Source organism: Bacillus cereus group sp. MYBK30-2, from assembly GCF_051915945.1.
In the GTDB taxonomy this organism is placed as follows: Bacteria; Bacillota; Bacilli; order Bacillales; family Bacillaceae_G; genus Bacillus_A; species Bacillus_A paramycoides.
Map to the genome: position 1 here is coordinate 1 of NZ_JBQAFR010000013.1, position 48,447 is coordinate 48,447.

Here is a 48,447-nt window from a genome sequence, read left to right on the forward strand (position 1 = left end):
CGTTCATCCTGAGCCAGGATCAAACTCTCCAATAAAGTTAGTTTGTCTAGCATCTAAAATAAAAATTGACGTTTCACGTTGTTTGTTTCGTTCAGTTTTCAAAGAACTTGTCTGCCGCTCAGAAGCGACTTTATCAATATAACATTTTGTTATATTTTCGTCAACAACTTTTTTTAATAAGTTGTTTTTCATTTGTTTCTTGTGTTGTCTTCCGTGACAACGAATATAAATATACCAGTTTGATTATTAAAATGCAATAGTTTTTCTAATAAAATTTTTAACTTAGTAAAAAACTATAAAAACAGTACATTTCTTCTATATAAATATAGTTTTGTTAATCCATTATCCATTTAATGAACAATGACCTCATCTTCCTTTCAATAGAAGATTCCCTCACCCCTCGCTAATTATCCCGCCTCCAATAAAGGAATAAAAAAGCTTTGGAGAAATCTCCAAAGCTTAGTCTTGTTTATGACGCATAGCTGGGAATAACAGTACGTCACGAATAGATGGCGCATTTGTTAATAACATAACCAGACGATCAATACCAATTCCTAACCCACCTGTAGGAGGCATACCGTACTCAAGAGCTTCAATATAATCATCATCCATCATATGCGCTTCATCATTACCTTGTTCACGCTCTTTTAATTGAGCTTCAAAACGTTCTTTTTGATCAATTGGATCGTTTAACTCAGTGAATGCATTTGCATGCTCACGAGCAACAATGAATAATTCGAAGCGATCTGTAAATCGTGGATCTTCATCGTTCTTTTTCGCAAGTGGTGAAATCTCTACCGGATGGCCATAGATAAATGTAGGCTGAATTAATTTATCCTCTACCTTTTGCTCGAAGAATTCATTAATAATATGACCAACTTCCATTGTATCTTTAATTTCTACACCATGTTCTTTTGCAAGTTCACGCGCTTCTTCTACACTCATTGTATTCCAGAAATCCGCTCCAGAATATTGTTTAATTGCATCTACCATATGAAGGCGTGTCCATTCTGGCTCTAGATTGATTTCTTGATCACCATATTGGATTGTTGTTGTACCTAGTACTTGTTTCGCAATATGAGCAACCATATTTTCTGTTAGTTTCATAATATCTTTATAATCGGCATACGCCTCATATAGTTCAATCATCGTAAACTCAGGGTTATGACGTGTTGATACACCCTCATTACGGAATACACGGCCGATTTCATAAACTTTTTCTAATCCGCCCACAATAAGACGTTTTAAATGAAGTTCAATTGCGATACGCATATATAATTCCATATCTAATGCATTATGATGTGTAGTGAAAGGACGAGCAGACGCTCCACCTGCAATTGCATGCATCATAGGTGTTTCTACTTCAAGATAACCATTATCGTCTAAGTATCTTCTCATCTCACGAATGATTTTACTACGAGTAACGAATGTTTCACGACTTTCCATACTTGTAATTAAATCTAAATAACGTTGACGGTAACGTTGTTCAATATCTTTTAATCCGTGATATTTATCCGGTAATGGACGAAGAGATTTCGTTAATAACGTAAAGCCCGTTGCCTTTACTGAAAGTTCTCCAACATTCGTTTTGAAAACTTTACCTTCAATCCCTACTAAGTCACCTAAATCTGCTGTCTTAAACAATTCATACTCTTCATCCCCAACAGCATCTTTACGAACATAGATTTGAACTTGTCCATGTAAATCTTGAACGTGTGCAAATCCCGCTTTTCCTTTACCGCGTTTTGTCATAATACGACCAGCGATAGAAACAGAGATTTCTTTCTCTTCTAATTCTTCTTTAGAGAACTCTCCATATAAGCTTAATAAGTCGTTTGTTGAATTCGTACGTTCAAAGCGTTTACCGAACGGATCGATCCCTTGTTCACGTAAGTTATGTAACTTTTCACGACGAACAAGCAATTGGTCGTTTAATTCTTCGTGGTTCATGTTATCCATGATATTGATATCACTCCAGCTCTATTTAATTTTACAATATATACAGTATAGCATTTTCTACTCAACTAGAAAAACTGCCAGCAACTAACTGGCAGCTCTTCTTTCTTTCACGTAATTATAGGAAGTGTACAAAAGAATGTCAATCTTCCATGTTCCCTTATTAGCCAACGTAAATTGTTTGTTGTTTCGCTTCTACCTCTTCTACAAATGCACCTAATAAATTCGCAAGGTCTTCACGTGTGTTACACGTATTGATACCATTACGCACGCTCGCATTACCACGAACACCTTTTAAATACCAAGCTGCATGCTTTCTCATCTCTCTTACAGCGATATTTTCGTTCTTTAAATCGATAAGACGATCTAGGTGCAACATACATACATCAATTTTCTCACGCACTGTTGGTTCCGGCATTAATTCGCCTGTCTCTAAATACTTTACCGTACGATAAATCATCCATGGGTCTCCAAGAGCAGCGCGGCCAATCATAACACCGTCTACACCAATTTCATCAAGCATACGCTTTGCATCTTGTGGTGTTTCGACATCACCATTTCCGATAACCGGGATATTTACAGCTTGCTTTACTTGTTTAATAATATCCCAATCTGCTTTCCCTTCATACATTTGCACTCGTGTACGCCCATGAACCGCTACCGCTTGCCCACCAGCACGCTCAACAGCTTTAGCATTCTCTACTGCAAAAATATGATCTTCATCCCAACCAATACGCATTTTAACTGTAACTGGCTTTTCAACAGCATCTACAACCGCCGCTACCATTTCATATATTTTATTTGGATCTAAAAGCCACTTTGCTCCCGCATCACACTTAATGATTTTCGGTACTGGGCAACCCATATTAATATCAATAATGTCTGCTGTTGTATATTTATCTACGTATTTCGCAGCATCTACAAGAGTTTCTTTCTCTCCACCAAAAATTTGTAAACTTAATGGCTTTTCTCTCTCATCGATATATAACATATCTAATGTTCTTTTGTTATTAAGTAATATTGCCTTATCACTTACCATTTCAGCACAAACTAAACCTGCACCAAATTCTTTTACTGTCAAACGGAATGCAGAGTTACACACTCCCGCCATCGGTGCTAATACAACCGGATTTTTCATCTCAATATTTGCAATCTTTAACACTCGATTTACTCCTTCCATCATAGTCACTTTGGCATTAGTTCATCTATCGAGACCTTTAATGCTTTGGCAACTTCTACTACAAAATCTTGGGAAGGCGATCGATTCCCTCTCTCAACTTCACCTAAAACAGATACAGATACCCCTAATTCTTTAGCAAAACCTTCTTGCGTATAGCCTTTTAGCTTTCGAAAAGCACGAATGCGTCTTCCCCATTTTTCTGCTTCCATACCGTTACTCCCTCTCGCCTTTTCATTTCTTCTACTTGTGAACGTGAAATGTCTTGTTTTATATCTTGATTAATCTCTAACAACGGAACGATAACAAAAGCTCTTTCAAACATCCGCGGATGCGGAACAATAAGATTCTCTGCTTCAATATTTTCTTGATTATATAGTAAAATGTCAAGGTCGATGGTCCTCGGACCCCATCTAATTTCCCTTTTTCTTCCTAGATCATTCTCTACTTTTTGTGTTACTTTCAATAATTCTTGTGGTGATAAATTGGTAGAAATTTTTATAACTAAATTCAAAAAGCAACTTTGGTCAGTATAGCCAACTGGTTCAGTTTCATATACAGATGAAATATCGTCAACTTGGATATAAGGGCTTTTGTTTAAAAACTGAATCGCTTCAGCTAAATAAGTATAACGCTCTCCAATATTTGAACCCAACGCAATGTACGCTATATTATTCATGAACGTTCTCTCGTAATTTCTACCGCTACAGCACGATAATGCCCCGGTATCGGCGGATCCGGTTTAATAACCTTTATCGTACATCGTGAAATACTCTCATATTGTGCCAATATATCTGTAGCGATATTTTCAGCGATACTCTCCACAAGCTTATACGTTCTATCTTCAACAACTTTCCTACATAATTCGAAAAGCTCTCCATAATTGACAGAATGCTCTAAGTCATCACTTTCTCCCGCACGCTTTAAATCCAATTCCACCGTTAAGTCCACTTTAAATCTCTGACCTAGCTTATTTTCTTCCGGGAATACACCATGATAACCGTAAAACTCCATATCATGGACATAAATTTTATCCAATTACTTTCCCCCCTTACCAATCATCGCATCCATCATCTTAGCCATACGCGCCATTTCTTTCACATCGTGAACACGAACAAACTCACAACCTTTTTCAATACCAAGGCAAACGGTAGCACCCGTTCCTTCAAGTCGTTCCTCCACCGGTAAATCTAATACATGTCCAATAAAGGATTTTCTTGAAGTACCTAATAGAACCGGATAACCTAGTACGTTTAACTGCTCTAAATTGCGCATCGCTTCTAAATTCTGTTCAGGTGTTTTTGCAAAACCAATACCTGGGTCTAAAATAATGTTCTCATCTCGCACACCAGCATCTTTAGCAATTTTAATACTCTCATGCAAATCAGCAATCATATCAGCCATTAAGTTACGATAATTCATATTATCGCGATTATGCATTAAGATAATAGGCACATCATAATAGGCTGCAACTTCAGCAATCTTCGGTTCTGCCTTCGCTCCCCAAATATCATTAATAATATGAGCACCAGCTTCAATCGCTTGTTTCGCAACCTCAGCTTTATACGTATCAATAGAAATAGGCAACTTCACTTCTTTTGAAACTGCCTGAATCATCGGAACAACTCGCTTTATTTCTTCTTCTACTGAAACTTTAGCGAAACCCGGGCGAGTAGATTCGCCACCGATATCAATAATATGAGCACCTTCGTTTTTCATTTCTTTCGCATGGCGTACCGCGGCATCTACTTCGTTGTAACTCCCACCATCAGAAAATGAATCTGGCGTTACATTTAAAATTCCCATAATTAATGTCTTTTCATTTAAATTCAATGTATATTCGCCGCAGCGCAAATCATAATCCCACTTCAAACTACACATCTCCTCTTCGCAATTCATTTCTGCTCCACAATTGCTCTCTCTGCATTTCATAAAGATCCATAAATCTTTTTGTAACCATCCCCACTTTACCCGGGAAATCTTCCCCCTCTATATGACAAAGAGGGACAATCTCTTGAATGGAGTTTGTTACGAACACTTCATCCGCTGAAAGCAATTCATCTTTTGTAAAGAAACCTTCCTTTACTTCTATACCCAGCTCTTCAGCAGCCTTTATAATAAACGCACGAGTGATTCCGTTTAAAATCCCTGTTTCTAATGAAGGAGTATACAAAGTATCTCCTTTAACAAAAAAGAGATTCGAAACAATCCCCTCTGCAACATAACCTGTTTCTGTAAGGAAAATGCCTTCCTTATTCACAACATTTCCAATTTCGCGTTTCCCTAAAATATTATTTAAATAATGATGGGACTTCAAGCGAAATGCACCCTCTGGTGTATTTCGCACCTGCTTTAAAATAACCCCTTCTTTTTCCACTACATCCCCCGGGGCCGCTAAAGGCTTTATAAAAACAATAACAGACGCTTCTTCATACACTCCTGTTTGCAATCCTATTTCATCTATACCCGCCGATACATTAAAGCGCACATACGCATGCTTTAATCCATTCTTAACGAGTAGATTCTTCAAAATAAGCATTACGCCATCTTTTGTCATTGTCCATTTAATTTGCAATGTATCCAGCGCATCCATTAAACGTTCATAATGATCATCCAGCAAAAAGGGGTGACCATTATAAATACGAAACGTCTCAAAAACTCCAAGTCCATATAAATAACCATGGTCATAAGGAGAAATTTTCGCTTCACTCGCTTCTACATACGCACCATTTACGTAAATTAACATGATGTCACACTTGGACTATATTTACGGATGAAATTCTGTAACAGCTCTTTCCCATGAGAAGTCATAATAGATTCCGGATGGAACTGCACACCTTCAATCGGCAATGTTTTATGACGCAGCGCCATAATTTCTCCTTCTTCCGTCCAAGATGTTATCTCTAAACAATTAGGCAACGTCTCTTTTTTAACGATAAGAGAGTGATAACGTGTCGCGGCAAATGGATTTGGGATATCAGAAAAAATTGTCTGTCCATCATGATACATTAAAGAAGTTTTGCCGTGCATTAAACGTTCTGCCCTGACAACATCTCCTCCAAATACTTGCGCAATTGATTGATGCCCAAGACAAACTCCAAAAATCGGAATTTTACCTGCGAAGTATTTAATAACATCCATGCTAATCCCTGCCTCATTAGGGCTACATGGACCTGGCGAAATCATTAAAAAATCCGGTTTCATATTCTCAATATCTGAAATAGTCACTTCATCATTACGCTTAATAACAAGCTCTTGTCCAAGTTCCCCAAGAAACTGCACTAAATTAAATGTAAAAGAATCATAATTATCAATCATTAATATCATTTCTCTCACCTAACCGTTTCTTCGCTACTTTCTTTTGCACGCCATAAAGCGATTGCTTTTTTTAACGACTCTTTATATTCGTTTTTAGGATTTGAATCAATTACAATTCCCGCTCCCGCTTGTACATGTGCTTGTCCATCTTTGGCAAGCAATGTTCGTATTACAATATTCAATTCCGTATCTCCAGAATATCCAATCCAACCAATTGAACCTGTATAAATCCCTCGGCGAACAGGTTCTAATTCTTCAATAATTTCCATCGTACGTATTTTCGGGGCACCAGTAATTGTCCCACCAGGAAATACAGCCTTCACCAAATCGAAAGCATCTTTATCTTCTTCCACCTCACCACGCACATTAGAAACAATATGCATAACGTGTGAGTATTTTTCAATTACCATAAATTCATCTACTTCAACAGTGCCATATTTACAAACCCGACCCAAATCATTTCGTTCCAAATCCACAAGCATCACGTGCTCTGCTCTTTCCTTTTCGTTTTCAATTAATTCTTTCGCCAATTCTTCATCCTCTTGCTCGCTTGCCCCTCGAGAACGCGTACCAGCAATTGGCCTCGTACTTACTTCTTTTCCTTGCTTTTTAATTAGTAATTCAGGCGAACCACTAACAATTTGAAAATCTCCAAGCTCCAAGTAACCCATATATGGAGATGGATTAATTTCACGAAGACTTGTATAGATTTCTAGCGGATGTGTGTGTAACGTCCGTTCTTGTCTTGTCGACAAGTTTACTTGGAACACGTCACCTGCCCCAATATATTCTTGAATACGTTCAACAGCCTTCATAAAGCCTTCTTCTGTAAAAGCAACTGCTTCATTTTTCTCTTCAGGACATTTAAATGACATAGTCACTTCAGATGCTTCTTTCATCCAAAGATCCTTCCATTCATTTAATCGCTCTTCTGCCTCTTTATGCTCATCTACATAATGCGTAATAATCCATAATACTTTTTCTTTTTGATCATATACAACCACGTCATCAAACAATAAAAAGAATATATCAGGTATATTAATGTCATCCTCTGCAAGAATAGGTAACTTTTCAATATAACGGATACAATCATAACTAAAGTATCCAATTGCACCACCTTGAAAAGGTGGATACTTCGGATTATAATCCGTTTTCCATTTCTCCATATATTCTTGCATTAAATCTAATGGATTCCCATGTTCTATTGTTTCCTTACCACTTTCACTTATATGTAACGTCTCATTCTTCCCTTGAATTACTGCTACTGGGTCCAGCCCAACAATGTTATAACGACCACCACGTCCACTTTCTAACAAAATATGTTGCGGCTTATCTTGGGAAAGAAATTTATATTGCTTAAAGAAATCTAACTGATATGGAATAGAAAGCGCTAAAGATTTTCTTCGTTGCATATCAACACCCCGTCTTCTTTTATCCCACCCTCTTAAGCTAACCAGCTCAAACTACATAAAGTTATTTATATAGAGAATGATTACACTCGAGGGCTAGTGAAAATAAATTAATTATACTACTTCTTATTTTACATGAAGTTTTCTAGTCATTCACTCTTTTCCTTTTTCCAATCAAAAAAGAAAAAGCATCCTTTTTCAAGGATGCTTTTCAAATCACATTCAATTATGATTCAAATTGATAAAGTGGTGTACTTAAATAACGTTCACCGTTACTTGGGATAATAACAAGTACCTTTTTCCCTTTACCTAATTTCTTCGCAACTTCTGTCGCTGCATAAATGACCGCTCCTGAAGAGATACCAACTAAAATACCTTCTTCTTTAGCTACTCTTCTCGCATATTCAAACGCTTGCTCTGCTTTCACTTGAATAATTTCATCATATACTTCTACATCCAATGTCTCCGGAACAAATCCTGCTCCAATTCCTTGGATCTTATGTGGCCCCGGCTTTCCACCAGATAATACTGGTGAATCCGCAGGTTCTACCGCATAAATTTTAATATCGTTATACGCTTCTTTCAGCACTTCACCGGCACCTGTAATTGTCCCACCTGTACCAATACCTGCGATAAACGCATCTAATTGATCACCCATTTGTTCAACAATTTCTGGACCCGTCGTTAAACGATGGATTTCCGGATTCGCTTGGTTTTGAAATTGTTGCGGTATAAAGTAACCATGTTCTTTCGCTAATTCAGTCGCTTTACGAATCGCTCCGCCCATCCCTTCAGGGCCTGGAGTCAATACTAATTCCGCACCATAAGCACGTAATAAATTACGACGCTCGATACTCATTGTTTCTGGCATTACTAAAATCGCCTTATATCCTTTAGCAGCCGCTACCATCGCTAAACCAATACCCGTGTTACCACTTGTCGGTTCAATGATTGTATCGCCTTCTTTTAATAATCCTTTCTTTTCAGCATCTTCGATCATAGCTAACGCAATACGATCTTTAACACTGCTCCCCGGATTCATAAATTCTAATTTCAAGTATACATCTGCGCTATCTGATTCTACGATGCGGTTCAACTTAACGATCGGCGTTCTCCCGATTAATTCTGAAACTGATTGTGCCACTCGCATTCCTGTCACTCCTAACACCGAGTATTTTTATTGGTTTTATTTATATTTAGATTTTGTCAGAAAATTTCCTTTTTGTCAATCCATTTGGATGAACGATTCTATGCTTTAACTCCCTTATTACAGGCTCTCAATTAAGTTTGTAATATCTTCTTTAGCGAATTTATATCGTTCATTACAGAAGTGACAATGAACTTCCGTCTCTTCTTCTTCTGCACGAATTTGCTCTAACTCTGCTTTACCTAAACTAATTAGTACACTTTCAATACGCTCGCGTGAACATGTACAATTAAATTGAACATCCATTGTTTCTAGCACTTTCACTTTATCTTCTCCAAGCACTTTATATAGTAGCTCTTCTGGAGAAAGCCCTTGTTCAATCAATGTTGATACAGGAGGAATTTTTTGCAAACGCTCTTCAATAAATGAAATTGTTTCTTCCTGTGCACCTGGCATAATTTGAAGAATGAATCCACCCGCCGCCAATATGCTATCGTCTCCATTTACGAGAACACCGACACCTACAGAAGAAGGTGTCTGCTCAGAAACTGCGAAATAATATGTGAAATCTTCCCCTAGTTCTCCTGAAACAATTGGAGATTGACCGATAAACGGTTCACGCATACCGATATCTTTAATTACCGTTACAAATCCTTCTGTACCTACCGCTTGATATACACGTAATTTCCCTTGTTCAGTCCCTTCAAAATCAACATGCGGATTCGTTACATAACCACGTACATCCCCATTTGCATGAGCATCGACTAAGATCGGACCAATTGGACCGTTACCCTCTACTTTAATCGTTAACTTCTGTTCGCCTTTTAACATGGCACCCATCATTGTGCCCGCAGTTAACGAACGGCCAAGTGCCGCTGAAGCTGTTCTCCATGTATCATGACGTTTTTGCGCCTCACTTACTGTGTTTGTTGTACGTACACTATACGCACGTACTTCTCCATCAAACGCTAACGCTTTTACTAAATAATCTTTCATACTTATTTATTCACCCTTCTCATGTTGTAAATTTGCATTACGTTCATATAACATATACAAACCTTTTAACGTTAAAAATGGATCTACAATATCAATTACATTTGATTCTTCTGAAATTAATTTCGCTAACCCACCTGTTGCAATAACTTTCGGTTCTTGTTTAGCTTCTTCTTTCATACGCTTAACAATACCTTCCACTTGTCCAACGTACCCATAAAGAATACCTGATTGCATTGCACTTACTGTATTCTTCCCAATAACACTACTCGGTTTTGTAATTTCAATACGAGGAAGCTTTGCTGCTCTGCTATATAACGCCTCTGCCGAGATCATAATTCCCGGTGTAATAACGCCACCCATATAATGTTTCTCTTCGTTAATATAACAATATGTAGTAGCCGTACCAAAATCAACAATGATAAGAGGACTTCCATACAAATGGATACCTGCTACTGCATTTACAATTCGGTCCGCGCCTACTTCACGTGGATTTTCATATTTAATATTCAAGCCAGTTTTTATCCCAGGCCCCACTACAAGCGGTTTAATTTTAAAATACTTTTCGCACATACGCTCTAAAGCGAACATAATTGGCGGTACGACTGAAGATACGATAATACCTTTCACATCTTCAAAAGAAAGACCTTCATGCTCAAGTAACTGCTTTACAAGCATCCCATACTCATCTTCTGTTTTATGACGATCTGTTTCCATGCGCCAATGCTGGCGAAGTTTCCCCTCTTCAAATACACCTAGCACCGCATTTGTGTTCCCTACATCCAATACAAAAATCATATTCTCACCACTTATCTTATTTAATCTATATTTGTGCAGTATGTATAAAACTTATAAAAACATCATATCACACATACTTATATATTCAGCTTTTCTATCCTCATCATTTTACAAAAAGATCACTCTCTATTTCAATTTTTAATACGAGTTTTATTTAAATTCTTTTGCCACTTAAATTTATTCCACAAACAAAAAAGGAGTGACTATCGTCACTCCTTCATCTCTTACTTATCTTCTGTGTCTTCATCGTCTTTCTTCATATTGATGTTTACTTTCACATCATCTGAAGATGTTGGACGCTCAGGTAATCTGCCATAATCATATAAATGATTAATTTGCTCTGCATCTAATGTTTCTACTTCAAGTAACGTTTTCGCAATAATATCTAGCTTATCACGCTTTTCAGTAAGAATTTGTTTCGCACGAGCATAACAGTCTTTCATAATAGTTTGCATTTCCACATCGATTTCATGTGCAATTGCATCACTGTAGTTTTGCTCTGAATGGAAGTCTCTTCCTAAGAACACCTGACCACCTTGCGAGCTACCGAATTGCATCGGCCCAAGCTTATCACTCATACCGAATTCTGTAACCATACGTCTTGCAATACCAGTCGCACGTTGGAAGTCATTGTGAGCACCTGTACTCACTTCACCAAATACAATCTCCTCAGCTACTCGACCACCAAGCAAACCAGTGATTTTATCAAGTAACTCTGGTTTTGTCATAAAGTAACGATCTTCTTTCGGAAGCATTACCGCATATCCACCAGCTTGACCACGAGGGACAATTGTTACTTTATGAACGATATCTGCTTCATCCAGGACAACACCAATTACAGTATGGCCAGCCTCATGGAATGCAACGATATTACGTTCTTTTTCAGAGATAACACGACTTTTCTTAGCTGGACCTGCAATAACACGATCCGTTGCTTCATCGATGTCACTCATATCAATTTTCTTCTTATCTTGACGCGCAGCTACTAAAGCAGCTTCGTTTAATAAGTTTTCAAGATCGGCACCAGAGAATCCTGGTGTACGAGTTGCAATCGCTCTTAAGTTGACATTCTCATCAAGCGGTTTATTACGAGCGTGTACTTTAAGTACAGCTTCACGACCATTTACATCTGGACGATCTACTGTAATTTGACGGTCAAAACGACCTGGACGTAATAACGCTGGATCAAGAATATCAGGACGGTTTGTCGCAGCGATGATAATAATACCTTCGTTTGCACCGAATCCATCCATTTCAACAAGCAATTGGTTCAACGTTTGTTCACGCTCATCATGACCACCGCCAAGACCCGCGCCACGTTGACGTCCTACTGCATCAATTTCATCAATGAAAATGATACAAGGAGCATTTTTCTTTGCATTTTCAAATAAATCACGTACACGGGATGCACCGACACCGACGAACATCTCTACGAAGTCAGAACCACTAATAGAGAAGAACGGAACGCCTGCTTCACCTGCAACGGCACGTGCTAATAAAGTTTTACCTGTACCTGGAGGTCCCACTAATAGAACACCCTTCGGAATACGGGCACCAACTTCAGCGAACTTACGAGGGTCTTTCAAGAATTCAACTACCTCAACAAGTTCTTGTTTCTCTTCATCCGCTCCAGCAACATCTCTAAAACGAATTTTTTTCTTTTCATCATTGTATAGCTTCGCCTTACTTTTCCCGAAGTTCATAACACGGCTACCGCCGCCCTGAGCCTGGTTTAATAAGAAGAAGAATAAAATGAAGATAATGACAAACGGAATGATAGAAGTGAAGAACGTTACCCAAGCACTTGTTTCTTCTGCTGGTTGATACTTAACTTCAGCCCCTTGCGCCTTATCATTAATTTTCTTTTGTAATTCCTCAGTATTTGGTGCATAAGTAACAAATTGTTCTCCTTGGTTAGAAGTATTGAATTGTCCTTTTACTTCAAACACACCATTTTTCGGTTGAAGCTGCACATTACGCACTTCACCTTTTTCAAGTTTAGTAATGAATTTATCGTAGCTAACTGATGTCGTTTTTTGCGTCGAACCATTAAAATAGCTCACGATTCCAATTACTACTAAGAATATCAGTAAATAAAAGATGGTATTACGGAAGATACGATTCATTCCTAACCTCCTCTCACGGCATAAACACTATAGTAAATCGTAACATAGAAAAACTTTCCTATACAATTGTAACGCCTGTATTTAATTAATTTGAGTAAACACTTGGTTTTAATACTCCTACATAAGGAAGATTACGGTATTGCTCTTTATAATCTAATCCATATCCTACAACAAATTCATGAGGAACAGTAAATCCAACATAATCTGCTTTCAGATCAACCTTACGGCCTGTTGGCTTATCTAATAACGTAACAATTTTTACAGATTTCGCTTTACGATATTTAAATAGGTCCACTAAATAGCTTAGCGTAAGACCGCTATCAATAATATCTTCAACGATTAAAATATCGCGACCTTCTACAGAAGTATCAAGGTCTTTTAAGATTTTTACTTCGCCTGTCGAAACTGTAGAGTGTCCATAGCTAGATACAGCCATAAAATCCATTTCAAGATATGTATCTGTTCTCTTTAATAAATCTGCCATAAATGGCATTGCGCCCTTTAGTACACCAATTGCAAGAGGTACTGTATTTTTGTAATCCTCTGCAATAATCGCACCTAGTTCGTGCACCTTTTCCTGTATTTGTTCTTCAGAAATTAATACTTTTTCGATATCTTGATTCATCATTTCATTATCCTCCCGGAAGACTCCTTGCTTTTGTAGTGAATAATCATATATTTATCCCTCTTTGCTATCTCTTTCGAAGTAGCAAATGCAGATCGTTTCAACAAGGGTACCCAAATAATATTTCCACTTGCGTCACAAACGATCGGCCATTCTTCTCTTTTTTCTTTTGGTACTTTCGCTTCGATAAAAATAGCTTTTATCTTTTTTGTACCATCCATACCTTGTATTGACATGCGATCTCCATTTTCCCTAGAACGGATACGAAGTGGATACGATATATCATTATACTTAGCAACAAATACCGTTTCATTCATGCTACTTGGTATATCTTCGCTCACCTCTGTTACAAGTTTATCCCCATTCGGCAATGTAATTGTCCCAGGCACTGATAAATCTTGCGAAAAAGGAGAAACAATTTCTTGTTTAAATCCAAAGCTACATTCTTCGTATGTGCGAACAATTTTCAAACCACCCGGAAAATCAAGTGAACCTGAAGGTTGTGTCCGCTTAAAAAATCCAATCACCTTGTCAATATGTATAGAAGAAAGCGAAGATGGAATCTTATATTCATAAAGATAGTTTAATATTAGTTGAATCCCTCTCCTTTGTAAAGGCATAGACATGGATTCAAAGGCAGGAATTGATAAGCTAATTTGTTTATCGCTTTTTTTTGTAATTACTTTATTCATCTTCTCAAAAGCTAATTCCTGCAAATATGCCTCATCCTCTTGCATCTGCACGCTAAATTTTTGAAATTTCTCATGCATTTGCGGATTTTCCTCTTTCAAATAAGGAAGGACATATTTACGTAATCGATTCCTTGTATATACTTCCTTTTTATTACTCGGATCTATACGTGGGATTACTTTTAGCTTATTACAGTAATCAACAATTTCTTCCTTAGTTACTCCAAGTAACGGCCTAATTAAATATCCATTATGAAAAGGACGCTTCACTGCAATTCCTGCGTACCCTTTCGGAGTACTTCCTCGTACAAGGCGCATTAAAATCGTCTCTACTTGATCATCTCCATGATGGCCAAGAGCTACATATCTCGCATCATATTTCTTCATTATTCTTTCCAAAAATGCATATCTGCATTCTCTAGCAGCAACTTGTGCATTCATTCCATATTGCTGTTGATATTGCGACACATTAACCCTTATCGTTTCGCAAATAATTCCTAACTCTTTGCAAAGATTACGTACAAACTGTAGGTCCTCATGAGATTCATCACCTCTAAACATATGATCCACATGGGCTACTACAATTTCGAGCTGCTTTTCTGCTCTTTTTTCCAACAAATAATATAGAAGAGCCAAAGAGTCAGGGCCACCAGAAACCCCTACAACAATTGTTGAATGTTCCTTTAATACATCATGCCGCTTTACAAAGTCATCTACTTTTTCAACAAATGTATCTTTCAACTTCGCAATCACCTTTCATTAAACAAGAACAGCAACATTAGTTACCTTGTATATAATGGTACAACTTTTACAAACATTGTGCAAAAAAAAGATGTACAAAATTCACATTTTTATCTTACATCCCCTCTGTATATTCACAAAAGCAATAACATTACCTTTTTTAATCAAAAAGACCTAGGCATTTACCTAGGTCTTTTCAGTAATAATTTAATTTATTGCGCCTGCATTCCTACTATTGGAATCGTGGCCCACTTCGGCATATTTTTCTTTACCTTTGCCACCACAATAGTCATATCATCATTTATATAACCATCGCCAGACCTAATTACTTCTTCCATGATAATATCAGCAATTTCTTGTGGATCTTCTGTTTGTAGTTCTTTAATTTTACGTTTTATCCATAATTCGTGATTCTCCACATGTTGCGCTCCCTCAAAAATACCATCGCTCATCATGATAAGAATATCTCCCGTTTTTAATTGCTCACCAACCACATCAACTTCAACATCTTCAATGATTCCAATCGGCAAATTACTTGCTTCAATTTTCAAAATATTATTTCCGCGTTTAACAAAACTCGGCGTCGATCCAACCTTTAAAAACTTCGCACTCGCATCCCGTAAATCTACCATAGCTAAGTCAAGTGTTGTATACATCTCCTCTGTCGTTCTTAAAGAAAGAATTGAATTGATGGACTTAATCGCTATTTCCTCATCAATACCTGATTGAAGTATCTTTTGTAATAATTTTACCGTTTCCTTACTCTCCATATGAGCCCTTTGCCCATTTCCCATACCATCACTAATCGCAAGTGCATATTTACCAACACTTAAATCCATCATCGCATAGGAATCACCCGAAACAAATCCACCACCTTTTGCAGCTGTGGCCAATCCTGTATCAAGAGAATACGTCTTCGCTGAACCAAATGATATTAAACTATGACCATTTGGATAAGAGGATTTCTCTTCATGCTTAACGACAATATTTTCTTTTAAAATATCTGAAAGCATCGGCGCAACCAGCTTCTCACATTCTCCATGCTCATTAGATGCAGCCGGAATCAACATTTCAATATCAATACTTCCTCTATCTAAACAATAAATATCAACATGCTCCACTTCGACGCCGAAATCGCGAAATGCTTGCAAAATCTGTTCTTCTTGCACTTGGTGGTTTTCTCGTTCTCGTTGTATCTCCTTAGCGAAATCTTCCATTACTTTTGATACACCTAGTAATTGTTCCGCTACAATTCTACGATTTTCTTTCATTTGTTTTCGTAATTTCTGTCCCTCATAGAAGTGATCTAATTCACCCGCTACTAAATCTGTCACTTTCTTCCCTCTCACACAATGCTTGTCCCATTCGCGAACTAACTTCCGATTATGTTGCAACGTTCCTTCTTCCGTTTCGCTCATTATTTGTTTCATATAATCGTACGTTTTATCGAAATTAACTACCCAGCATTGATCTTTTTTAAAGCATGTTTGGCATGTTTTCGCAGTAATTGTACTTAAAAATAAATCCGCTTCTGTTTCTTTATCTTCCTCTTCCACATATCCATATACAGAAAAGCTATTAGACAAAGCAGCAAATACATTAGCAAATTGATTGATTTTGTTCGCCGTAACATCGCGCATCCTTCTTAAATATTGTTGTTGATCTTGTGAATGCTCCTGTGTACCCGGCATAAATTTAGCAATACGATCCATAACAAGTTTCGGTGTTAATAAGAAGAAAACAATTGCCACACCAGATTCAATTAAAGTTGTTACAATACTTGTTTGCTTGTCTACATATAACGTAATTAAACTTGTACCAATTAATAAACCTAAACTAACTCCTATACGTTTCCCTTCTTTTAACAATCCACCAAGCAATCCTGAAAAGGCAAGAAGACTAAGTTGAGACAAGCTAGACACATTCGCTAAACTTAATATTAATCCAGTAACGACTCCCACTGTGGATCCTGTAGCCGCACCGGCAATAAAGGCAAATACTAATACTAAATATCTAGTGAAAATATGTTGAATAGAAGCATCATAAACAAACCAATCTGTTGTACCCGTTAAAACAGATGCTAGTAATATAATTAAACAAACAATTTCTTCTGTTTCTAACGCTTGTTGTTTCCCTTTCCTTTCCACTAAAAGCGGAACACTTTGTAAAAATATCATCGTTAATACGAAGCTAAGCCCCGCTTCGATCGTACTAACGAGCAAATCATACATGGTGACAGTTTGCTGTGCAAAATATACAACAACTAAATGTGCGGTTAATGCGGAGATAAATACTTGGAATGGCACAAGTCCAACAGTTTTACGTGTAAACCGACTAAAGAAGATATTATAAATAAAGAACGTAAAAATAGATGCAAAAGTAAAAAATAAATTATCTATCGAAACTGAAAGTGCCCCACCCATGAGAGCTAAGAACGCGAGCGGCATTTTATCTCGCTTCATAACATAGACAGCAGCAAAAAACGGCAATGCAAACGGTAAAATGTTTGTTAATATATATGCTCGTCCCAAAAGAAAACCAATAACAACAATAATGAATCCCCATCTAAAGAAAACTTGTTCAAACTTCATTCGCAACTTACTCGTCCACTTTATTGTCCCAAGCTGACTTTCATTCATCGCCAATGCACTTGTATTCATAGTATTCCTTCCTGCTTTAGGCATATTTTTAACACCACCTGCATAGTTTAATTACTGTCATTATAAAAGATGATTATTGGGATTTTTGTCAAAACAACAGTTCTCACTTTTATAATCGTTCGACTTTTTATTCGAAATAACTCTACATATATACATGGTATTTAATTTATTTAAAGATAATTAAAAGAATGTTCAGAAAATATAGGGCGATTTTGTAGAAGTATTGTATGTCTGAATTTATTTAACAAAAAAAGACCATGCAAATTTGCATGATCTTTTTAGATGACCCGTACGGGATTCGAACCCGTGTTACCGCCGTGAAAGGGCGGTGTCTTAACCACTTGACCAACGGGCCGTTAAATTAAATATAGCGGCGGAGGGGATCGAACCCCCGACCTCACGGGTATGAACCGTACGCTCTAGCCAGCTGAGCTACACCGCCATGTCGTCTTATTTAACGGACAATTAGTATCTTACATCAGATATACTTTAAAGTCAATACATCTCAAAAACTTTTTTAAAATATATTCTTCCATATAAAAAAGCACCCCGAGTAATCACTCTGGGTACCTCTCTATATGTTCAGAATTAAACGGACTTATTATCCGCGACGTGCGCCACGGCCACCACGTTTAGATTCTGTGTTACGCTTTAAAGAAGTTAAACGATCTTCACTATCTTTTAAAAAGCGTGCCATCTTTTGCTCAAATGTTTCTTTTGGAGCTCGGTCGTTACCGCCACCGCGGTTATCTCTGTTGAAAGAACGATTATTACGTTGTGGACGTCCAGAACGTTGTTGATCACCACCGCGTTGGTATTCACCACGTGGACGATCTCCTTCTGTTTTTTCACGTTCTTTCGCTTTTTTAATAGATAGACCAATTTTTCCATCTTTTTCAACATTAATAACTTTTACTTCTACTTGGTCGCCCACTTTTAAGTGATCGTTGATATCTTTCACATAATTATCAGCAACCTCACTAATATGAACAAGACCCGTTAAGCCTTCTGGCAGCTCCACAAAAGCCCCAAAATTTGTAATACCTGTTACTTTACCCTGTAACTTGCTGCCTACCTCGATTGACATAAAAAAAATGCTCCTCCTTAGTGGTTAAAAAGTCAAATTTTACTTTATTATATATAATCCTAAAATATAGTGTCAATAAGACATACTCTACTTAGAAACAGGAAAAATTATCTCCCCTTTTCCGGAGAAGAAATAATCCCTTCTAGCAATCTTTAAAACGTACTCTTCATCATTCAACTTTTGAACTTCATCTTTTAGATTCTTTTCTTTTTTCGTTAATGAATCCAGTTCTTTTTTCATGTCCTTAACTTTTGCTTCTTTTGCTTTAATGGAACTGTTTTGTTGATAAAACGTCACACTAATACTAGCAATAATTGTAAAAGCAAAGACAAGAAAAACCGCTAAACGGCGATAAAGTCGCTTCCCGTTCTCATCCGTTTGTATTATATGCTCTTTAACAGGATTTGGACTCTGTTTTTCGATTGTTCTTTGTCTCAGTTCCCTCATTTCCGAGGTCCCCCTAACTTCTTTTTTATACGCTCCCATAATTGGAAGATATGTCCCTTCAATTTTGCTACATATTGCAGGAACCCTACATGCTTCATTATAAAAAGTTTAACACGATTAGGGAGAAGTTTCCATATGAGCGAAGCAATAAATCGAACAGGCCAGACAAAAACTTTCCATATGAAAAGTAATATCCAAATCACCATTTTCCATAACACATGTCCAATTGAAAGCAGTATACGAAATAAGAATAATATAAATGCAATAAATAGCTGCGCTATAATAATAACAGGTTTTATCATGAGTAGCTGTATAATTCGAACAAAAAATTGTGTTGTTTGTACAAAAATATAGATGAGAAAATTTAACATCTTCATGTATAATGCTTTCAATAAGCTTTGATATGCTGCAAAACCACATAATAATGCCAAAAATACATATATACGTAGTTCAGCTTCATTCACAAGCAGTAATACATAAAAAACGAATAATGCTTGGACAATCCAAAATAGTATATCGTGTATAAATACAAGCCAACGCTTACGCTCTTGGCGTTTTAAAAACCGTTGATATGTATCTAAAGATGCACCAATCCAAGCACCCATTCCAATCATTGAAAGCATTGTATACAACTGGACTGTTAGGCTCATTTAAACAACTTACTAAAGAAGCCTTTAGTTTTCTCCCCTTGGTTCTCATCAATATACAGCATCTCATGAACTTTCCCTTTAATCGATACAACACCCTTTTCTACATCTAAATTCTTCATTTGCAAATTTTGACCACGAATTGTTAAAAAGCCCATTACAGTCTCGAGTAAAAATTCTTCGCTATCAAAACTCTCCACTTGCTTTACACCAGTAATATCGATTACACGCCTGCCACGCATGATAATATCATGCTCTACAGAAACATTTTGTTGATTAGAAGACATAGGTGAGTAACCATTATTCACGAAAATCCCCCCATAGCTTTATACTAGCTAATAGTAATGTATGAAGGGGTAACCGACTTTAGAACAAGCCTTCTTCCGCTTTTACTTTTTCTTCGCGAACCATACTATACATGTTTGCCGCATCTTCTTTTTTAGTTGTTTCTTTCAATTCGTTTACTTTCACAGTTACTATCTTTTGGCCGAAACGAATTGTTAATTCATCATCCACTTTTACATCTGAACTCGCTTTTGCCACTTGGCCATTGATCGATATTCTTCCTTGATCAGATACTTCTTTTGCTAATGTTCTTCTTTTAATTAAACGTGATACTTTCAAAAACTTATCTAGACGCATATCAAATCCCCCTATTAGCGCTCTGTTTGTTTTGCCTCTTCCCATAAAACATCTAACTGTTCTAATGATAAATCTTGCATTTCTTTATTCATTTCGGCTACTTTTGCTTCCATGTATAAAAAACGGCCCATAAATTTCTCATTAGTTGAACGTAACGCTTCTTCTGGATCTAAGTTATAATGACGAGCTATATTAACAAATGCAAATAGTAAGTCACCAAATTCACCTAGCATCTTTTCCTCATCCATATTTATAACTTCTTGCTGGAATTCTTGCCATTCTTCTAAGGCTTTCTCTATCATCGGCTGCACATCAACCCAATCAAACCCAACTTTTCCAGCCTTCTTCTGAATTTCATAAGCACGCATTAATTGCGGTAAACTTTTTGGAATTCCAGTTAAAACAGATTCTTTTACGAATCCTTTTTCTTGTTTTTTAATTTCTTCCCAATTCACAATCACTTCATCAGCATTATTTACATCTGTATTTCCAAACACATGTGGATGACGACGAACCATTTTCTCAGATAAAGTTCGAATAATATCATCTATCGAGAACCAACCTTCATCCTCTCCAATTTGGGCATGGAGCATAACTTGCAATAATATATCACCCAGCTCTTCTACTAAGTGATCATCATCCTCTTCATCAATTGCTTCTAACACTTCATACGCTTCTTCAATTAAGTATTTCTTTAAAGATTGATGCGTCTGCTTTTTATCCCATGGACAACCATTCGGTCCACGCAGATCAGCAATAATTTCTCTAAGCACATCAAACTGCTGATATAAGGACGCACGTGCCTTAACTGGCGGTACATATACACTCGTTAAATTATTTAATTCCGTTTCATGATCCAACATGTATAACGGCACCTTTTTCACTTGCTCAAATGAAGTTCCTGCAGCTGTTACAATGTACACTTCGTAATCATCTGGCAACATCTCCATTAACGTTAGCTTCACATCCGAAGCAACGAACGCATCATACACTTGGCAAAAGATTAAATGTTGACGTAATTCTAATTGCCCTCTTTCAAATGATGTAGCATCAATTAATTGGAATCCTTCGATCGGATCAATTTTTAAACTTGCAAACATCGGATCAAGGAAACTTTGTCCACCTTCAATTCGCACTTCAACATTTGCCACTTCTCCTTTTTGCAAAAGGAGCTGAACGGTTCTTTCTGCTACAAGCGGATGACCTGGAACAGCATAAATAATTTCTGCACCTTTAGCTTGTTCCAGTAATGTATTCGCGATTGTTTCATATACGATTTCAAATGTATCATGTGCTTCATATACATTATCAAAAGCTGTATACTTTATACCTTCTTTTTCCAATTCTTCTATAACTGGATGCTCCTTCGTTCTAACAAACATATGGTCCGCTTCTTTTATCTTTCGATATACACCCATCGTCAACTGATCTAACTCGCCAGCACCTAATCCCAAAATAGTAATGATTCCACTCACAACCTGCCACCTCTATCCACTCTTCTTCAATGAGCCTTCTTTTTTCTCTTGTTTCATAACGGTTCCTAATTCTTCTTTTGTAAATACACATAATTTTAAAATTAAAAACGTATATGTCAATCCACCAATAGCTACACCTAACAACGCTTCAATTGTTGCGATTCCTCTATGTCCTGTATCAATTACTAATCCAGACATTTGTGATACACGCATAAATACTATTAATACAAATCCCATACCGATACCACTAATAGCTATACCTAACATATTCCGCTTATCAATAAGTGACCCCGATACAGCTCGCATAAGTAATCCACTATTTAGCAAGGCGATTACAATAAGTGTAACTAAAGTTGCAATTGCAGCTCCTTTTACATCAAAGTACGGCATTAATATATAGTTTAACGCTAGCTTCAAACAACCACCAAATACAACGAATATTGCTGGTTTTAATGTTTGTCCCAGCCCCTGCAAAATAGAAGCAGTTGTAATTGACAATGAACTAAATAAAATAGATAAAGATAAAATCGATAACACATCTGATCCATCACTATTTTCAAACAACATAATATTTGTAGGTTGAATAATACAAGTTAGTCCAATAGCCGATGCAAATCCAATAACAAATGTTATTTTCATTGCTAACTTTACCTTTTCTTTAATAAATGAAAGATCTCCTCTTTCCTTCGCCGCTGTAATAATAGGAATAAGTGACAACGAGAAAGAAGTTGTCACAACAGTACCTAGTTGCATAAGCGGGATACTTCTATCATAAACCCCTTTTAGTACCTTTGCATTTTCAACTTGCTCTCCCGCGCGGATAAGCAAAGTATAAAAGGAAACAGAATCAGCCATTTGTATAAAAATAAGGACTAAATTACTAACACAAATCGCTAACCCCTGCCAAAAAAGGATTTTAATAATCCTTTTTTTATTTCTAATACTCTTCCAACTTTTGAAGAAAATAGCTCGAAAATCATGGCGCATATAAAGTAAAAGTACAATAATCCCAATAAGCCCGCCTGCGATCGAACCTACCATAGCACCTGCACCTACTGTATATAGGTCAAATCCGTGAGCAATAAGGAATAGTGATAAAAATACAATAATAGAAACACGAATCGTTTGTTCAATTACTTGTGAAACAGCTGTCGGCATCATATTATTGAACCCTTGAAAATACCCTCTCGCTACAGATAAGAATGGCATTAGTAGAAATGAAAACGAAATGACACGTAATAATTTATCTAAATGTATATCGCCCATAGCCGATGCAATTGTTTCGGCCCCAAAGAATAATGTAAAAAATCCTATAAAGCCAATCCCTAATAAAAACCAAAAAGATACACAAATAATTTCTTCTGCTTCTTTTTGTTTTCCTCGTTCTAATCTTTCTGCGACCATTTTTGAAATAATAATGGGAAATCCATAAGTAGCTAAAATTAAACAAAATCCATAAAACGGATAAATTTGTTGGTAAATATAAAAACCAATATCACCCGCTATATTTTGATATGGAATACGGTAAAAAGCGCTTAATACTTTCGTAACAAAACTTGCGATTGTTAATATAATAGCCCCACGCCAAAAGGCTTGATACTTCTTCGCTTCCATACAAGAAAACTCCTTTTTCTATTCTCACCCCTCGTATTATATCATAAAGAAAAAAACAAACTCCCTTGCATACGCGAGTAATAATGACTTCTTTCAATTTCAAAAATATTCAACGAAAAAAGGTAGCAAAACGCTACCTTCATTCGATATACCTACATCTCCAAATAATTGATTTCTTAAGAAGAAATATCATAATTAGGAAAGATTGCTACTTCTAAAATTCGATATGACCTTACTGCTCCATTTGTTTCGCTAAAAAGCTTGCAGCTGTATTTACTGACTTATGCTCTACTTCACTTATAATAGCCTCTTTAGAGAAGATAATAACAGCTCCAATTGGATCTCCATTCGCAACAATCGGGCCAATTGTATAGGAGCTAACTCTTTCTGCTACTCCATCAATAATTGAAATTTCACTTTCATCTGTCATAATTACAGACTTACGCTCTTCCATTGTCTTCTCAATTAAATCGCCAACACTTTTATTTAAGTATTCTTTTTTAGATACGCCCGCTACTGCGATAATAGAATCACGATCGCATACAAGCACATTATGTCCTAAGCTATCGTATAAAGCTTCCGTATATTCTTTTGCAAAATCACCTAGTTCACTAATCGGAGAATATTTTTTCAAAATGACTTCTCCATCGCGATCAACAAAAATCTCTAAAGGGTCTCCCTCACGAATACGTAAAGTTCTACGAATTTCCTTCGGAATTACTACCCTGCCTAAATCATCAATTCGACGTACGATTCCAGTTGCTTTCATTCTAATGCTGCCTCACTTTCTACTGATGATCAAAGTGGTGAATTTACCTGTTCATGTAAAAATCACCAACTGTTAAACATAGTATTTTACACATTAGTTCTTCTATGCACGTCGAATTGCATTTTTTTATCTTATATTAGGCATTTATTACTTCTTTTTTTACATCTGGCAAACCTTTTAATAAATTTTCAGCAATTGTTAACCATTTCGATGTCTCTAAGCCATTCGTTTTCATAACAATTTTCAATTGTGACCCTTCCATGCCAAGACCGATCATACGACCAAAGCTATTCCCAAGCATGAATAATTTTCCACCATCGATATTTTGGCTCGCTTGTTCAGAAAACAGGAATGTTACTTCAAATTTATTTTGCTTAATTAACTCAATTTGTTCTTTCATTGCCAACACTTTAATGTTTGCAATTTGTAATAAATAACCAACTTCTTGTGGATAATCGCCAAATCTATCGATCATCTCTTCCTGCAACTCTTCAATATCCTCAATTGCAGAAACACCTCTAAATTGTTTATACATCATAATTTTTTGTTTACTATCTGAAATATAAGCATCCGGTAAATATGCATCTACTTCTAAATCAATTTCAACATTAACCATATTTTCAACTCCGTCTGTTCCTCTACGTTGTTCAATTGCATCTTTTAACATTTGAGAATACAGATCAAATCCGACAGAATCAATAAATCCATGTTGTTCTGCCCCTAACAAGTTACCCGCACCACGAATTGATAAGTCTCTCATCGCAATTTTGAAGCCAGATCCAAGCTCTGTGAACTCTTTAATTGCCTGCAAACGCTTCTCTGCAACTTCCGATAACACTTTATCGCGTTTGTATGCAAAGTATGCATACGCGACGCGATTAGAACGTCCAACGCGCCCACGAAGCTGATACAACTGCGATAATCCCATACGATCTGCATCAAATACAATTAATGTATTTACATTCGGAATATCTACACCCGTCTCAATAATCGTTGTACTTACAAGAACATCATGCTGCCCTTCTAAAAACGATAGCATAACAGACTCTAATTCACCTTCATTCATTTTCCCGTGTGCGTATGTTACACGCGCATCTGGAACTAACATCGAAATTTCATCTGCTTTTCTTTCAATATCCTCCACACGGTTATATAGGAAGTAAATTTGACCACCTCTTGCAAGCTCTCGCTCTATCGCTTCTCGCATTAACGCTGGATTATACTCTACTACATATGTCTGTACTGGGAAACGATTCTCTGGCGGTGTCTCAATAACAGATAAATCGCGCACACCAAGCATAGACATATGTAGGGTACGTGGAATCGGCGTTGCCGTTAATGTTAACACGTCAACATTTGCTTTCAATTGTTTAATTTTTTCTTTATGCGTAACGCCGAATCTTTGTTCCTCATCAATAATAAGAAGTCCTAAATCTTTATAAGTAACATCTTTAGATAAAATACGATGCGTTCCGATTACAATATCCACCGTTCCATCTTTTAAACCCTTAATCGTTTCATTTTGTTGTTTCCGCGTACGGAATCTACTTAGTAACCCTATATTAATTGGGTAATCTTGAAAACGCTCTCGAATTGTTTCATAGTGTTGTTGTGCAAGGATTGTTGTCGGTACTAAAATCGCAACTTGTTTTTCATCCATAATTGCTTTAAATGCCGCACGAATAGCTACTTCAGTCTTTCCATACCCTACGTCACCACAAAGAAGTCTATCCATCGGACGTCCGCGTTCCATATCTTTCTTAATCTCTTCAATAGAACGTAATTGATCCTCTGTCTCTTGATATGGGAAAGAAGATTCAAATTCTTGTTGTTCTGCCGTATCTGGCGTATATGCATAACCTTTTGAAGCTTCGCGCTCGGCATATAATTTAATTAGGTCATCTGCAATGTCTTGTACAGATTTTTCAACTTTCGTTTTGACCTTCTTCCAATCATTTCCGCCCAATTTATAAACTTTTGGATCCTTACCTTCAGATCCTACATATTTTTGCACTTGGTCAATTTGTTCAATTGGAACGTATAACTTATCATTACCTTGATATTTAATATTTAAATAATCTTTATGAACACCGTTAATCTCTAATGTCTCAATACCTAAAAATTTACCTATACCATGGTTTACATGAACTACATAGTCTCCAACTTTTAATTCCGAATAACTTTTAATACGTTCAGCGTTAGATAACTTTTGTTTGCGTTGCGATTTTTTAACTTTCTTATGAAAAAGCTCTTTTTCAGTAATAACAACAAACTTTTGCATCGGCATTTCAAATCCTGCATGTAAATCACCTACAGCAATTTGTAACTTTCCAGGCAATAAGATATCTGTGGCCTCCACAATGTCTGCATCAATATCATAATCACTTAAAATATGTTGTAATTTTTTCACACGTTCATCATCTGTTCCGAGCACAACGGTCGTAAACTGTCCTTCATTCCATCTATCAATTTCAGTTTTTAACAACTGCATCTGCCCGTGGAAATCTTGCATCGTTTTACACGTCACATTCACAATGTTTTGCGGATGTGTATGTGCTATATGACGTAAGAATAACGTTAAATATACAAAACTTCTTTTTTTATGATGAAGAAACTCCTCAAATGAGTGGGAGAAAGATAAATCCTGAATAATTGTTCCTTCACCAAGAAGTGAGATATACCATTCCGCTTCTTCTGTTTCAAGATGTGATGCTGTTTCTTGAATACGGGAAAGCTCATCTAAAATAACTACACCATTTTCCGGTAAATAATCTATCAGACTAGCAGGTTTTTTATAAAAAATAGATAAGTATTTAAACATTTGTTCTATACTTTGCCCATTTTTCAACATTTCAATTTCATGACTTACCGTCTCAAGCACCGTAGTCTTTAATTTATCATCGGAAAGCTTTTGCATCGTTTTAGTCAAACCTTCTTCAAGCTGCTTAATTCCCGATTTCAATTCTTCCTGTGAAAATAAAAACTCTGTTGCCGGACCGAACCTAACACTTTCCCTTTTATCTTGAGAGCGCTGTTCTTCCACATCAAATAATCGAATAGAATCGACTTCTGTATCAAAGAATTCAATACGAAATGGTAATTCTTCAGTTAATGGATAAATATCTAATATTCCCCCGCGCAGACTGAACTCCCCTGGAGCTTCTACCATCGACTTACGCTCATAACCAATATGATGTAAAGTATGCAAGAGTGCATCTAAATCAATCTCTTGCCCTAGATTGATTTCAATTTGCCTTTGCTTCCACAATTCTTTTATTGGTAAAAATCTACGTAGTCCTGCAACTGGCGCTACAATAATCCCATTCTCTCCCGCAGCTAAGCGATTTAACACTTCAATGCGCTGCGCCTTCAATTCTGGACTTGCAACACCAATTTCTGACGCAATCAATTCATTTACTGGATATAACCATACATCTTTTTCACCAAGTAACGCCACTAAATCTTCATGTACTTTTTGTGCTTGGTATAAATTGTGCGTCACAATAAGTTGTGATTTTTTTGTTTTTTTATATAAAGCTGCCATTAATAATGAACGAGAGGATGTTGCCATACCCGATACAAGTTGCTCTTTCAACCCATCTTCTAGCCCATTAATAACCGATTGTATCTCTTCATTTTTATAAAATTGCTCTAATAAACCTATCATTATCAAAACTCCTCTCAACATAAAGAGCAAGTTACTATATTTTATGCAAATATTTTGGAAAAAGAAAACAGAAAAATGCTTTGGACATGCCAAAGCGACAACATTTTATTGCAGAAATTTTTCATATTCATAATACTCAGGATAAGATGCGAGCGTTTCTTGACACGATTCACAAATCGTTTTTATATATATATTTCCATTCTCATGAAAATGAATCATATCCACTACTTCTTGCTCTGTTAGTTGAAACAAAACGTCGCTATATACTTTTTCTGCGATAATGGAACCAACATTGTTCCCACAATGTCTGCAGTAATAATATCCTTCCATACTAGCCTCCTAAATATCCAATTACTACTAGTATGGGTTAAAATAAAATAAAATATTCCCAATTATACGCTTAACTATTGAAAGTATTCATGATTTGAAGAAAAGGCTTATTTAACCATTCCTCACATGCATCAGCTGCTTTTTCAATGGACTGATTGACGCCGGAAATTTCTTCAGACGTAAAACGTCCTAATACATAATCCACTACTTTCATCCCATTTTTCGGACGATCGATTCCCATGCGGATACGTTGAAATTCTTGTGTTCCTAAATGTGAAATTGTTGATTTTACACCATTATGTCCACCCGCACTACCTTTCATACGAAGGCGTAATTTACCTACAGGAATATCTAAATCATCGTACATAACAATGAAGTCCTCGACATCAATTTTATAATAATCCATGACCGGACGGATACTTTCTCCAGATAAATTCATATATGTAAGTGGTTTTAGTAAGATTACTTTTTCCCCGTTAACAAAGCCTGCACCAAATAACCCTTTGAATTTTTGTTCATTCAAAGAAATATTCCAACGCTTTGCAAGTTCATCAATCGCCATAAACCCAATATTATGCCTTGTTAATTCATATTCTCTACCTGGGTTCCCAAGTCCTACTATTAATTTCATTCTTGTACCACTACTTTCTTTTTTCGATACGAAAAGACGTAACCAAGCTTGGTTACGTCTCATTCTATCCAATTAATTGAATAATACACTTACAGATTCTTCTTCGTATACACGAATGATTGCTTCTCCGATTAATGGAGCAACTGAAAGTTCATGTACCTTATCAATTTTCTTGTCTTCTGGTAATACAATAGAGTTCGTTACAACTAACTCTTTAATGTTCGAATTTTGAATACGCTCAATTGCTGGGCCAGATAATACTGGGTGTGTACAGCAAGCATATACTTCAGAAGCACCGTTCTCAACAAGAGCGTTTGCCGCTAATGTAATTGTACCAGCTGTATCAATAATGTCATCAATTAAAATTGCTGTTTTGCCTTCAATGTTACCGATAATGTTCATTACCTCTGATACATTCGGACGAGGACGACGCTTATCGATAATAGCGATTGGCGCTTTAAGACGATCTGCCATTTTTCTAGCACGAGTTACACCACCGTGATCAGGAGACACGATTACGATATCTTTAAGACCTTTTGTCTCAAAGTAATCTGAAAGAATCGGTACACCCATTAAGTGGTCGATTGGGATATCAAAGAATCCTTGAATTTGTGGAGCATGTAAATCTAGAGTGATTACACGAGTTGCACCTGCTGTTTCAAGCAAGTTTGCTACAAGTTTCGATGTAATTGGTTCACGAGAACGCGCTTTACGGTCTTGACGCGCATAACCATAGTAAGGAATAACAATATTAATTGTTTTTGCAGATGCACGTTTTAATGCATCGATCATAATAAGTAATTCCATGATATGTTCGTTTACTGGGAAGCTTGTAGATTGAATAATGAATACATCGCAACCACGGATACTTTCTTCAATGTTAATTTGAACTTCTCCATCACTAAAACGATCAACAGAACATTTTCCTAGCCCTACTCCAATATGCTTTGCGATTTGCTCAGCAAGTTCCTTATTAGAGTTTAAAGAGAATACTTTCAAATTAGAATTTAGATATTGAGTCGACATCTAGATTAACCCTCCACATTATGATTTTTTCTTATTCAGCAATTGATCAACATAGTCTTCTTTGTTAACTTGACGTGCACGTGCTACTGATAATGCTTTTGATGGAACATTCTCTGTAATTGTAGAGCCTGCTGCCACATAAGCACCATCTTCAACTGTTACAGGAGCAACAAGATTTGAATTACATCCAATAAATACCCCGTTACCAATCACAGTTTTAAATTTATTCTTGCCGTCGTAGTTCACCGTAATTGAACCACAACCAAGATTCACGTCTTCTCCAACTTGTGCATCCCCGATATAACTTAAGTGTGAAGCTTTACTTCTATTACCAAAAACAGTTTTTTTGATTTCCACGAAGTTTCCAACGCGCACTTCATCTCCAATAACTGAATCTGGGCGAATATGTGCAAATGGACCAACCGATACTTCTGTACCAAGTTTACTTTCATGTACAGTAGATTGACGAATTACCGTACGATCTCCAATTTCACTATCGCGAATTACTGTATGTGGTCCAATTTCACAATCAGAACCAATTACAGTGTTACCCTCAATAACTGTTCCTGGGTGAAGAACTGTATCACTGCCAATAATTGCATCAGCAGAAATGTATGTGTTACTTGGATCAATGATTGTAACACCATTCACCATATTCTTTCGGTTGATACGGTTTTTCATAATAATTTCCGCTTGCGATAGAGCGACTCTGTCGTTAACACCTAACGTTTCATCGAAGTGCTCTGTTTGATAAGCTGATACGATATGACCTTCATTTTTTAAAATCTCAATAACATCCGGAAGGTAATATTCACCTTGTACATTATCATTTGAAACTTTAGAAAGTGAAGCAAATAGAGCTTTATTATCAAAACAATACGTACCTGTATTGATTTCTTTAATAGCTAATTCTTTTTCATTTGCATCCTTATGCTCAACAATCTTTTCAACATGACCATTCTCATTACGAACGATACGGCCATATCCAGCAGGCTCTTGTATGTACGCTGTTAGCACCGTTGCCATTGCTCCCGCTTCTTCGTGTTGCTGAAGCAATGCTTCCATCGTTTCAGCAGTTATTAGAGGTGTATCACCACAAATAACTAAAGTTGTTCCTTCTTCATTTGCAAGTACACTTGCAGCTTGGTCTACAGCATGAGCTGTACCAAGTTGTTCTGCTTGTAATGCAAACTCACTTACGTTTCCTAGCTGTTCTTGTACCTTTTCGGCACCATGTCCAACGACTGTTACAAGTTTCTGCAATCCTAATTGAGATACTTGATCGACTACATGTTGTACCATCGGTTTTCCACATACAGGATGAAGCACTTTGTATAGCTTGGACTTCATACGTGTGCCTTTACCTGCAGCCAGAATCACTGCAAATCTGTTTGACATATAGACCCTCCATCGCAACCTATTTATCCATTAAAGATATTATCCTAAATCATCATATATTTCAAGAAACACATTATAACTATTAAATTTTACCATAATTCTTATACGATGTTTTACTCTTTAGTATCTTTTTTAAGAAATAAGCTATACTATTTTAAATGATTTTGAAAAAATTAGAAGTTTTTCATTTTTATTTTAATGTAATATGAATATTTAAAATAAGAAACGTGTAAAATTCCACAAAAAAACAAACCCCTGTAAATGCTTACAGGAGTTTGCTACAAAATTATAGGGCTTTCTTTAAGAAGCCCTTTTCATTCGAATTTTACGAAGCGCCTGCTTCTTCAAACTCAACTTCTTCTAACTCGCCTAAACGGTGATACTCTGCTAAAACCGCATCTTGAATTTTAGAACGTGTGTTAGAATTAATTGGATGTGCAATGTCACGGAATTCTCCATCTGGAGTACGTTTACTTGGCATTGCTACAAATAATCCATTATTGCCATCAATTACACGAATATCATGAACAACAAATTCATGGTCTAGAGTAATAGAGGCAATCGCTCTCATACGGCCTTCTGTGTTTACGCGGCGTAATCTTACGTCAGTCACTTCCATCTTGTGTTCACCACCCTTTTCTAAATAAGCGATATATTTGTATAAATTCCACAAATTTTCTATTTTCCCTTTAATTTTTTAAAAATTTTTAAGATAAAAATTTTTAAATTAGTTGAATATAAGAATTAGTAGAGGTTATCGCTTACAAAGACTTACTTCACTAGGGCAATTACTTCAATTTCAACTGAAACATCTTTCGGTAATTTTGCTACTTGTACACAAGAACGAGCTGGTTTATGAGTAGAGAAATAAGAGCCATATACTTCATTAACAGCATTAAAATCATTCATATCCTTTAAGAATACTGTCGTTTTTACCACTGTATCAAATGAAGCACCTGCTTCTTCTAATACCGCTTGTAAATTTTGAAATACTTGCTCTGTTTGTACTGTCACATCTCCTGTTACAAGTTCCCCGCTTGTAGTTAATGGAATTTGTCCCGAACTATAGAACATATTATTTACAATCATCCCTTGTGAATATGGCCCAATCGCTTGTGGCGCTTTGCTTGTTTGAACAACCTTCATATTTTTCACCCTTTAATATTTATTTTTACTATTTAAAAATAGTGCAACAAAGGCAGTTTGTCCATCTATTTTATCATTTATAAATAGGGATAAAAAAAAGATAAAGCTATCTGCTTTATCTTTCTACTCGGCCTCTACAAGCCCCTCATCAAATGGCGCAAGTGAATAGTTCCCTTTTTCCACTTGAATTGCTTTTGCTTTCACATCAACTTCTGACAGACGAATTAGTGATACAAAGTTATTAATAAGTCTTTCTTCAATGTCCGTAGATTCTACTAATACGCCAATTCCAACAACATTAGCTTTAAACTCTTCTAGCATGCTCATCATACCTTGAATTGTTCCGCCAGCTTTCATAAAGTCATCAATAATTAAAACATTGGAGCCTTCTGGAAGGCTACGCTTCGCTAACGTCATCGTTTGGATTCGCTTAGAGGAACCTGATACATAGTTAATACTAACAGTGGGTCCTTCTGTTACCTTGTTATCTTTTCTCGCAATTACTACTGGTACATCTAAGTAATTTGCCACTGCATAAGCAAGCGGAATCCCTTTTGTCGCTACTGTCATAACCGCGTCAATCGGTTGTCTAGCAAAAACAGAAGCAAACAAACGACCTGCGCCATTAATCTGGCGAGGATTACTTAAAAGATCCGTCATATATAAGTAACCGCCAGGCAAAATACGATCTGGGTTTTCAAATAAGCTACAAAGCTCATTAATAATCAGATTTGCCTCTTCTTCACTTATATAGGGAATATATTTCACTCCTCCTGCTGCTCCTGGTACCGTTTGCAATGTGCCGACCCCTTGTTGTTCAAACGTTTGCTTAATAATAACTAAATCTTCACTAATGGAAGATTTAGCCGATTGATACCTTTCAGCAAAAAAAGTGAGAGAAACTAGCTGACGAGGATTTTGTAACAAGTAATAAGTCATATCGACCAATCTTGTACTTCGTCTAATTTTCATACTCTCACCTCAAATCACGAATATTCTAAACAAATCATAACTTATTATACGTCTTTATTCAAGCGTTTCTCGTTCTCCTAATAAGCGTACTGCATATACTTGTTCGCAAAATCCTTTTAATCCGTTATATATACGATGCATTCGCGAATCATGGTGTACAAGACCAAATACAGTTGGGCCACTTCCACTCATTAATACAGCATCCGCACCGAAGCGTTTCATCTGCGCCTTAATACGTGCAACTTCAGGATGCATCGCAAACGTCACATCTTCTAAAACGTTACCAACAGTATCACAAATTCCTTTATAATCCCCATGGTTAATGACTTCAACCATTTTATCTACATTTGGATGAGTAACACGATTTAATTTTAAATTTCCGTACACGTCAGCAGTAGATACACCAATGTGGGGCTTTGCCAAAATAACCCAACAAGAAGGTGGAGTCTTTATATGTTCAATTTTTTCTCCTCTTCCAGTGGCAATTGCAGTTCCACCATATACACAGAACGATACATCTGACCCAATTTCTGCGCCAAGCCCTGCTAATTCATCGATTGTTAGCCCTAAATTCCATAACTTATTAAGGCCACGTAATGTCGCTGCTGCATCACTACTTCCACCTGCTAATCCAGCGGCTACTGGAATCGTTTTTTCAATAGTAATAGATACACCTTTTTTTACATTAAACTTCTCTTTTAATAATTTTGCTGCTTGATAAGCTAAATTGCGTTGGTCGTCTGGGACATACCGATTATGGGACAAAATTTCAATACGGTCTTCTACTAATTCCGTTAGCTCTAAACGATCTGCTAAGTCGATTGTTGTCATAATCATTTTCACTTCATGATATCCGTCTTGTCTTTTTCCCAGTACATCTAACGACAGATTAATCTTTGCTGGTGCTTTCACTAGTAGCTTCAATCTATTCACCCACTCTATGTACTCAATCTTTTATCGTTTATTTTACCATAAATTTATAGTAAGACGATGACACTTCCCTAATTATAACGAAAAGCATTCAGAATGAAACTACTTATGTCAAATGATGGCACCTTTTAGCGTACAAAAAGCCGAGGAATCGCTCCTCGGCTACCGTAGCATAGAAAGTATCTTACAACTACTGGTTTTGTTTCATTAATTGCTGTTCTGCAATTTCTATAGCACGTTTCACCATATTACCAGCATCTTTCGCACGAATTCCGCCCCATCCTTCTTTCTGAACAACATCATAAAAGCCAAGCTCTTTTGCAAGCTCTTCTTTAAATTGATTTGACATGACTCCTCTTCGTCTACTCAATGCAGAGTCCCTCCTTATTTTGCTACGGTATAATTAGTATGCAAAATAATATAGCTTTTCATTTACGGAAATATATGTAACAAACAGCGCATTAATTATAAAATGCTTCATTATGAGGTTCATCGTAAAATGTTAACTCTACTGTCTCTGTTAAAACATCTGCATAACTATACGATACACGTTGCAATGCATCTTCTTGCTGATCTAATTGTACAACAAAGACAGAACGATACGTTTCTGCAAGTACACCCGACTGCTCCACAGTTTTTCTTCTTCCGCTGTTCGCCTTTAACATAAGTCGCTGTCCAAGATGGTGATCTAATTCGTTTTTAATATCATCTAAACGTTTTGACATATACCTTGCTACACCTCGCTGTAATTTAGATTGAACACTTAAAACACGATATATCTATCCCAATTATTAACCGCAATTCACAGACAATATCATTATAAAAGCATCATGCGTTCGAATAGATAGAAGAAATACTATATTGTAAAAGTATCATTGTATAGTCTGCACGTTCTTGCCGCTTTTTATCCAAATTCATTCAAATCATTTCCACATAAAAAAGCAAGATACGTATGTACCTTGCTCATTCGTCATAATGTTGAAAGGGTAACCCTGTTCGTAAAATCCCTCTTGTTTCAATCCCGCCTAGTCCCTTTTCACCAGTAATTGTATTACGCACAACGTCCCATACATTTACTCTTTCCATAAATGAAGTGAAACTAATTTTGCCAACTACATATACAGGATCTAGAGCATGAATATTAATCCTAGCCGGTGAACTAGCAAAATTAGCACCTGCTCGAATCAACGCCTCAAAGTGTGATTGACAAGCTCCAGCAAAAATAACAAGTTGATCCAATGATGGATATTTTTTTCGCACTTCTCGAACAGCCTGTACAAAATGTCTAGAATGTCTATATGCCGCTAAATCTCCCATAACCCCTTTTGACCTTGTATATGCATCATGCCCTGTAATTACTAAAATATCTGGACGAAAATGATCTATTAAATCTACCACCTTTTCATGCATCTCTGTTTCCTTACAATGAATACCTTGAACAGGAACGCCTATTTTATTATATAAATCTAAACACTTACGCAAATATAAAGGATCTCCGTCTATATGCAATACACGTCCTGGCATTTGAAAATAATTCACTTCACTTGTGTACCCACCAGTTGAAGTGTGTTCATGCCGTTGTTTCATCAATACGTAATCTTGCTGAAACAAACGGTACGTACGCTCCATCGTTTCTTTTTCATGCTTCACTCTATTTTTATGTTCTCGTTGATCTATACTAACTAAATCTTCTAGTGGTGCATCTGCCACAAGTCTAATTTCTTCTCCAAACAATATTGCTGTTTCACCTTTTATTTCTATAACACGAAAAAGAATATCTCTCTTATACGAATATCGTTCCACTAACTCTCCGACATGTAAAGCCATTCTCCTACCTCCAAACTCATTAGGCCATCTTACCTGTTTTTAAAGTATGAATTTTGAGTAGGAAAGGTGACAAAAGGGACAGTTCAAGTTGAACTGTCCCTTTATTATTCTTATTATAATTTATGAGGAACTAACGCATTACTTAGTTTCGCAAACTCTTCAATAGATAGTGTTTCGCCTCTTCGTTTCGGATCAATCTCTACTTCTGTTAAAATTTGATCCAACAGCTCTTTATCCTTCGGGAAACCATTTAAATTATTTGATAAATTATTCATTAAAGTTTTACGTCGCTGCGCGAAACTTGCTCGCACCACTTCAAAGAAGAAAGCTTCATCTGTTACTTCTACCACAGGTTTCGGACGCTTTAGAAGGCGGATAACTGCGGAATCTACATTTGGTTGTGGTACAAACACTGTACGCGGTACTGTCATAACTGTTTCTACCTCAGTATAGTACTGAATTGCAATTGATAAAGAACCGTACTCTTTTGTCCCAGGTTTAGCTGCTAAACGATCCCCAACCTCTTTTTGCATCATAACAACAAATCCACGAACTGGTAACTTTTCTTCAAGCAATTTAAATAAAATTGGTGTTGTAACATAGTATGGCAAGTTAGCTACAACCATTACATCTTGTCCTTCTTCAAATTGCTCACCGAATACTTCATGTACATCCGCTTTTAGTACGTCTTTATTAATAACTGTAACGTTACCATATGGTGCTAACGTCTCGTCCAAAATTGGTAATAATCTCTGATCTATTTCAAAAGCTAAAACTTTTTTAGCACGCTTCGCTAATTGCTCTGTTAACGCACCAATGCCTGGTCCAATTTCAATTGCACCACTTTCTGGTCCAACTTCTGCATAATCAACAATACGATTTAATACGTTTGTATCAATTAAAAAATTTTGTCCTAAACTTTTCTTGAATGAAAATCCATACTTTTCAACAATGTCTTTTGTACGATTCGGCGTTGCGATATCCTTCATTTTTTTTCCTCCTGTATTACTTGTTTATAAGCTTCTGCAAATGATTCTTTTGAAACTTGAAACATTTGTAAACGTTTATGTAACTGTTTTGCATTTGTATAACCAATCTTTAATAGCTTACCCATTCTTTCTCTGCGACTCTTTGCCATTTCTCCGCCCACTAAGCCAGCATCGACTAAATCACTCCAACTAATCTCACTTGTGTAAGCTTCCATTTCTTCATGTACGTTCTCTAAAGCACGGCGAATCGATTCGTTAGAAGCATGTTCAATTCCAACACCTTTTTTCCTTTTAGCAAGTGCTTCTTCCTTTGGTAAAAAAGCATGCTTACATCCTGGAACCTTATCTGAAATAATCTTTCGAATGCGTTCTCCAGGATAATCCGGATCTGTGAAAATAATAACGCCTCGTTTTTGCTGCGCTAATTTAACTTGCTCAATAACATGATCACCGATTGCTGAACCGTTCGTTTCGATTGTATCTCCATCAACAGCGCGTTTAATCGCAACTGTATCGTCTTTACCTTCTACAACGATAATCTCTTTAATTTTCATACTTGCCTCCACACTCGTTTCGTCTCTACTTAGTAAAACAAAAAAATGACGACTTTTCCATTATTATTTTCCCATTCTAATATTTTAAAAAGTAGAAGGAAAAGATCTTTGTTCACTATTCTTATTGTAACACTTTCATCTTTTCCTTAATTTATCCGCAATATATCTACTCATATTACGGATAAATAATCGAGTCTTATCATTTCTACATCTCTCTTCTCAAAAAACAAAAAAGAATGGGCCTCCCCACTCTTTTTTATTCAACACCAAATAAGGCTTTTGCATTCTTTGTTGTGATTTGTGCTACTTCGTCATAAGAAATTCCTTTTAAATTTGCAATTTCTTCTGCTACAAGTTTTACATAACTAGGTTCATTTCGTTTTCCTCGAAATGGATGTGGTGTTAGATATGGACAATCTGTTTCTATTAATAATTTTTCTAACGGGATCTCCACAGCAACTTCCTTCGGTTTCTTGGCATTTTTAAATGTTACTGGTCCACCTAACGAAATTAAAAAATTCATATCGACACATCGCTGCGCTACTTCTACACTACCGCTAAAGCAATGCATAATACCTCCCACTTCAGCAGCTTGTTCTTCTTCTAAAATATCAACGATATCCTGAGTTGCATCACGGTTATGTATAATAATCGGTAATTTCACCTTTTTCGCTAATGCGATTTGTTTACGGAATACTTCCTTTTGTATTTCCTTTGGAGACTTATCCCAGTGATAATCTAGTCCCATTTCTCCAAGAGCAACTACCTTTGGGTGTGAAGCTAGTTCCTCTAACCAAACTAAATGTTCTTCTTTCATATCGATTGCATCCACAGGATGCCACCCCACCGCAGCATAAATAAAATCATAAACTTCTGCTAATTCAATTGCTTTCTTTATTGTTACTTCATCAAATCCAACAACAACTGTATATGTAACTCCCGCTTCTTTCATCCTTGCAATAACTTCTTGTAAATCTTCTTCAAACTGCTCTGCATTTAAATGTGAATGTGTATCAAACAACATAACAAATAACTCCTTTTATATTGAAATCAATTCTATTCTCGAGAAAAATTAAGCCTTTTATAACTTAACGATAACAATACTACAATTTTAATGCAAAAAAGAGGGATTTAAAAAGAAAAAAGATGCTTCACAAATGTTACACGTGAAACACCTCTTTTCTTGTCTCAATTACTTAATTTTTGTACCGTTTGGTAAGTTTTGGTCGATTGTTGCTAATGACAATACGCCATTCTCCTCACCTGCTAAAATCATACCTTGTGATAATTCACCACGTAATTTTACAGGCTTTAAATTCGTTACACAAATAACCTTTTTACCTTTTAGTTCTTCTGGTGTATAGAACTTTGCAATTCCTGAAACAACTTGACGCTTTTCTGTACCTAAATCAAGTTGAATTTTTAACAACTTATCTGCTTTTTTCACAGGTTCAGCGGATATTACTTCAGCTACTCGTAATTCCACTTTAAAGAAATCATCAATTGTAATTTCTTCTGCCTTTGGTTCTTCTTCTTTTTTCTCTTCCACTTTAGGGACAGAAGCTTGCATTTGTTCTTTAATATACTCTACTTCTACTTCCATTTCTAAACGAGGGAAAATTGGGTTTCCTTTTTCTACTTTTGTTCCAGCTGGAATACATCCAATTGTAGATAGGCTCTCCCAAGATTTATGTGCCTCTTCAGTAAGGCCAAGTTGAGCAAACATCTTACTTGGTGCTACTGTTAGGAATGGCAGAAGCATAATACCTGTTTGACGAAGTACCTCTGCTAAGTGGGCCATTACAGATGCAAGTTTTTCGCGATCATTCTCATCCTTCGCTAATACCCATGGCTGTGTTTCATCAATATATTTATTCGTACGGCTAACTAATTGCCAAATTGAACTTAGCGCTACAGAGAACTCCATATTCTCCATTGCCTCTTCTACTTTTTTCAATGTATCTTTCGCAAATGTCACTAGCGTTTCATCGAACTCAGTTACATTTGCTTTATATGCAGGGATTTCCCCATTAAAGTATTTATCAATCATAGCTACTGTACGATTTAATAAGTTCCCTAAATCATTCGCTAAATCAAAGTTGATTCGTTCAACAAATCCTTCTGGTGTGAATACTCCATCAGATCCAAATGGAACTTCGCGAAGTAAATAGTAACGTAATGCATCTAATCCGTAACGATCAATTAGTGTAACTGGATCTACTACGTTTCCTTTTGACTTACTCATTTTTCCATCCTTCATTAAAATCCAGCCATGAGCAAAGACTTTCTTCGGAAGTGGTAAATCTAAAGCCATTAAAATAATTGGCCAATAAATTGTATGGAAACGAACGATTTCTTTACCAACTAAATGGACATCTGCTGGCCAGAACTTTTTATACTTCTCTTCATTTTCTGTTCCATATCCTAATGCAGTAATGTAATTAGACAAGGCATCTACCCATACGTAAATAACGTGTTTTGGGTTACCCGGAACACGAACTCCCCAGTCAAATGAAGTACGAGAAACAGCTAAATCTTCTAATCCTGGTTTAATGAAGTTATTAATCATTTCATTTTTACGAGACTCTGGCTGAATGAAATGAGGATTATCTTCATAGAACTTTAATAGTCGGTCTACATATTTACCCATTCTAAAGAAATAAGATTCTTCACGAACAAGCTCTACATCGTGACCACTATCTGGGCTTTTCCCACCAACTACTTTGTCACCTTCCATAACTGGATCAACTAATTGATGCGCTGTATAGAATGTTTCATCTTGTACAGAATACCAACCTTCATATTCATCAAGATAAATATCACCTTGGTCTACTAACTGCTTGAAGATTTTCTCAACAACATCTTTATGACGATCTTCAGTTGTACGAATAAAGTCATCATAAGAGATATCCATCTTCCCCCAAAGTTCTTTAATCCCTGATACAATGTTATCCACATATGCTTGTGGTGTAACGTTTAGTTCTTCTGCTTTCTTTTGGATCTTCTGTCCATGCTCATCAGTTCCTGTTAAATAATGAACATTGTATCCTTGCATACGCTTATATCGTGCCATCGCATCTCCTGCCACTGTCGTATAAGCGTGTCCAATGTGTAACTTTCCACTTGGATAATAAATTGGGGTAGTGATATAAAAGGACTTATTTTCCTCTGTCATTGTTTTGGACCTCCCGAATAACCTCATATGTATTTATAAACAGTATATCAAAAACTCACATGTAAAAACGAGTTAATGCTCGATATCTTTATCATCTATTACTCATATTCAAAAAAAATATACAATCCCTTTCTGAAAAATATATATTTTTCAGAAAATAAAATAAAATGATTGTAGAAATTACTCACATTCTATTATATATAAGAAGTATAAAAATCTATAAATCTTTTTTAAAAATATAGAATTTAAGAATTGACGGAAATGTAAATGATTGGTATCATATGTCCATAGGGTATTTTGTCGAAAAATGACGAATCAAAAAATAGACTCGAAACTTATAAACTATTAGGAGGAACAAAATATGAAATCTACTGGTATCGTTCGTAAAGTTGATGAATTAGGTCGTGTAGTAATTCCAATCGAATTACGCCGTACTTTAGGTATTGCAGAAAAGGATGCTCTTGAAATCTACGTAGATGACGAAAAAATCATCTTAAAGAAATATAAACCAAACATGACTTGCCAAGTAACTGGTGAAGTATCTGATGGTAACCTATCTTTAGCTGAAGGTAAAATTATCTTAAGCAAAGAAGGCGCTGAGCAAATCTTAAACGAACTTCAAGATTATATCGAAACAGCAAAATAAGCTTCTCAATTATGAGAAGCTTATTTTTTATCGACATGATAGATTTGATATACATCTCGTTTCGACAAATCTCGATCTTTAGCGACTGTTTTAATCGCCTCTTTGGAATTCATACCTTTTTCATTTATATAATGTTCAATATGATTATATACTGAAATAGATTCCCACCATTGTTCTTCTGGAGTAGCTTCTTCTGTTGAACCAGCTACTAAAATACAAAACTCACCACGAACTTCATTTTGCTTCGTCCACTCAATTGCTTCTTCAATTGTGCCACGAATAAACTCTTCAAATTTTTTCGTTAGCTCACGACATAATACAACTTCTCTATTTCCTAACACTTCTTGCATAGAAATCAAAGTATCATCTAAACGATGTGGTGCCTCGTAAAACATCATTGTAGTTGGAATATAGCGCAATTTTTCTAACTCATTCTTACGTTCTTTTTTATTTCTTTGCAGGAAACCATAGAAATAAAAGTGTTTTGTCTCAAGTCCTGATGCAATTAATGCTGTAAGGGCTGCATTTGCCCCAGGAAGCGGAATAACATGATATTGTTCTGCTACAGCCTCTACAACAATATCATAACCAGGGTCTGAAATACACGGCATACCAGCATCGCTCACAATGGCTACAGTCTTACCGTCTTCTAACTTATCTAAAATTTTTCGTCCACTTACTTCTTTATTATGCTCGTGATAACTCATAACTGGTGTTTCAATTTCAAAATAATTACAAAGCTTCTTCGTTTGCCTTGTATCTTCCGCTGCAATAATGTCTGCCTCTTTTAAAATTCGGATTGCACGAAATGTCATATCCTCTAAATTTCCGATTGGAGTCGGTACTAAATATAAAACTCCCTTTTCATTTTGCTGAAAGCTTTTTTGCTGCCACATAGCGTTCTCCTTTTTGTATATATTCTTCTTTTTGTTTCCTCGTTAACTGTTTAAAGTGATACTCAGCTTGCATAGCCGTTCGTTTATCCTCGTGACCCTCTACATATTTTAAAATAACCGGAAGTCTAGCACGTGTATATCTAGCACCTTTTCCACTATTATGGGTCTGAATCCGCTTTTCTATATGATTTGTATACCCGGCATAATAACTTCCATCAGAACACTCCACCACATAAAAACAATGCTTATTCTTCTCCATATAAAATTGAACGAAGCTCCTTTGTATATTCGTTATTTTCTTCATATACAAAAAGAGGTGGCAAGATCTTTAAATCTGCATTTCCATCCTTAATTCCTTCAATTAACAATGTATTCGCTTCTTTACCAACCTTAGGATAAACAAATCGCACACGTTTCGGTTCGATTTTGTATTTACGCATTAATGTGACGATGTCGAGCAAACGACCTGGGCGGTGTACAAATGCTACCTTCCCGCCTTGTTTCACTAACTGGCTACTTGCATATACAACATCTTCTAATGTGCACATAATTTCATGACGAGCTATCGCTAAATGCTCATTGATATTCTTCTCAGAAGTTTGTGGTGTTTGAAAATAAGGAGGATTACACGTTACAACATCATATTGATGACGTCCAAGCTTCTCCGGCATATCTTTCAAATCTCCATGGATTAAATTGATTCTTTCTTCTAACTTATTGTATTGGACGCTTCTTATTCCCATATCATATAGACGCTCTTGAATTTCTACACCTGTAATTTTCCCTTTTGTCCTTGTACTTAATAAAAGAGGGATAACTGCGTTACCTGTACACAAATCAAGTAAATTACCTTTTTGAATTGGCACCCAAGCAAAATCTGCAAGTAAAACTGCATCTAAAGAAAAATTAAATACTGATGGGCTTTGTACAATCTTCATATCTTGCGCTAATAAGTAATCTAAACGTTCATCTTCATATAAATTCATATATTGCTCCCTTTCTTACACTTAACCTACCCTATTTCAGTCTCTATTAATGTAAAAATAAATTTCATTCTACTCTCATGTATAAAAAATTACCTTTCCAATTATATTGGAAAGGTAATTTCACTTTTTATTTAAAAATGACAGACAGAATAAACAATCTCCCTCTTTACGTACACTTCCATAATGTAGATTGCAAATATGAAAACCTTCTTGATACAGTCTTGCTAAGTTATCGTAACCTTCACCAATATCTGTCTTCGGCTTCATTTCTTTGCGTTTTTGAGTTTTTTGTTTTTCCTTATTCTGCACTTCTTCAAAACGATGTCGCAAATTTTCATTTTCCATTTTTATATGTTGGTTTTCTTCCAGTAATTCTGCAAGATGCTGTTTTAATTCTCCCAACTGTTTGTATAAATGTCCAATTTGCTCTTCCATACTAGAAACCGATGCAAAAATATCCTTTTTCTCCACAAGCACCCACCTCATTAATCTGTGGTTTGACTCGAAACGACCCCTTTATTCATTAATTCATCTAACGTATATTCTACTATCCGTTCCTTGTCTACTAGTTCCACTTGAATTAATCTTTCTAAAATATTTAATCCGATAACACGGCCAGTACCATGTGGTGTTTGTATACGTTGATCTAAATCAGGAAGTTGTTCCTTTGCTGCCTCATATTCATCATTCTCATACTTTAAGCAACACATTAAGCGACCACATAAACCAGAGATTTTTGCAGGATTTAATGATAAATTTTGATCCTTCGCCATTTTAATGGATACAGGTTCAAAATCCCCTAAAAAAGTAGAACAACAAAGCATACGACCACATGGACCAATACCACCAAGCATTTTTGCTTCGTCACGAACACCGATCTGTCTCAGCTCAATTCTTGTCCTAAAAATTGCCGCTAAGTCTTTCACTAGTTCACGGAAATCAATCCGACCATCCGCAGTAAAGTAGAAAATAATCTTATTACGATCGAACGTATACTCTACATCTACAAGCTTCATATCAAGATTATGTTCTCCTACCTTTTGTTGACACACTTGATATGCTTCTTTCGCAGCATGCTTATTCTCTTCAACAATGGTACGATCATTTTCATTTGCAATACGAATAACCTTTTTAAGCGGTAATACAACGTCGTTTTCATCAACTTGCTTTTTGGTAATAACTACTTTTCCGTATTCAATACCTCTTACCGTTTCTACAATTACAAACTCATTTTCTGAGATATCGAACTGATTCGGATCAAAGTAATATACCTTCCCGGCCTTCTTAAAGCGAACACCTACTACATCATACAAAACGGTCATCCCTCCTGCAACCGCAACACTAACTGTTCGAACACAAGCTGCGCATTTACATTAGCGTTGATTCTATTTTTTGCCTCTAATATATTAAAGAGAGCTGATACAATGCGCTTCTGAGCATAGGAGAATGATTCAAACATCTCTTTCTGCTCATGAAAAACAAGACGATCTTCTTCTCCAAGTTGAACATATAATAAATCCTTATAAATAAGGAGTAACATATCTAAACCTTGCTGTAATTGTTCTTTCTCTCCAAAGTGCTTCCCCCATTTTTCTTGTACAAAAAAAATAGAGGCTTTATCTTTTTCGAGCGCTTCACATAATTTTATCACTAAAGCTCTTGCTTGTGCAAACCATTCATCATTACACATTAATAAAGCTTCTTCAAAACTATTTGTAAGCTGTGCAGCAAGCATCGATAACGAGACTGTAATACCTTCTTCCTCTAATCTCTTAATTAAAGATTCTGTAGATAAAGGTCTAAATGTAACAACTTGACACCGAGATAAAATCGTATTTAAAATCTGATGACTTTGTTCAGTAAGTAAAATAGCTGTTGTATCACTACTTGGTTCTTCTAAAAATTTCAAGAGTGTATTCGCTGCATTCGCTGTCATACGATCTGCATGCTCAATAATATATACTTTTTTATTTGCTTCTAATCCTGTTTTCGAAAACTCTTCTTGTAAGTCATGAATTTGCTGTTTTTTAATAGATAATCCATCTGGTTTTACAATATGTAAGTTTGGGTGGTTACCCGAATCAATTCGGCGACAATTCGTACATACGTGACAAGGTTCTACACCAGCCCTTTGTAAACAAAGAAAGCTTTTTGCCATTTGAATTGCTGTTGCGAACTTCCCGGTCCCTTTTCCTCCCTCTAACAAGTAAGCGTGGGATATACGCTCTTTTGCAATGCTATTCATCAACATTTTGACACCGATGGGCTGTATAGCAGAAAGCTGCTCCCACGTCTTCATCATAATGCATACCTCACTTATTTCATTCTTTCCTTCTATTATAACAATTTATCTTCTATAATCTGAACAACTTCTTCTATAAGTTTTTCCATTGGTTGATCAGCATTGACTAATACAATACGATCAGAAAAGCGTTCTACAACTTGTAAATAGCCTTCACGCACACGTTTATGGAAAGTGATGTCTTCCATATCTAGTCGATTTACTTCGCGCCCTGTATCTTTTTCAATTCGCGCTAAACCAACCTCTGGTTCAATGTCTAAATAAATTGTTAAGCTAGGCATACAACCTTCTGTTGCGAAACGATTAATCTCAAATACGTTATCCATCCCTAATCCCCTTGCATATCCTTGATATGCTAAAGAGCTATCTATAAAACGATCACATAACACAAGATAGTTCTCATTAAGTGCTGGCATAACTTTCTCCACTAAATGTTGTCTACGTGCAGCAGCATATAAAAGCGCCTCTGTACGTGCTTCCATCATTGTATATTCTTGCTTATGTAAAATCGTCCTAATATCTTCAGAAATTGCAATACCACCTGGTTCTCTCGTCGCCATTACCTTTTGGTCCTTTTGCTCAAAGTACGGCAATAATCTTTTAATTAATGTTGTCTTACCCGAACCTTCTGGCCCTTCAATTGTTACAAATAATCCTTTCATCCTAAAACCTACTTTCTATATCATACACTTTCATATATTTCGTACTGCCTTGAAAACGAGCCCCTGTTTTCTCTAAATAAGTAATTTGTTTCTTATGTTCTTGAGTGATTCTCTCTCCATACATAATCAATGGAATTCCAGGTGGATATGGAATCACCATTTCCGATGCTATCATACCAACAGATTCTTCCATAGATACTAACTTCTTTTCGTATCTCTCTAATTGTTTATACGTATACGGTAAAGGAGAGATTTCCCCTTTATAAGTATAACGAATAGATGCAGTCTTGTCTTTTACCTTATATTGTTGCAACGCTACTCGGAGTATCTCTATTGCTTTCATGTACTCCTCATTTACTTGCAACGGCAAAATAAATAGGACATTATATGGATCTGCCATTTCCGTATATATACCGGCCTTTTCAAATACAGACTGTAATTCATACCCCGATAACTGACAGCGGGTTTGTACCGTAACCTTTAATTCATCTTGCAACGGATATTGCAAAGTAGCTATTTGTGGGATAGAGTGCAATCCTTCTTTAAATCGGCGTAAAAACTCAACGATTTCATCGTAACCTTTTTCTTTTATACCTGCTATTGTAAATCGAGCTATATCAAGAGAAGCCATAATTGGGTACGACGGGCTACTAGATTGTAGCATACTTAAATAAGCGGAAACTTTTTCTTCGCTCACTAAACGGCTATTTATATGTAAGTATGACCCCATTGTCATCGCAGGTAACGTTTTATGTGCAGAATGTACCACAATATCTGCACCATAGGCTAATGCTGACTTTGGAAACGGCTCACCTATACAAAAGTGCGCCCCATGTGCTTCATCTACTAAAACCGGGATCTTATGCGCATGTGCATAAGCTATACTTGCCTCTAAATCAATTCCCATACCATAATAGTTAGGATGCGTTAAAATAAGCGCTTTAGCTTCAGGGTACCTTGCAATTGCTTTCTTAATAACTTCCTCTTGAACACCTACTGGTACATTATGTACTTCATCAATCCATGGATCTAAAAAGACTGGATTAACCCCAGCTAATTTCAAACCATTAATGATTGATTTATGACAATTTCTTTGTACAAGGACAATATCATTTTCCCCGCAACAAGACAATATCATCGCTAAATTTCCAACTGTTGAACCATTAATTAAAAAATAACTTTTTTGCGCGCCATATACATCAGCTAATAATTGCTGTGCTTCATCTATACATTCAAACGGACTATGCAAATCATCTAATCCCGTTAATTCTGTTACATCAATAGGTAATATATCTTTAAACCCCCTTATAGCTTCCTGAGGGAAGTTTAAACCATTCTTATGACCTGGAACATGAAAAGATAGTGGTCGTCTTTCTTTAAATTCCATTAACGCCTCATATAAAGGCATACGATTTTGATTCATATATATCTCTTCCTTATTATTCATTCTTTATCTATTATACAGATATTAAGACAAAAAAAATAATAGGCATATGCCTATTTAAAAATATGATACTTCTAATTTTCGAAGTTGTTTTAAATAATGTATATACTTCGGGTCATTTGTCTCAGTATTCACCATATCTCTTTCACATTCATAACATATCAAATTATTATAAACATATATGCCTTCTTTTCCTTTTGTCTCACAAACAATGCAAGTTTCACTTGGTAATTTCATGATCTTTCCTCCCCTATTTAAATAAACATATTATACACTTCTAGTCCTTAACAAATTTCAGAAAAATATACCTCAATTTCTTATATAATATGTTTTATCCTTGGGCGACGTGTTTGTATTACTTATGTATTCCCTTACTTCTTTCACGTACTGTTTAAAAACACGAAAAAACACGAGTCAAATGACTCGTGTTTTAGCTTGCTTGGCGACGTCCTACTCTCACAGGGACAAGGTCCCAACTACCATCGGCGCTAGAGAGCTTAACTTCCGTGTTCGGTATGGGAACGGGTGTGACCTCTCTGCCATCAT

The 48,447-nt window shown here is 36.3% G+C and carries 50 protein-coding genes, 2 tRNA genes and 1 rRNA gene; 1 reads left to right on the forward strand and 52 read right to left on the reverse strand.

Going from position 1 to position 48,447, the window contains the following annotated elements:
* Window positions 1–459: 459 nt before the first annotated feature.
* The 42 genes from lysS to metG form a co-directional block, all read right to left on the reverse strand.
* Entirely contained in the window at window positions 460–1,959 is a 1,500-nt protein-coding gene (gene lysS / locus ACTFQM_RS26325) for a lysine--tRNA ligase (protein ID WP_002174578.1), read from the reverse strand.
* Window positions 1,960–2,119: 160 nt separating this feature from the next.
* Window positions 2,120–3,118 carry a tRNA dihydrouridine synthase DusB gene (gene dusB, locus ACTFQM_RS26330; RefSeq protein ID WP_440036894.1) on the reverse strand — a complete coding sequence of 333 codons (999 nt, stop codon included), beginning with the start codon at window positions 3,116–3,118 and terminating at the stop codon, window positions 2,120–2,122.
* Window positions 3,119–3,141: 23 nt separating this feature from the next.
* The gene (locus ACTFQM_RS26335) at window positions 3,142–3,345 is read right to left on the reverse strand and encodes a helix-turn-helix domain-containing protein (RefSeq protein WP_000387027.1); all 204 of its coding nucleotides are present in this window, start codon (window positions 3,343–3,345) and stop codon (window positions 3,142–3,144) included.
* Window positions 3,297–3,812 (reverse strand): 2-amino-4-hydroxy-6-hydroxymethyldihydropteridine diphosphokinase, encoded by a 516-nt coding sequence (gene folK / locus ACTFQM_RS26340; RefSeq protein ID WP_440036896.1) that lies wholly within the window; start codon window positions 3,810–3,812, stop codon window positions 3,297–3,299. Before folK ends, ACTFQM_RS26335 begins: the two co-directional genes overlap by 49 nt.
* Window positions 3,809–4,171, reverse strand: a complete 363-nt coding sequence (gene folB / locus ACTFQM_RS26345) for a dihydroneopterin aldolase (RefSeq protein ID WP_002174575.1) — start codon at window positions 4,169–4,171, stop codon at window positions 3,809–3,811. The genes folK and folB overlap by 4 nt, the downstream gene beginning before the upstream one ends.
* On the reverse strand, window positions 4,172–5,032 hold the full coding sequence (folP, locus tag ACTFQM_RS26350) for a dihydropteroate synthase (protein WP_048375184.1): 861 nt from the start codon (window positions 5,030–5,032) through the stop codon (window positions 4,172–4,174).
* Window positions 5,007–5,879: an aminodeoxychorismate lyase gene (pabC, locus tag ACTFQM_RS26355; RefSeq protein ID WP_440036897.1), complete on the reverse strand. Its 873-nt coding sequence runs from the start codon at window positions 5,877–5,879 to the stop codon at window positions 5,007–5,009. Before pabC ends, folP begins: the two co-directional genes overlap by 26 nt.
* Window positions 5,873–6,460, reverse strand: coding sequence for an aminodeoxychorismate/anthranilate synthase component II (gene pabA, locus ACTFQM_RS26360; protein WP_327922024.1), 588 nt, complete (start codon window positions 6,458–6,460; stop codon window positions 5,873–5,875). Before pabA ends, pabC begins: the two co-directional genes overlap by 7 nt.
* A 5-nt stretch (window positions 6,461–6,465) precedes the next feature.
* Window positions 6,466–7,863: an anthranilate synthase component I gene (gene trpE / locus ACTFQM_RS26365; protein ID WP_440036900.1), complete on the reverse strand. Its 1,398-nt coding sequence runs from the start codon at window positions 7,861–7,863 to the stop codon at window positions 6,466–6,468.
* Window positions 7,864–8,086: 223 nt separating this feature from the next.
* On the reverse strand, window positions 8,087–9,010 hold the full coding sequence (gene cysK / locus ACTFQM_RS26370; protein ID WP_440036902.1) for a cysteine synthase A: 924 nt from the start codon (window positions 9,008–9,010) through the stop codon (window positions 8,087–8,089).
* A gap of 117 nt (window positions 9,011–9,127) precedes the next feature.
* The gene (gene hslO, locus ACTFQM_RS26375) at window positions 9,128–10,003 is read right to left on the reverse strand and encodes a redox-regulated molecular chaperone HslO (protein ID WP_098474789.1); all 876 of its coding nucleotides are present in this window, start codon (window positions 10,001–10,003) and stop codon (window positions 9,128–9,130) included.
* 6 nt (window positions 10,004–10,009) lie between these two features.
* Window positions 10,010–10,798 carry a type III pantothenate kinase gene (locus tag ACTFQM_RS26380; protein WP_002144522.1) on the reverse strand — a complete coding sequence of 263 codons (789 nt, stop codon included), beginning with the start codon at window positions 10,796–10,798 and terminating at the stop codon, window positions 10,010–10,012.
* A gap of 224 nt (window positions 10,799–11,022) precedes the next feature.
* Window positions 11,023–12,924 (reverse strand): ATP-dependent zinc metalloprotease FtsH, encoded by a 1,902-nt coding sequence (ftsH, locus tag ACTFQM_RS26385; protein WP_071720060.1) that lies wholly within the window; start codon window positions 12,922–12,924, stop codon window positions 11,023–11,025.
* Between the two features lie 85 nt (window positions 12,925–13,009).
* On the reverse strand, window positions 13,010–13,552 hold the full coding sequence (gene hpt, locus ACTFQM_RS26390) for a hypoxanthine phosphoribosyltransferase (protein ID WP_000981837.1): 543 nt from the start codon (window positions 13,550–13,552) through the stop codon (window positions 13,010–13,012).
* Window positions 13,549–14,979 carry a tRNA lysidine(34) synthetase TilS gene (gene tilS / locus ACTFQM_RS26395; RefSeq protein WP_440036906.1) on the reverse strand — a complete coding sequence of 477 codons (1,431 nt, stop codon included), beginning with the start codon at window positions 14,977–14,979 and terminating at the stop codon, window positions 13,549–13,551. The genes hpt and tilS overlap by 4 nt, the downstream gene beginning before the upstream one ends.
* 212 nt (window positions 14,980–15,191) lie before the next feature.
* A complete protein-coding gene (gene spoIIE, locus ACTFQM_RS26400; RefSeq protein ID WP_025151175.1) occupies window positions 15,192–17,663 on the reverse strand; it encodes a stage II sporulation protein E in 2,472 nt (823 codons plus the stop codon).
* A gap of 259 nt (window positions 17,664–17,922) precedes the next feature.
* A tRNA-Glu gene (locus ACTFQM_RS26405) sits at window positions 17,923–17,994 on the reverse strand.
* A gap of 13 nt (window positions 17,995–18,007) precedes the next feature.
* A tRNA-Met gene (locus tag ACTFQM_RS26410) sits at window positions 18,008–18,081 on the reverse strand.
* Between the two features lie 159 nt (window positions 18,082–18,240).
* Window positions 18,241–18,726: a S1 domain-containing RNA-binding protein gene (locus tag ACTFQM_RS26415; protein ID WP_000021451.1), complete on the reverse strand. Its 486-nt coding sequence runs from the start codon at window positions 18,724–18,726 to the stop codon at window positions 18,241–18,243.
* Window positions 18,727–18,813: 87 nt separating this feature from the next.
* Window positions 18,814–19,173, reverse strand: coding sequence for a cell division protein DivIC (gene divIC, locus ACTFQM_RS26420; protein ID WP_002174564.1), 360 nt, complete (start codon window positions 19,171–19,173; stop codon window positions 18,814–18,816).
* Window positions 19,170–19,823, reverse strand: coding sequence for a spore cortex biosynthesis protein YabQ (gene yabQ, locus ACTFQM_RS26425; protein ID WP_048375170.1), 654 nt, complete (start codon window positions 19,821–19,823; stop codon window positions 19,170–19,172). Before yabQ ends, divIC begins: the two co-directional genes overlap by 4 nt.
* A complete protein-coding gene (gene yabP, locus ACTFQM_RS26430) occupies window positions 19,820–20,128 on the reverse strand; it encodes a sporulation protein YabP (RefSeq protein WP_001059101.1) in 309 nt (102 codons plus the stop codon). The genes yabQ and yabP overlap by 4 nt, the downstream gene beginning before the upstream one ends.
* Before the next feature lie 58 nt (window positions 20,129–20,186).
* Window positions 20,187–20,462, reverse strand: a complete 276-nt coding sequence (locus ACTFQM_RS26435) for an RNA-binding S4 domain-containing protein (protein ID WP_002174562.1) — start codon at window positions 20,460–20,462, stop codon at window positions 20,187–20,189.
* A gap of 14 nt (window positions 20,463–20,476) precedes the next feature.
* Entirely contained in the window at window positions 20,477–21,937 is a 1,461-nt protein-coding gene (gene mazG, locus ACTFQM_RS26440; protein WP_400531670.1) for a nucleoside triphosphate pyrophosphohydrolase, read from the reverse strand.
* A gap of 12 nt (window positions 21,938–21,949) precedes the next feature.
* Window positions 21,950–23,551, reverse strand: a complete 1,602-nt coding sequence (locus tag ACTFQM_RS26445; protein WP_440036908.1) for a putative polysaccharide biosynthesis protein — start codon at window positions 23,549–23,551, stop codon at window positions 21,950–21,952.
* A 232-nt stretch (window positions 23,552–23,783) separates the two neighbouring features.
* A complete protein-coding gene (gene spoVT, locus ACTFQM_RS26450) occupies window positions 23,784–24,320 on the reverse strand; it encodes a stage V sporulation protein T (protein ID WP_002174559.1) in 537 nt (178 codons plus the stop codon).
* A gap of 136 nt (window positions 24,321–24,456) precedes the next feature.
* Window positions 24,457–27,987, reverse strand: coding sequence for a transcription-repair coupling factor (gene mfd / locus ACTFQM_RS26455; protein WP_440036910.1), 3,531 nt, complete (start codon window positions 27,985–27,987; stop codon window positions 24,457–24,459).
* A 105-nt stretch (window positions 27,988–28,092) separates the two neighbouring features.
* Window positions 28,093–28,317, reverse strand: coding sequence for an anti-sigma-F factor Fin family protein (locus ACTFQM_RS26460; protein ID WP_002174557.1), 225 nt, complete (start codon window positions 28,315–28,317; stop codon window positions 28,093–28,095).
* 70 nt (window positions 28,318–28,387) lie between these two features.
* A complete protein-coding gene (gene pth, locus ACTFQM_RS26465) occupies window positions 28,388–28,948 on the reverse strand; it encodes an aminoacyl-tRNA hydrolase (RefSeq protein WP_440036929.1) in 561 nt (186 codons plus the stop codon).
* 72 nt (window positions 28,949–29,020) lie between these two features.
* Window positions 29,021–29,974 (reverse strand): ribose-phosphate diphosphokinase, encoded by a 954-nt coding sequence (locus ACTFQM_RS26470; protein WP_002174555.1) that lies wholly within the window; start codon window positions 29,972–29,974, stop codon window positions 29,021–29,023.
* Between the two features lie 18 nt (window positions 29,975–29,992).
* The gene (gene glmU, locus ACTFQM_RS26475) at window positions 29,993–31,372 is read right to left on the reverse strand and encodes a bifunctional UDP-N-acetylglucosamine diphosphorylase/glucosamine-1-phosphate N-acetyltransferase GlmU (protein ID WP_440036912.1); all 1,380 of its coding nucleotides are present in this window, start codon (window positions 31,370–31,372) and stop codon (window positions 29,993–29,995) included.
* Between the two features lie 325 nt (window positions 31,373–31,697).
* Window positions 31,698–31,991: a septation regulator SpoVG gene (spoVG, locus tag ACTFQM_RS26480; protein WP_002174553.1), complete on the reverse strand. Its 294-nt coding sequence runs from the start codon at window positions 31,989–31,991 to the stop codon at window positions 31,698–31,700.
* Window positions 31,992–32,143: 152 nt separating this feature from the next.
* Window positions 32,144–32,518, reverse strand: coding sequence for a RidA family protein (locus ACTFQM_RS26485; RefSeq protein ID WP_440036914.1), 375 nt, complete (start codon window positions 32,516–32,518; stop codon window positions 32,144–32,146).
* A 123-nt stretch (window positions 32,519–32,641) separates the two neighbouring features.
* A complete protein-coding gene (purR, locus tag ACTFQM_RS26490) occupies window positions 32,642–33,490 on the reverse strand; it encodes a pur operon repressor (protein WP_265623835.1) in 849 nt (282 codons plus the stop codon).
* Between the two features lie 54 nt (window positions 33,491–33,544).
* A complete protein-coding gene (gene ispE / locus ACTFQM_RS26495) occupies window positions 33,545–34,414 on the reverse strand; it encodes a 4-(cytidine 5'-diphospho)-2-C-methyl-D-erythritol kinase (RefSeq protein WP_131801217.1) in 870 nt (289 codons plus the stop codon).
* Window positions 34,415–34,610: 196 nt separating this feature from the next.
* Window positions 34,611–34,790 (reverse strand): acid-soluble spore protein SspF, encoded by a 180-nt coding sequence (gene sspF / locus ACTFQM_RS26500; protein ID WP_001985066.1) that lies wholly within the window; start codon window positions 34,788–34,790, stop codon window positions 34,611–34,613.
* 91 nt (window positions 34,791–34,881) lie between these two features.
* On the reverse strand, window positions 34,882–35,145 hold the full coding sequence (gene veg / locus ACTFQM_RS26505; RefSeq protein ID WP_000044339.1) for a biofilm formation stimulator Veg: 264 nt from the start codon (window positions 35,143–35,145) through the stop codon (window positions 34,882–34,884).
* Window positions 35,146–35,383: 238 nt separating this feature from the next.
* Window positions 35,384–36,247 (reverse strand): sporulation peptidase YabG, encoded by an 864-nt coding sequence (yabG, locus tag ACTFQM_RS26510; RefSeq protein WP_002174549.1) that lies wholly within the window; start codon window positions 36,245–36,247, stop codon window positions 35,384–35,386.
* A gap of 113 nt (window positions 36,248–36,360) precedes the next feature.
* On the reverse strand, window positions 36,361–37,236 hold the full coding sequence (gene rsmA / locus ACTFQM_RS26515; RefSeq protein WP_002174548.1) for a 16S rRNA (adenine(1518)-N(6)/adenine(1519)-N(6))-dimethyltransferase RsmA: 876 nt from the start codon (window positions 37,234–37,236) through the stop codon (window positions 36,361–36,363).
* Window positions 37,233–37,790, reverse strand: a complete 558-nt coding sequence (gene rnmV, locus ACTFQM_RS26520; protein WP_002174547.1) for a ribonuclease M5 — start codon at window positions 37,788–37,790, stop codon at window positions 37,233–37,235. Before rnmV ends, rsmA begins: the two co-directional genes overlap by 4 nt.
* A 256-nt stretch (window positions 37,791–38,046) precedes the next feature.
* Complete coding sequence (locus tag ACTFQM_RS26525) at window positions 38,047–38,814, reverse strand: TatD family hydrolase (RefSeq protein ID WP_002174545.1); 768 nt, start codon at window positions 38,812–38,814, stop codon at window positions 38,047–38,049.
* Between the two features lie 168 nt (window positions 38,815–38,982).
* Window positions 38,983–40,992: a methionine--tRNA ligase gene (gene metG, locus ACTFQM_RS26530; protein WP_440036918.1), complete on the reverse strand. Its 2,010-nt coding sequence runs from the start codon at window positions 40,990–40,992 to the stop codon at window positions 38,983–38,985.
* Between the two features lie 334 nt (window positions 40,993–41,326).
* On the opposite strand from metG, the gene ACTFQM_RS26535 reads away from it, so the two are divergent.
* Window positions 41,327–41,611, forward strand: a complete 285-nt coding sequence (locus ACTFQM_RS26535; protein WP_000843036.1) for an AbrB/MazE/SpoVT family DNA-binding domain-containing protein — start codon at window positions 41,327–41,329, stop codon at window positions 41,609–41,611.
* Window positions 41,612–41,631: 20 nt separating this feature from the next.
* On the opposite strand, the gene rsmI is transcribed toward ACTFQM_RS26535, so the two are convergent.
* The 10 genes from rsmI to rrf all read right to left on the reverse strand — a co-directional run.
* Window positions 41,632–42,507: a 16S rRNA (cytidine(1402)-2'-O)-methyltransferase gene (rsmI, locus tag ACTFQM_RS26540; RefSeq protein ID WP_002174543.1), complete on the reverse strand. Its 876-nt coding sequence runs from the start codon at window positions 42,505–42,507 to the stop codon at window positions 41,632–41,634.
* Window positions 42,476–42,766, reverse strand: a complete 291-nt coding sequence (locus ACTFQM_RS26545) for a GIY-YIG nuclease family protein (RefSeq protein ID WP_440036921.1) — start codon at window positions 42,764–42,766, stop codon at window positions 42,476–42,478. The genes rsmI and ACTFQM_RS26545 overlap by 32 nt, the downstream gene beginning before the upstream one ends.
* Window positions 42,753–43,493, reverse strand: a complete 741-nt coding sequence (locus ACTFQM_RS26550; RefSeq protein WP_440036923.1) for a tRNA1(Val) (adenine(37)-N6)-methyltransferase — start codon at window positions 43,491–43,493, stop codon at window positions 42,753–42,755. Before ACTFQM_RS26550 ends, ACTFQM_RS26545 begins: the two co-directional genes overlap by 14 nt.
* 120 nt (window positions 43,494–43,613) lie before the next feature.
* Window positions 43,614–43,964, reverse strand: coding sequence for a DNA replication initiation control protein YabA (yabA, locus tag ACTFQM_RS26555; protein ID WP_000412059.1), 351 nt, complete (start codon window positions 43,962–43,964; stop codon window positions 43,614–43,616).
* A 14-nt stretch (window positions 43,965–43,978) separates the two neighbouring features.
* Entirely contained in the window at window positions 43,979–44,806 is an 828-nt protein-coding gene (locus tag ACTFQM_RS26560) for a PSP1 domain-containing protein (protein WP_002174540.1), read from the reverse strand.
* A gap of 5 nt (window positions 44,807–44,811) precedes the next feature.
* Entirely contained in the window at window positions 44,812–45,795 is a 984-nt protein-coding gene (gene holB, locus ACTFQM_RS26565; RefSeq protein ID WP_265623838.1) for a DNA polymerase III subunit delta', read from the reverse strand.
* Window positions 45,796–45,830: 35 nt separating this feature from the next.
* Window positions 45,831–46,457 (reverse strand): dTMP kinase, encoded by a 627-nt coding sequence (tmk, locus tag ACTFQM_RS26570; protein WP_440036926.1) that lies wholly within the window; start codon window positions 46,455–46,457, stop codon window positions 45,831–45,833.
* A 1-nt stretch (window position 46,458) separates the two neighbouring features.
* Window positions 46,459–47,880 carry an aminotransferase class I/II-fold pyridoxal phosphate-dependent enzyme gene (locus ACTFQM_RS26575; RefSeq protein WP_440036928.1) on the reverse strand — a complete coding sequence of 474 codons (1,422 nt, stop codon included), beginning with the start codon at window positions 47,878–47,880 and terminating at the stop codon, window positions 46,459–46,461.
* A 78-nt stretch (window positions 47,881–47,958) separates the two neighbouring features.
* On the reverse strand, window positions 47,959–48,138 hold the full coding sequence (locus ACTFQM_RS26580) for a sigma factor G inhibitor Gin (protein WP_002174536.1): 180 nt from the start codon (window positions 48,136–48,138) through the stop codon (window positions 47,959–47,961).
* A 200-nt stretch (window positions 48,139–48,338) separates the two neighbouring features.
* Window positions 48,339–48,447: ribosomal RNA gene (rrf, locus tag ACTFQM_RS26585) — 5S ribosomal RNA — on the reverse strand; the annotation flags it as partial.

Excerpts from the sequence above, each read along its gene's own strand:
- ACTFQM_RS26415 (WP_000021451.1), bottom strand. The coding sequence starts at position 18,726 with ATGTCAATCGAGGTAGGCAGCAAGTTACAGGGTAAAGTAACAGGTATT.
- ACTFQM_RS26380 (WP_002144522.1), bottom strand. The coding sequence starts at position 10,798 with ATGATTTTTGTATTGGATGTAGGGAACACAAATGCGGTGCTAGGTGTA.
- ACTFQM_RS26470 (WP_002174555.1), bottom strand. The coding sequence starts at position 29,974 with ATGTCGACTCAATATCTAAATTCTAATTTGAAAGTATTCTCTTTAAAC.
- holB (WP_265623838.1), bottom strand. The coding sequence starts at position 45,795 with ATGATGAAGACGTGGGAGCAGCTTTCTGCTATACAGCCCATCGGTGTC.
- ACTFQM_RS26545 (WP_440036921.1), bottom strand. The coding sequence starts at position 42,766 with ATGGAGAAGAATAAGCATTGTTTTTATGTGGTGGAGTGTTCTGATGGA.
- veg (WP_000044339.1), bottom strand. The coding sequence starts at position 35,145 with ATGTCAAAACGTTTAGATGATATTAAAAACGAATTAGATCACCATCTT.
- spoVT (WP_002174559.1), bottom strand. The coding sequence starts at position 24,320 with ATGAAAGCAACTGGAATCGTACGTCGAATTGATGATTTAGGCAGGGTA.
- yabG (WP_002174549.1), bottom strand. The coding sequence starts at position 36,247 with ATGGCTTTACATGTCGGAGAGTTAGTGGAACGATATTCGTATAAGAGA.
- pabC (WP_440036897.1), bottom strand. The coding sequence starts at position 5,879 with ATGTTAATTTACGTAAATGGTGCGTATGTAGAAGCGAGTGAAGCGAAA.
- ACTFQM_RS26575 (WP_440036928.1), bottom strand. The coding sequence starts at position 47,880 with ATGAATCAAAATCGTATGCCTTTATATGAGGCGTTAATGGAATTTAAA.
- rsmA (WP_002174548.1), bottom strand. The coding sequence starts at position 37,236 with ATGAAGGATATCGCAACGCCGAATCGTACAAAAGACATTGTTGAAAAG.
- ACTFQM_RS26435 (WP_002174562.1), bottom strand. The coding sequence starts at position 20,462 with ATGCGTCTAGATAAGTTTTTGAAAGTATCACGTTTAATTAAAAGAAGA.
- ftsH (WP_071720060.1), bottom strand. The coding sequence starts at position 12,924 with ATGAATCGTATCTTCCGTAATACCATCTTTTATTTACTGATATTCTTA.
- metG (WP_440036918.1), bottom strand. The coding sequence starts at position 40,992 with ATGAGGTTATTCGGGAGGTCCAAAACAATGACAGAGGAAAATAAGTCC.
- folP (WP_048375184.1), bottom strand. The coding sequence starts at position 5,032 with ATGAATTGCGAAGAGGAGATGTGTAGTTTGAAGTGGGATTATGATTTG.
- rnmV (WP_002174547.1), bottom strand. The coding sequence starts at position 37,790 with ATGAAAATTAAAGAGATTATCGTTGTAGAAGGTAAAGACGATACAGTT.
- trpE (WP_440036900.1), bottom strand. The coding sequence starts at position 7,863 with ATGCAACGAAGAAAATCTTTAGCGCTTTCTATTCCATATCAGTTAGAT.
- tmk (WP_440036926.1), bottom strand. The coding sequence starts at position 46,457 with ATGAAAGGATTATTTGTAACAATTGAAGGGCCAGAAGGTTCGGGTAAG.
- hslO (WP_098474789.1), bottom strand. The coding sequence starts at position 10,003 with ATGAAAGATTATTTAGTAAAAGCGTTAGCGTTTGATGGAGAAGTACGT.
- cysK (WP_440036902.1), bottom strand. The coding sequence starts at position 9,010 with ATGCGAGTGGCACAATCAGTTTCAGAATTAATCGGGAGAACGCCGATC.
- ACTFQM_RS26550 (WP_440036923.1), bottom strand. The coding sequence starts at position 43,493 with ATGAATTTATATGAAGATGAACGTTTAGATTACTTATTAGCGCAAGAT.
- mfd (WP_440036910.1), bottom strand. The coding sequence starts at position 27,987 with ATGATAGGTTTATTAGAGCAATTTTATAAAAATGAAGAGATACAATCG.
- pth (WP_440036929.1), bottom strand. The coding sequence starts at position 28,948 with ATGAAATTAATAGTAGGACTTGGGAACCCAGGTAGAGAATATGAATTA.
- folK (WP_440036896.1), bottom strand. The coding sequence starts at position 3,812 with ATGAATAATATAGCGTACATTGCGTTGGGTTCAAATATTGGAGAGCGT.
- ACTFQM_RS26525 (WP_002174545.1), bottom strand. The coding sequence starts at position 38,814 with ATGTTGTTTGATACACATTCACATTTAAATGCAGAGCAGTTTGAAGAA.
- ACTFQM_RS26485 (WP_440036914.1), bottom strand. The coding sequence starts at position 32,518 with ATGAAGGTTGTTCAAACAAGCAAAGCGCCACAAGCGATTGGGCCATAT.
- purR (WP_265623835.1), bottom strand. The coding sequence starts at position 33,490 with ATGAAAATTAGACGAAGTACAAGATTGGTCGATATGACTTATTACTTG.
- yabQ (WP_048375170.1), bottom strand. The coding sequence starts at position 19,823 with ATGAGCCTAACAGTCCAGTTGTATACAATGCTTTCAATGATTGGAATG.
- divIC (WP_002174564.1), bottom strand. The coding sequence starts at position 19,173 with ATGAGGGAACTGAGACAAAGAACAATCGAAAAACAGAGTCCAAATCCT.
- pabA (WP_327922024.1), bottom strand. The coding sequence starts at position 6,460 with ATGATATTAATGATTGATAATTATGATTCTTTTACATTTAATTTAGTG.
- spoVG (WP_002174553.1), bottom strand. The coding sequence starts at position 31,991 with ATGGAAGTGACTGACGTAAGATTACGCCGCGTAAACACAGAAGGCCGT.
- ACTFQM_RS26445 (WP_440036908.1), bottom strand. The coding sequence starts at position 23,551 with ATGGAAGCGAAGAAGTATCAAGCCTTTTGGCGTGGGGCTATTATATTA.
- rsmI (WP_002174543.1), bottom strand. The coding sequence starts at position 42,507 with ATGTGGCAGCAAAAAAGCTTTCAGCAAAATGAAAAGGGAGTTTTATAT.
- ACTFQM_RS26460 (WP_002174557.1), bottom strand. The coding sequence starts at position 28,317 with ATGGAAGGATATTATTACTGCAGACATTGTGGGAACAATGTTGGTTCC.
- ACTFQM_RS26535 (WP_000843036.1), top strand. The coding sequence starts at position 41,327 with ATGAAATCTACTGGTATCGTTCGTAAAGTTGATGAATTAGGTCGTGTA.
- ACTFQM_RS26580 (WP_002174536.1), bottom strand. The coding sequence starts at position 48,138 with ATGAAATTACCAAGTGAAACTTGCATTGTTTGTGAGACAAAAGGAAAA.
- spoIIE (WP_025151175.1), bottom strand. The coding sequence starts at position 17,663 with ATGCCTAAAGCAGGAAGGAATACTATGAATACAAGTGCATTGGCGATG.
- glmU (WP_440036912.1), bottom strand. The coding sequence starts at position 31,372 with ATGTCAAACAGATTTGCAGTGATTCTGGCTGCAGGTAAAGGCACACGT.
- ACTFQM_RS26335 (WP_000387027.1), bottom strand. The coding sequence starts at position 3,345 with ATGGAAGCAGAAAAATGGGGAAGACGCATTCGTGCTTTTCGAAAGCTA.
- lysS (WP_002174578.1), bottom strand. The coding sequence starts at position 1,959 with ATGGATAACATGAACCACGAAGAATTAAACGACCAATTGCTTGTTCGT.
- hpt (WP_000981837.1), bottom strand. The coding sequence starts at position 13,552 with ATGATGAATCAAGATATCGAAAAAGTATTAATTTCTGAAGAACAAATA.